This is a genomic window from Pseudomonas sp. Pse1, assembly GCF_024519635.1.
In the GTDB taxonomy this organism is placed as follows: domain Bacteria; phylum Pseudomonadota; class Gammaproteobacteria; order Pseudomonadales; family Pseudomonadaceae; genus Aquipseudomonas.
On record NZ_JALJRO010000031.1, the window covers coordinates 1 to 48,652 of the forward strand.

48 protein-coding genes and 2 pseudogenes are annotated in these 48,652 nt (G+C 60.8%); 9 read left to right on the plus strand and 41 right to left on the minus strand.

What is annotated here, in order from left to right; translation table 11 throughout:
• Both NR126_RS26875 and NR126_RS26880 read right to left on the minus strand, forming a co-directional pair.
• Positions 1-471 (minus strand): annotated as a pseudogene (locus NR126_RS26875) (electron transfer flavoprotein subunit alpha/FixB family protein); the annotation flags it as partial.
• A 2-nt stretch (positions 472-473) separates the two neighbouring features.
• The gene (locus NR126_RS26880; RefSeq protein WP_027618711.1) at positions 474-1,223 is read right to left on the minus strand and encodes an electron transfer flavoprotein subunit beta/FixA family protein; all 750 of its coding nucleotides are present in this window, start codon (positions 1,221-1,223) and stop codon (positions 474-476) included.
• A gap of 543 nt (positions 1,224-1,766) precedes the next feature.
• Here NR126_RS26880 and NR126_RS26885 point away from each other — a divergent pair.
• Positions 1,767-3,431, plus strand: coding sequence for an electron transfer flavoprotein-ubiquinone oxidoreductase (locus NR126_RS26885; protein ID WP_027618710.1), 1,665 nt, complete (start codon positions 1,767-1,769; stop codon positions 3,429-3,431).
• Positions 3,432-3,488: 57 nt separating this feature from the next.
• Here the strand turns inward: NR126_RS26885 and NR126_RS26890 are convergent, their stop codons facing one another.
• Positions 3,489-4,379 (minus strand): AraC family transcriptional regulator, encoded by an 891-nt coding sequence (locus tag NR126_RS26890; RefSeq protein ID WP_105755874.1) that lies wholly within the window; start codon positions 4,377-4,379, stop codon positions 3,489-3,491.
• 190 nt (positions 4,380-4,569) lie between these two features.
• Between NR126_RS26890 and NR126_RS26895 the strand changes: the two genes are divergently transcribed.
• Positions 4,570-5,622 (plus strand): NAD(P)-dependent alcohol dehydrogenase, encoded by a 1,053-nt coding sequence (locus tag NR126_RS26895; protein WP_105755855.1) that lies wholly within the window; start codon positions 4,570-4,572, stop codon positions 5,620-5,622.
• Positions 5,623-5,630: 8 nt separating this feature from the next.
• Here NR126_RS26895 and NR126_RS26900 read toward each other — a convergent pair whose 3' ends face one another.
• Positions 5,631-6,113, minus strand: a complete 483-nt coding sequence (locus tag NR126_RS26900; RefSeq protein ID WP_027618707.1) for a GNAT family N-acetyltransferase — start codon at positions 6,111-6,113, stop codon at positions 5,631-5,633.
• 197 nt (positions 6,114-6,310) lie between these two features.
• On the opposite strand from NR126_RS26900, the gene NR126_RS26905 reads away from it, so the two are divergent.
• Positions 6,311-7,531: an MFS transporter gene (locus tag NR126_RS26905; protein ID WP_256832372.1), complete on the plus strand. Its 1,221-nt coding sequence runs from the start codon at positions 6,311-6,313 to the stop codon at positions 7,529-7,531.
• 3 nt (positions 7,532-7,534) lie between these two features.
• On the opposite strand, the gene NR126_RS26910 is transcribed toward NR126_RS26905, so the two are convergent.
• From NR126_RS26910 to NR126_RS26985, 16 genes are all read right to left on the minus strand, one after another.
• Entirely contained in the window at positions 7,535-8,095 is a 561-nt protein-coding gene (locus NR126_RS26910) for a DUF1285 domain-containing protein (RefSeq protein ID WP_256832373.1), read from the minus strand.
• Between the two features lie 17 nt (positions 8,096-8,112).
• Complete coding sequence (locus tag NR126_RS26915; protein WP_256832374.1) at positions 8,113-8,718, minus strand: DUF4823 domain-containing protein; 606 nt, start codon at positions 8,716-8,718, stop codon at positions 8,113-8,115.
• 67 nt (positions 8,719-8,785) lie between these two features.
• On the minus strand, positions 8,786-9,754 hold the full coding sequence (locus NR126_RS26920; RefSeq protein WP_027618703.1) for a GTP 3',8-cyclase MoaA: 969 nt from the start codon (positions 9,752-9,754) through the stop codon (positions 8,786-8,788).
• Between the two features lie 139 nt (positions 9,755-9,893).
• Positions 9,894-10,532, minus strand: coding sequence for a TetR/AcrR family transcriptional regulator (locus NR126_RS26925; RefSeq protein WP_027618702.1), 639 nt, complete (start codon positions 10,530-10,532; stop codon positions 9,894-9,896).
• Between the two features lie 426 nt (positions 10,533-10,958).
• Positions 10,959-11,747 carry a TatD family hydrolase gene (locus tag NR126_RS26930; RefSeq protein WP_105755857.1) on the minus strand — a complete coding sequence of 263 codons (789 nt, stop codon included), beginning with the start codon at positions 11,745-11,747 and terminating at the stop codon, positions 10,959-10,961.
• A 60-nt stretch (positions 11,748-11,807) separates the two neighbouring features.
• Positions 11,808-12,794, minus strand: a complete 987-nt coding sequence (locus NR126_RS26935) for a DNA polymerase III subunit delta' (protein ID WP_027618700.1) — start codon at positions 12,792-12,794, stop codon at positions 11,808-11,810.
• Positions 12,787-13,419, minus strand: a complete 633-nt coding sequence (tmk, locus tag NR126_RS26940; RefSeq protein ID WP_105755859.1) for a dTMP kinase — start codon at positions 13,417-13,419, stop codon at positions 12,787-12,789. The genes NR126_RS26935 and tmk overlap by 8 nt, the downstream gene beginning before the upstream one ends.
• A gap of 19 nt (positions 13,420-13,438) precedes the next feature.
• Positions 13,439-14,587: an endolytic transglycosylase MltG gene (gene mltG / locus NR126_RS26945; RefSeq protein WP_256832375.1), complete on the minus strand. Its 1,149-nt coding sequence runs from the start codon at positions 14,585-14,587 to the stop codon at positions 13,439-13,441.
• A 3-nt stretch (positions 14,588-14,590) separates the two neighbouring features.
• Positions 14,591-15,406 carry an aminodeoxychorismate lyase gene (pabC, locus tag NR126_RS26950; protein WP_027618697.1) on the minus strand — a complete coding sequence of 272 codons (816 nt, stop codon included), beginning with the start codon at positions 15,404-15,406 and terminating at the stop codon, positions 14,591-14,593.
• On the minus strand, positions 15,406-16,650 hold the full coding sequence (gene fabF, locus NR126_RS26955) for a beta-ketoacyl-ACP synthase II (protein ID WP_027618696.1): 1,245 nt from the start codon (positions 16,648-16,650) through the stop codon (positions 15,406-15,408). Before fabF ends, pabC begins: the two co-directional genes overlap by 1 nt.
• 109 nt (positions 16,651-16,759) lie before the next feature.
• The gene (acpP, locus tag NR126_RS26960; protein ID WP_003175607.1) at positions 16,760-16,996 is read right to left on the minus strand and encodes an acyl carrier protein; all 237 of its coding nucleotides are present in this window, start codon (positions 16,994-16,996) and stop codon (positions 16,760-16,762) included.
• A 197-nt stretch (positions 16,997-17,193) separates the two neighbouring features.
• Positions 17,194-17,934: a 3-oxoacyl-ACP reductase FabG gene (gene fabG / locus NR126_RS26965; protein WP_027618695.1), complete on the minus strand. Its 741-nt coding sequence runs from the start codon at positions 17,932-17,934 to the stop codon at positions 17,194-17,196.
• A gap of 16 nt (positions 17,935-17,950) precedes the next feature.
• Complete coding sequence (gene fabD / locus NR126_RS26970) at positions 17,951-18,889, minus strand: ACP S-malonyltransferase (RefSeq protein WP_027618694.1); 939 nt, start codon at positions 18,887-18,889, stop codon at positions 17,951-17,953.
• A 126-nt stretch (positions 18,890-19,015) separates the two neighbouring features.
• Entirely contained in the window at positions 19,016-20,026 is a 1,011-nt protein-coding gene (gene plsX / locus NR126_RS26975) for a phosphate acyltransferase PlsX (protein ID WP_081786356.1), read from the minus strand.
• Positions 20,027-20,030: 4 nt separating this feature from the next.
• Positions 20,031-20,213, minus strand: a complete 183-nt coding sequence (gene rpmF / locus NR126_RS26980; RefSeq protein WP_003179396.1) for a 50S ribosomal protein L32 — start codon at positions 20,211-20,213, stop codon at positions 20,031-20,033.
• 13 nt (positions 20,214-20,226) lie between these two features.
• Complete coding sequence (locus tag NR126_RS26985) at positions 20,227-20,754, minus strand: YceD family protein (protein WP_004371317.1); 528 nt, start codon at positions 20,752-20,754, stop codon at positions 20,227-20,229.
• Positions 20,755-20,859: 105 nt separating this feature from the next.
• Between NR126_RS26985 and NR126_RS26990 the strand changes: the two genes are divergently transcribed.
• A complete protein-coding gene (locus tag NR126_RS26990; RefSeq protein WP_105755860.1) occupies positions 20,860-21,438 on the plus strand; it encodes a nucleoside triphosphate pyrophosphatase in 579 nt (192 codons plus the stop codon).
• A 150-nt stretch (positions 21,439-21,588) separates the two neighbouring features.
• Here NR126_RS26990 and sppA read toward each other — a convergent pair whose 3' ends face one another.
• The 3 genes from sppA to rluC are packed head-to-tail and all read right to left on the minus strand — an operon-like array spanning position 21,589 to position 24,208.
• Positions 21,589-22,578: a signal peptide peptidase SppA gene (gene sppA, locus NR126_RS26995; RefSeq protein ID WP_027618691.1), complete on the minus strand. Its 990-nt coding sequence runs from the start codon at positions 22,576-22,578 to the stop codon at positions 21,589-21,591.
• Positions 22,579-22,602: 24 nt separating this feature from the next.
• Positions 22,603-23,262 (minus strand): HAD-IA family hydrolase, encoded by a 660-nt coding sequence (locus NR126_RS27000; RefSeq protein WP_105755861.1) that lies wholly within the window; start codon positions 23,260-23,262, stop codon positions 22,603-22,605.
• The gene (rluC, locus tag NR126_RS27005; RefSeq protein WP_105755862.1) at positions 23,252-24,208 is read right to left on the minus strand and encodes a 23S rRNA pseudouridine(955/2504/2580) synthase RluC; all 957 of its coding nucleotides are present in this window, start codon (positions 24,206-24,208) and stop codon (positions 23,252-23,254) included. Before rluC ends, NR126_RS27000 begins: the two co-directional genes overlap by 11 nt.
• A gap of 741 nt (positions 24,209-24,949) precedes the next feature.
• On the opposite strand from rluC, the gene rne reads away from it, so the two are divergent.
• Positions 24,950-28,153, plus strand: a complete 3,204-nt coding sequence (rne, locus tag NR126_RS27010) for a ribonuclease E (protein ID WP_027618688.1) — start codon at positions 24,950-24,952, stop codon at positions 28,151-28,153.
• Positions 28,154-28,219: 66 nt separating this feature from the next.
• On the opposite strand, the gene NR126_RS27015 is transcribed toward rne, so the two are convergent.
• The 11 genes from NR126_RS27015 to NR126_RS27065 all read right to left on the minus strand — a co-directional run bounded on the left by NR126_RS27015 (position 28,220) and on the right by NR126_RS27065 (position 38,705).
• On the minus strand, positions 28,220-28,825 hold the full coding sequence (locus NR126_RS27015; protein WP_033866165.1) for an NTP transferase domain-containing protein: 606 nt from the start codon (positions 28,823-28,825) through the stop codon (positions 28,220-28,222).
• Positions 28,825-31,140, minus strand: coding sequence for a xanthine dehydrogenase family protein molybdopterin-binding subunit (locus NR126_RS27020; protein ID WP_256832376.1), 2,316 nt, complete (start codon positions 31,138-31,140; stop codon positions 28,825-28,827). The genes NR126_RS27015 and NR126_RS27020 overlap by 1 nt, the downstream gene beginning before the upstream one ends.
• On the minus strand, positions 31,137-31,607 hold the full coding sequence (locus NR126_RS27025; protein ID WP_256832377.1) for a (2Fe-2S)-binding protein: 471 nt from the start codon (positions 31,605-31,607) through the stop codon (positions 31,137-31,139). The genes NR126_RS27020 and NR126_RS27025 overlap by 4 nt, the downstream gene beginning before the upstream one ends.
• A gap of 231 nt (positions 31,608-31,838) precedes the next feature.
• Positions 31,839-32,858, minus strand: coding sequence for a UDP-N-acetylmuramate dehydrogenase (gene murB, locus NR126_RS27030; RefSeq protein ID WP_105755866.1), 1,020 nt, complete (start codon positions 32,856-32,858; stop codon positions 31,839-31,841).
• A complete protein-coding gene (locus tag NR126_RS27035) occupies positions 32,855-33,319 on the minus strand; it encodes a low molecular weight protein-tyrosine-phosphatase (RefSeq protein ID WP_256832378.1) in 465 nt (154 codons plus the stop codon). Before NR126_RS27035 ends, murB begins: the two co-directional genes overlap by 4 nt.
• Entirely contained in the window at positions 33,319-34,083 is a 765-nt protein-coding gene (kdsB, locus tag NR126_RS27040; RefSeq protein WP_256832379.1) for a 3-deoxy-manno-octulosonate cytidylyltransferase, read from the minus strand. The genes NR126_RS27035 and kdsB overlap by 1 nt, the downstream gene beginning before the upstream one ends.
• Positions 34,080-34,265 (minus strand): Trm112 family protein, encoded by a 186-nt coding sequence (locus NR126_RS27045; RefSeq protein WP_027618679.1) that lies wholly within the window; start codon positions 34,263-34,265, stop codon positions 34,080-34,082. Before NR126_RS27045 ends, kdsB begins: the two co-directional genes overlap by 4 nt.
• A 23-nt stretch (positions 34,266-34,288) precedes the next feature.
• Entirely contained in the window at positions 34,289-35,299 is a 1,011-nt protein-coding gene (gene lpxK / locus NR126_RS27050; protein ID WP_256832380.1) for a tetraacyldisaccharide 4'-kinase, read from the minus strand.
• Positions 35,299-35,727: a biopolymer transporter ExbD gene (locus NR126_RS27055; protein ID WP_027618677.1), complete on the minus strand. Its 429-nt coding sequence runs from the start codon at positions 35,725-35,727 to the stop codon at positions 35,299-35,301. Before NR126_RS27055 ends, lpxK begins: the two co-directional genes overlap by 1 nt.
• Positions 35,724-36,359 (minus strand): MotA/TolQ/ExbB proton channel family protein, encoded by a 636-nt coding sequence (locus tag NR126_RS27060; RefSeq protein WP_027618676.1) that lies wholly within the window; start codon positions 36,357-36,359, stop codon positions 35,724-35,726. The genes NR126_RS27055 and NR126_RS27060 overlap by 4 nt, the downstream gene beginning before the upstream one ends.
• A gap of 105 nt (positions 36,360-36,464) precedes the next feature.
• On the minus strand, positions 36,465-38,705 hold the full coding sequence (locus tag NR126_RS27065) for a DNA internalization-related competence protein ComEC/Rec2 (RefSeq protein ID WP_256832381.1): 2,241 nt from the start codon (positions 38,703-38,705) through the stop codon (positions 36,465-36,467).
• Positions 38,706-38,840: 135 nt separating this feature from the next.
• On the opposite strand from NR126_RS27065, the gene NR126_RS27070 reads away from it, so the two are divergent.
• Entirely contained in the window at positions 38,841-39,356 is a 516-nt protein-coding gene (locus tag NR126_RS27070; RefSeq protein ID WP_105755870.1) for a DUF2062 domain-containing protein, read from the plus strand.
• A 46-nt stretch (positions 39,357-39,402) separates the two neighbouring features.
• Here the strand turns inward: NR126_RS27070 and NR126_RS27075 are convergent, their stop codons facing one another.
• From NR126_RS27075 to NR126_RS27090, 4 genes are all read right to left on the minus strand, one after another.
• Complete coding sequence (locus NR126_RS27075; RefSeq protein WP_256832382.1) at positions 39,403-40,182, minus strand: ABC transporter permease; 780 nt, start codon at positions 40,180-40,182, stop codon at positions 39,403-39,405.
• On the minus strand, positions 40,179-41,111 hold the full coding sequence (locus tag NR126_RS27080) for an ABC transporter ATP-binding protein (protein WP_027618672.1): 933 nt from the start codon (positions 41,109-41,111) through the stop codon (positions 40,179-40,181). Before NR126_RS27080 ends, NR126_RS27075 begins: the two co-directional genes overlap by 4 nt.
• Before the next feature lie 133 nt (positions 41,112-41,244).
• Positions 41,245-41,868, minus strand: coding sequence for a glutathione S-transferase family protein (locus tag NR126_RS27085; protein ID WP_027618671.1), 624 nt, complete (start codon positions 41,866-41,868; stop codon positions 41,245-41,247).
• A 47-nt stretch (positions 41,869-41,915) separates the two neighbouring features.
• Positions 41,916-42,575, minus strand: a complete 660-nt coding sequence (locus NR126_RS27090; protein WP_027618670.1) for a transglutaminase family protein — start codon at positions 42,573-42,575, stop codon at positions 41,916-41,918.
• A gap of 224 nt (positions 42,576-42,799) precedes the next feature.
• On the opposite strand from NR126_RS27090, the gene NR126_RS27095 reads away from it, so the two are divergent.
• Positions 42,800-45,247 carry an acyl-CoA dehydrogenase gene (locus NR126_RS27095; protein WP_256832383.1) on the plus strand — a complete coding sequence of 816 codons (2,448 nt, stop codon included), beginning with the start codon at positions 42,800-42,802 and terminating at the stop codon, positions 45,245-45,247.
• 94 nt (positions 45,248-45,341) lie between these two features.
• Complete coding sequence (locus tag NR126_RS27100) at positions 45,342-45,740, plus strand: PA2817 family protein (RefSeq protein ID WP_027618668.1); 399 nt, start codon at positions 45,342-45,344, stop codon at positions 45,738-45,740.
• Positions 45,741-45,811: 71 nt separating this feature from the next.
• Here NR126_RS27100 and NR126_RS27105 read toward each other — a convergent pair whose 3' ends face one another.
• A complete protein-coding gene (locus tag NR126_RS27105; RefSeq protein WP_256832384.1) occupies positions 45,812-46,810 on the minus strand; it encodes a LysR family transcriptional regulator in 999 nt (332 codons plus the stop codon).
• Positions 46,811-46,901: 91 nt separating this feature from the next.
• Here NR126_RS27105 and NR126_RS27110 point away from each other — a divergent pair, with 91 nt between their 5' ends.
• Positions 46,902-47,528: a serine-tRNA(Ala) deacylase AlaX gene (locus NR126_RS27110; protein ID WP_027618666.1), complete on the plus strand. Its 627-nt coding sequence runs from the start codon at positions 46,902-46,904 to the stop codon at positions 47,526-47,528.
• Positions 47,529-47,579: 51 nt separating this feature from the next.
• On the opposite strand, the gene NR126_RS27115 is transcribed toward NR126_RS27110, so the two are convergent.
• Both NR126_RS27115 and NR126_RS27120 read right to left on the minus strand, forming a co-directional pair.
• Positions 47,580-48,344, minus strand: a complete 765-nt coding sequence (locus NR126_RS27115; RefSeq protein WP_027618665.1) for an ABC transporter ATP-binding protein — start codon at positions 48,342-48,344, stop codon at positions 47,580-47,582.
• Between the two features lie 102 nt (positions 48,345-48,446).
• A pseudogene (locus NR126_RS27120) lies at positions 48,447-48,652 on the minus strand (amino acid ABC transporter permease); the annotation flags it as partial.

Genomic DNA, 48,652 nt, shown 5'->3' on the forward strand with positions numbered 1-48,652 from the left:
AGCGGCAACCGGGTCGAAACCGGTGGCACGCACGGTGATCACTTTCACTGCAGCGTTGGACTGTACGGTCGCGATGGCGTTACCGGCGTAGATCGGACGCTGGAAGGTGTCAGCGCTGACCACGGCGATGATCTCGGAGATCTGGTCAACGTCCAGCTGCGCGGCAACGCGTGGCAGGATGTTTTTGCCGTTGGAAGTAGCGGCAGCCAGGATGTGGCTGTAGCCCTTGCCCAGCTCGGCTACCAGCGGCGCAACGTTTTCCGGCAGTTGGTGAGCGTAGGCAGCGTTGTCGGCCACCAGTACTTTGCTCACGCCAGCGATTTTTGCAGCGGCCTCAGCCACGGCACCAACGCCCTGACCCGAAACCAGTACATGCACGTCACCACCGATTTTGGCGGCAGCGGCCACGGTGTTCAGCGTAGCCGGGGCCACTGCTTTGTTGTCGTGTTCAGCGATTACCAAGATAGTCATGATTAGATTACCTTCGCTTCGTTTTTCAGTTTCTCGACCAGTTCAGCCACCGACTTGACCTTGATACCCGCGCTGCGTGCAGCAGGCGCTTCGACTTTCAGGGTTTTGTTGGTGGAGGCGGTGGAAACGCCCAAAGCATCAGGAGTCAGCGTTTCAAGCGGCTTCTTCTTGGCTTTCATGATGTTTGGCAGGGACGCATAACGCGGCTCGTTCAAACGCAGGTCGGTGGTGACGATCGCTGGCAGTTTCAGGGAAACCGTCTGCGCGCCGCCGTCGATTTCGCGAGTCACGGCAACGCTGTCGCCATTGACTTCGACTTTCGAAGCGAAAGTGCCCTGACCGTAGCCGCTCAGTGCAGCCAGCATCTGGCCAGTCTGGTTGTTGTCACTGTCGATGGCTTGCTTGCCCAGGATCACCAGCTGTGGCTGTTCCTTGTCGACAACAGCTTTCAACAGCTTGGCAACGGCCAGGGAAGTCAGATCTTCGGCGGATTCGACGAGGATGGCGCGGTCGGCACCCAGAGCCAGCGCGGTACGCAGTTGCTCTTGAGCGGTGGACGGGCCGATGGAGACGACGACGATTTCAGTCGCAACACCCTTCTCTTTCAGGCGTACGGCTTCTTCCACTGCGATTTCGCAGAAAGGGTTCATCGACATCTTGACGTTAGCGAGATCGACGCCGGAGTTGTCCGCTTTGACGCGAACCTTGACGTTATAGTCGACCACTCGTTTGACAGCTACAAGAACCTTCATGGATTCCTCGTTACTCTCCGGTGAAAAGAAAGTCGCCTAGGCGAACCTGGTGGTTGAGCTCAACGGCGCAAGGGCACCTCTAAAAACGCCGGCAGTGAATGGGTGACTCCGCTCACGGGCTCAATGACCGTTCGTCAGGGGTGACTGACGAGTCGTTGCCTTGCATGGCGTGTAAACTGCGCAGCGAACTCTTTCTGCACGTCACCTTGTATTGCCTTCGCCCTGTCTTTAGAGGTGCTCTTGAAACCAACAGCCAGCCTACGGCGAGCGCAAAACCGCCCGTATCTTGACCGGAACACCCATTCCGGTCAATACGGCAAAACGGTCAGTTATCAGCCGCGCGTCTTTGATTTATCAGGCTTCCAGCAAATTCAAACAAACGTTTGTATTGGACGCTGAGAGTGGTGTAGATATAATGCGCCACCCAGAGAGAAGGGTGAGCCATCGATTGTCCACTGGCCGGCGTCACGGAGCAATCCGTTGATGCGACACCAAACCTCCAATTAGAAAAAAAACTGTTGAGCCTTGAGTAGGAGATAACCTGTGGAACGCGAATACATGGAATTCGACGTGGTCATCGTCGGTGCCGGCCCCGCTGGTCTTTCCGCCGCCTGCCGATTGAAGCAGAAGGCCACCGAAGCCGGTAAGGAAATTAGCGTCTGCGTGGTCGAAAAAGGCTCCGAAGTCGGCGCACATATTCTGTCCGGTGCGGTGTTCGAACCTCGGGCGCTGAACGAATTGTTCCCCGACTGGAAAGAGCTCGGCGCCCCACTGAACACGCCGGTCACCCGCGACGACATTTTCGTGCTGAAAAATGCCGAAAGCGCGCAAAAAATCCCTGACTTCTTTGTGCCCAAGACCATGCATAACGAAGGCAACTACATCATTTCCCTGGGCAACCTGTGCCGCTGGCTGGCCCAGCAGGCCGAAAATCTTGGCGTGGAAATCTACCCAGGCTTCGCCGCCCAGGAAGCGCTGATTGACGAAAATGGCGTGGTGCGCGGGATCATCACCGGCGACCTCGGTGTCGATCGCGAAGGCCATCCGAAAGACGGCCTGTACACCCCAGGCATGGAATTGCGTGGCAAGTACACCCTGTTCGCCGAAGGCTGCCGTGGCCATATCGGCAAGCAACTGATCAAGCGCTACAACCTGGACAGCGACGCCGACGCCCAGCACTACGGCATCGGCCTCAAGGAAATCTGGGAAATCGACCCGGCCAAGCATCAGCCAGGCCTGGTGGTCCACACCGCCGGCTGGCCGCTGGACATTATGGGCACTGAAAACACTGGCGGTTCGTTCCTTTATCACCTGGAAAACAACCAGGTGGTGGTCGGCCTGATCGTTGACCTGTCCTACAGCAACACTTACCTGTCGCCGTTCGACGAGTTTCAGCGCCTCAAACATCACCCGGTCCTCAAGCAGTACCTCGAAGGCGGCAAGCGCATCAGCTACGGCGCGCGGGCGATCTGCAAAGGTGGCCTGAACTCGCTGCCGAAGATGGTGTTCAAGGGCGGCGCGCTGATCGGTTGCGACCTCGGCACCCTGAACTTCGCCAAGATCAAGGGCAGCCACACCGCCATGAAGTCCGGCATGCTCGCTGCCGACTCGGTGGCCGATGCGCTGTTCGCCGGCTCCGAAGGCGCGGACGAACTGACCAGCTACGTCGATTCGTTCAAGTCCAGCTGGCTCTACGAAGAACTGTTCGCCAGCCGCAACTTCGGCCCAGCGATCCACAAGTTCGGCGCGATTGTTGGCGGTGGTTTCAACTGGCTCGACCAGAACATCTTCGGCGGCAAACTGCCGTTCACCCTGCATGACACCAAGCCGGACTATGCATGCCTGAAGCTGGCGGCAGACTGCAAGAAGATCGACTACCCGAAACCGGACGGCAAACTCAGCTTCGACAAGCTCAGCTCGGTGTTCATCTCCGGTACCAACCACGAAGAAGAGCAGCCTTGCCACTTGAAGCTGGCCGACGCGAGCATTCCGATCAGCAAGAACCTGCCGCTGTACGATGAGCCCGCCCAGCGTTACTGCCCGGCTGGCGTGTACGAAGTGGTGACTCAGGAAGACGGCGAGAAGCGCTTCCAGATCAACTCGCAGAACTGCGTGCACTGCAAGACCTGCGACATCAAGGACCCGGCGCAGAACATCACCTGGGTTACCCCGGAAGGGGCTGGCGGCCCGACCTACCCGAACATGTAGGTCACCCACCGGTACAACAGGAGGCTCCCGAATGGGGGCCTTTTTGTTGCCCGCGATTCACGCCACCCGCTCTTCCCCGGGGCTGCGTTCAAAGTAACGCTTGTACTCACGACTGAACTGCGAGGTGCTTTGATAGCCGACCCGATGCGCCACCTGGGCCACACCCAGCCCTTCCGCCACCAACAACGTCTGCGCCTTGAGCAGGCGCAAGCGCTTCAAGTATTGCACCGGCGACAACAGGGTGCTGCGCTTGAAGTGCTCGTGAAAGGTCGAAACACTCATATTCGCGCAACCGGCCAGGGTTTCGACATTCAGCGGCTCGGTGTAATGCGCATGCAGATGGCTGATCGACGCCGCGACCCGGGCGAACTGTCCCTGCTGCTCCACCAGTGCGCGCAAGACATCGGCCTGCGGTCCGCGTAACGCGGTGAACAACAACTCGCGCACGCGAGCTGGTCCGAGAATCTGGCCTTCCAGCGGATCGTGCAGACTGCGCAGCAAGCGTTCGACGCAGCCGCGCATGTCATCGTCGAGCACCACCGAAGTCATCGACTCCGGCGTTTGCGCTGGAATGTGCCGCCCCGGGGCCAGCCCCATCGCCAGCACCAGCTCACCGAGCAGCACGCGGTCGATTGCCACCGACACCCCCAGCAACGGGGCATCCGGCAAGGCAAAGGTTTCGCACTCGAACGGCACCGGCAGCGCCTGAATCAGGTAGTGCCCGGCGCCATACTCCATGGTGCGTGGGCCCAGGAACGCCAGTTTGCTGCCCTGGGCGATGATCATCAGGCTCGGCTCATAAATGTGCGGGCCACGCGCCACGTCGCAACTGGCGCGCAAGACTTGCACGCCGGACAACCCGGTCTGGCTGTAACCGTCGCGGAGCGCCAGCGGCTCGATCAACGAAACCAGCGTGGCATTGGCATCAAGGTGGCGGGTCAACTGCATTGGATGGGTCTTCAAAAAAGTCACGGAAAAAGGCATGCAAGCATCATCGCAGATCCTTTTGCCAATGCGATTGCCAAGACTTGCATGCCGGAGGATTAGGCATGAGACCCGGAGGAATCGTCATGGCCGCAGCGGCAGTCGGCGCCCAGAATGCGCCACCTCACCTGTCACTGCTTCTGCGAGGTTCTTCATGTACACCGCTATCGGATATGCCGCACAATCGGCCACCACTCCCCTCGCCCCGATGAAATTCGAACGCCGCAGCCCACGCGCTGACGACGTGGCGATCGAGATCCTGTACTGCGGCGTCTGCCACTCCGACATCCACCAGGCACGTAACGAATGGGGCATCGCGGTTTATCCGCTGATGCCCGGCCACGAGATCGTCGGAAAAGTCACCGCCATCGGCGCGAACGTCACTCAACATAAAGTAGGCGATCTGGTCGGCGTTGGTTGCATGGTCGACTCCTGCCGCACCTGCGCCGCTTGCCAGCAGAACCTCGAGCAATACTGCCTCGAAGGCCCGACCATGACCTACGCCACCCCGGACCGGGTTGACGGCAGCAACACCATGGGCGGCTACTCCGACAGCATCGTGGTCAGCGAGCACTTCGTCGTGCGCATTCCCGAGCGCCTCGACCCGGCCAGCGCCGCGCCGATTCTCTGCGCCGGCATCACCACCTACTCGCCACTCAAGCACTACGGCGTCAAGGCCGGCGACAAGGTCGGGATTCTCGGCATGGGTGGTCTCGGCCATATGGGCATCAAGTTCGCCAAGGCCATGGGCGCTGAAGTGACCGTGTTCACTCGCTCTGCGAGCAAGGCTGAAGAAGGCCGACGCCAGGGCGCGGACCATGTGATCGTATCCACCGATGCCGCCCAGATGACAGCCGCCGCCGGCCAGTTCGATTACCTGCTCGACACCATTCCGGTGCAGCACGACCTCAACCCCTACCTCGATACCCTGCGGTTTGACGGCGTGCACATCCTCGTTGGCCTGATCGAACCGGTGGACCCGCCAATGCATGCCGGCAAACTGGTGATGAGCCGCCGGGTGCTGGCCGGTTCGCTGATTGGCGGCATCGCCGAAACCCAGGAAGTGCTGGATTTCTGTGCCGAGCACGGGATCACCTGCGACATCGAAATGCTCGATATCCGTCAGATCAATGAGGCCTACGCCCGCATGATCGCCGGTGACGTGAAATACCGCTTTGTCATCGACATGGCGACCCTGAAAGTCTGACCGCTCCTTCAACGACCCTCGGCAAAATCGCGCAAGACATTGCCATCCATGCGATAGCGCACCCACTCTTCCTGGGGTTGGGCGCCGAGGGATTTGTAGAAGTCGATGGCCGGGGTGTTCCACTCCAGCACGCTCCACTCGAAACGCCCGCAATCATTGGCGCAGGCAATTTTTGCCAGATGGCGCAGCAGTTGTTTACCGGCACCGCCGCCACGTTGTTCCGGTGTGATGTACAGGTCCTCGAGGTACAGGCAGTTGCTGCCCAGCCACGTCGAATAGCTGAAGAAAAACACCGCGAAACCGATCGGCAGACCGTCGCGCAGGCAAATCAAGCCATGGGCCGTCGCGCCCTCACTGAACAGACTGCGCTCGATGTCGGCGACACTGGCGATGACTTCATGGCGAGCACGCTCGTAATCCGCAAGCTCAGTGATGAACGCAAGAATTTGTGGTGCATCGCTCGGCGTAGCCGGGCGGATCTCGATCGACATAGACGTCCCTTGAGAACGAATGAAAACGCCATACTATGTCGGCAATCGGCGTTCGTCACACCCCCGCGATAAAACTTTGTCAGCCCTGCCTTACTCCACCGTCCACTAACCCTGAAACCACTAACCACACAACATATGCCTGCGCGGGCCATGGTAGATAAGAGCTCGATAACAACAACAGGCCACGAGATCCATCCATGTCCACTCGCACTACCTCGGACGGCGCCATGCCGACCAGACTGTTTGGCCTGTTTTGCCTGGCCAGTTATCTGCTGTCGCTGTCCTACGGCTCGACCTTCCTATTGTCGCTGCTGATCAGCTCACGCGGCGGCAACGAACACGATGCCGGCAGCGTGATTTCGGCGGCGATGCTCAGCACCTTCGCCGCCGTTATCCTGTCAGGACACCTGTCGGACGCGCTGGGAGCCGCACGCTCAGTTGCGATCTTCGCCGGTTTGCTGTTGCTGGCCAGCCTGGGCTTTGCCCTGACACCCGGATTCGGCAATACCCTGGTGTTTTTCGGCCTGACCCTGGGCCTTGGCTGGGGCGTGTTCTACACCTTGGGACCGATCATCGTGGCGATGCTGGTGGAGCCAGCACAACGGGCGCGATACTTCGCCCTGCTGTCGGGCAGCATGATGACCGGGATCGGCTCCGGCCCTTTGCTCGGCCGCGCCGCCAGTGCGCTGGGATTGCCCTTGACCAGCGCGTTTTACCTGGCGGCACTGGCCAGCCTGTTCGGCGGCCTGATCTTCTGGCGCCTGGGGCTGATCCTCAAGCAACGCCCCAATCAATTGGGCAGCGCTGCCGTCTCGCGCATCTCGTGGGCCGCGGCATCGCGAGTGATGTCTTCCAAAGCGCTGTTCGCCATTCTCATGGTTGGCCTGGGCGGCTGCGTATTCGGCGGTTTGTCGAGTTTCCAGACCAGCTACGCAGCGTCCCGCGCACTGGACTACTCGCTGTTCTTCCTCGGCTTCATGAGCGCCGCCATCACCAGCCGCCTGCTGCTGGCCGGCTGGGTGGTCAAGCGCGATCCGTACCTGGCCTCATGCCTGCTGTCGGGGCTGATGGTGGTGTCTATCCTGATGTTTGCCTATCGGGTCGACGACGCCCTCACCTATTTGATGGCAGCCGCTGCGCTGGGGGTCGGCTATGGCCTCACCTATTCGGTGATCAACGGCCTGGCCGCCAACGAGGCACCGCCCGGCCATACCCCGCAAGCCCTGTTGTTGTTCAGCCTGGGGTATTTTGTCGGGGTCTTCGGCTTTCCATGGTTGGCGGGCAGGATCATCGTCGAGCAAGGGCTGTCGACGATGCTGCAAGTGGTGCTGGCTGTGGCGTTGTTGAACTGGTCGATCACCGTTGGCCGGCTGCTCTGGCGCCGGCTTATCACCAGCAAGACATTGCGAGCGGCCTAGGGATCAGGGTTCAAGACCGATCCGGAAGAACTCGCCGCCGCTCCACACACCCAGCCAACGCTGACCGTCGAGTTCGCGGCTGACGGCGAGTTCGACCAGTTGATAGAACACGTTGCGATGAATCAGCGCTTCGAGGTTGGAGCGCACATGCACATAGGGCGCTGGCTCCTGGGTCTGCGGGTCAATGACCACGCGCAACGGATGCTCCTTACCGGCCTCGGTCAGCTCTTCGACGTTGGTGGTAAAGCGCAGCACCTGGGCCTCACCCTCTCCCTCCACTTCCAGGGTCACCGCGACAAAAGGCGCGTCATCCACCTTGATCCCGACCTTCTCCACCGGAGTCACCAGGAAATAATCATCACCGTCGCGGCGGATGATGGTGGAGAACAGCTTGACCATCGGCTTGCGCCCGATGGGCGTGCCCAGGTAATACCAGGTGCCGTCGCGGGCGATGCGCATGTCGATGTCGCCGCAGAAGTCGGGGTTCCACAAATGAACCGGCGGCAAGCCTTTGGACTTGGGAATTTGCCCCAACAGATCGTTGGCCTTGTGCGGATCACTCATCTCACTCTCCCAATCAACTACTGATCGCCGAGGCCGAGCAGGCTGCGCGCATATTGCGCCAGCGGCGGCCCGATCAGATCTTCTGGCTTGTTATCGTGGAACGTCAGTAAACCGCCACGACTCTTGATCCGTGCAGTATCAATCAAATACTGGGTGCTGGTCTCGATCAACATCAGCTGAATCACCCCACTGTCGATCCCGAGGCGGTCCACGGCTTCCTGGTCCAGCCATTCATCCGAGTTACCGATGCGGTCATCGGCGCTGGCGAAACGGGTGTACAGCAAATAGTGCGCACCGGCCGCCCGAGCCTCGCCCATGGCTGCGTCCAGGCCTTCGGGAGCACGTGCGCGGCGGACCATCGGGAAATATTCGATAAAGCCGTTGAAGGCCTGTTCGGCGACCACGTTCTGCCGAGGATCGGCGCTACCTGGCGGGGTGAACGGGCCCTGGGCAATATAGATGAAGGAGTCGGGTTGAATGCGCAGGTTGTTCACCCGACGGCTGTCGCTGTGATCGAGAAAGCCGGCATCGCTCATCTGATAGCGAACCCCTTCCCCCATGTCACTGACAGTCATGCAGCCACCCAGCGCCAACGCGCTGAGCAGCAAAACCAGGCTACGCATCCTTCCCCTCCAGAAGCCGGTGACGGAAAACCGGCGAATGTCGACAGGATGCAGCTTCCGCGCCAGCTCAGCCGCCGATGATTTTCATCACCGTTGCGCCACCGGAAAACGCCACGTCCTGCTTGTCGCCCAAGGCTTTGACCAGCAAGCGCTGGAGGGCTGGCAAGGCTTGGTGGCGCGGTTTGTCCAATAGATCGCCGACAAAGTGGCGATTGCTCGACGACAGGCAACCGTGCAGCCAGCCCGTGGAGGACAGACGCAGCCGTGAGCAGGTCCGGCAGAACGGCACACTTTCGTTGGCGATCACGCCGAAATGGCCATGGCCGGGAATGGCATAACGCACCGCCGTCGCATCCAGCGGTGCATCGGCTTGCAGGTACTCATAGCGCTCGCCAATCAGCTCGAGCAACTGCTGCAGGCTGACGAACTGTTGCAGGAAGCCGTTGGAGTCGCTGGCCAGATGGCCCATGCGCATCAGTTCGATGAAGCGCAGCTCGTAATTGCGCTCCAGGCAGTAATCGAGCAATGGCATGACCTGATCGAGGTTCTGCCCGCGCAGCGGCACCATGTTGACCTTGATCCTGATCCCGGCGGCACTGGCCTGCTGCATGCCATCGAGCACCGTTGGCAGGTCGCCGCCCCGGGCGATACTGCGAAAGGCCGCGGCGTCCAGGGTGTCGAGGGAAACGTTGATGCGGCGAATGCCGGCGTCCACCAACAGGGGCAGTTTCTTGGCGAGCAATTGGCCATTGGTGGTCAGGCTGATATCCGCCAGGCCCATCTGCCCCACCGCGCGCATGAAGGTCTCGAGCTTGGGACTGACCAGCGGCTCGCCACCGGTGATGCGCAGGCGTTCGATGCCCGCCGCTTCGATCAGATAGGCGACTCCGCGCGCCATGGCTTCGGCCGACAGCTCATCCTGCGCCGCCACCAGGCGCTTGCCATTGGGCACACAATAGGTGCAGGCATAGTTGCAGGCGGAGGTCAGGCTGACGCGCAAATTGCGAAAACGTCTGCCTTGTCGGTCAACGATCATGGATTACTCCGGCGGAGGTCGATTCGGAAAGTCTAAAACTTGACTCACAAATCAAGTTTTAGCAATACCTAAGCCTGAGTATATTCCTGGGGCACTGCGCCATACAGGGAAACATGGCGCAATAAAGCAGCTGAATGAATCAGCTGCTCGAGGTGTCGGTATCGCGCTTGCGCTTGTTACCCATGCGCACGCCGATGTCCATCAGGAACTGGAAGAAGCCTTCCTGATCTTCCAGCACATTGCTCCAGAACGGCGAGTGATACAGCGCCACCGCGCCGTGGACCAGGGCCCAGGTCGCGCAGTAGTGGAAATACGGCGGCACGTCTTCGAGCTTGCCTTCGCTGATACGGCCCTTGATCAGCAAGGTCAGGCGTTCGAAATTGGAGGCACGGATCTTGTGCAACTCCTCGACCATCTCCGGCACCTGGTTGCCCTTGACCACCTTTTCTTCCAGGCGATCGAACAAGCGGTAGCGCTGCGGATCACGCATGCGGAATTCGAAGTAAGCCCGGGACAGGGCTTCCTTGTCCTTGTCGACATCGGCCGAATGCAGCAGCTCGTTCAGGTCGCGCTCGTAGTCGAGCATCAGGCGCAGGTAGATCTCCGCCTTGGACTTGAAGTGCTTGTAGATGGTGCCTTTGCCGATTCCCACGGCATCAGCGATCATCTCGACGGTGACACTGTCTTCACCTTGTTCGAGGAACAGCTTGAGCGCGGTGTCGAGAATTTCTTGCTCGCGGCGACGAAACTCACGGACCTTACGAGGTTCTTTGTGCATAAGAAAAAGGTCTGTAGGGGTCAAAATTCGAAGCCGGGTATTATGCCTAACTTGCGCCAAATTGCACGGATCATCCGAGCATGACCCAGTTTCTTGTTGAATTTGTGTCAGCTTGCGTCAGACAGTGCTGACGGCGAGCACCGCCAAACCGGTCAATCAGAGCCCCTCCCCAGCGGTTCCGTCCAGCAATGAGAACTCAAGCGAAGCGCCGGTATTCCAAATTTGTTTAAGAAAGCCGGGGGATCAAACTGGACTGCGCGCAATACTGATCAATACTTCAAATGTCGGCGCGTCATCTCCCCCAAGTGACGCGTGGATATAGGCGCCAACGGACCGAGTGCCTTTGTTTTACTCCTAATGGTCTTAACCCGGATTCACCCCCCAGAACCCGGGTTTTTTTTGCCCGCGATTTGACCTCGCAGGCGATCAGGCGGGCCTGACGTGCGCCAGCGGGAACAATCGCTTGAAGTTCTGGGTGGTCTGCTCGGCAAAGCGCTCGTAGGATTCGCCGCGCAACATCGCAAGGAACTCTGCCACTTCTCGCACGTATTGCGGCAAGTTCGGCTTACCCCGATACGGGATCGGCGCCAGGTACGGTGAATCGGTCTCGACCAGCAGTCGGTCGGCAGGCACCTTGCCGGCAACGTCACGCAGGGCATCGGCGTTGCGGAAGGTGACGATACCCGACAACGAAATGTAGAAGCCCAGATCCAGCGCGGCCTTGGCCATCTCCCAGTCTTCGGTGAAGCAGTGCAGCACCCCGGCCTGGGGCAAGGCGGCTTCGCGCAGCAGGCTTAGGGTATCGGCGCGCGCGCCACGGGTATGCACAATCACCGGCTTTCCGGTCTGCTGGGCGGCCTGCAGGTGCAAACGGAAGGATTCCTGCTGCAACTCGGCCGCTTCCGGCTCGTAATGGTAATCCAGACCGGTTTCGCCGATAGCTACCACCCGTGGATGATTCAACTCCTGCAGCAGCCAGTCCAGCGCCGGCGCAGCGCCCGGCTGCACATCCAGCGGGTGAACGCCCACGGAGCAGTCGACGTCGGCATAGCGTTCCGCCAGCGCTTTGACCTCGGCCGCGTTGTCGACGCTGACGCCGATGCACAGGAAGTGTCCGACGCCGCGCTGGCGGGCCGCCTCAAGGGCTGCATCAAGTGAGCCATCGTGGACGGCCAGGTCGAGGCGGTCGAGGTGGCAATGGGAATCTACAAGCATAGTGAGGCTACAACTCAATCGTATCAGTGGGACGGTCGGAGCTTGTCCGCATACCGCATTTTAACGTTGGCCAGGCAACCCAGCCCATTGCACCAGCAAGGCTTCAAGCAACAGCACGCGATTGAGGTTGGCCTTGCTCAGGACTTTCTGGCGCTGGCCGAGGATCCAGTCCTGGATGTTCAACACCTTGTCCTGGGCCGACTTCTGCGCCAGGTACTGGACCACCTTACGCATGTCAGGCAGACCCAGGCCCGCCTCGTCTTCGGTCAATTGATAGCGCAGGATCAGGCTCGACCAATCGCAGAACCAGTCGAACAGCAACAGCAGCGGTATCGCATTCCAACCCTCCGCCAACTGGGTCGGCGATTGCTGCTGCTTGAGCAGTTTCTTCACCCCGTCGACCACCTGGGCACGTTGTTCACGTACACCCTGGGCCTGCAGTGCGACCGCCGCCAGCGGCGAACCAGCAGCCAGGGTCAGCAATTCGCCACGCTCCTCCTCGCTGCACTCCGGCAAGGCCGTCGCCAGCCATTGCAGGCTCGCGGCCTCGCTGGGCAGCGGACAGGCCTGCTGCACACAGCGGCTCTTGATCGTTGGCAGCAGGCGACTGGACTGGTGGCTGACCAGCAGCAATACGGTATCGCCCGAAGGCTCTTCAAGACTCTTGAGCAAGGCGTTGGCGGCGTTGATGTTCATCGCCTCCACCGGCTCGATCAACACCACCTTGCGTCCGCCCAACTGCGCAGTCTGCACCACGAAACCGACCAGTTCACGAACCTGGTCGACCTTGATCGCCTTGTCCGCCTCTTCCGGCTCGAGGATGTAATTGTCCGGGTGGCTGCCAGCCTTGAGCAGCAGGCACGATTTGCACTGGCCGCAGGCCACCAGCCCTTGCGGCTGCTGGCACAGCAGTCGCGCCATCAGACGCTCGGCCAGCGCCCGCTTGCCTATACCTTTCGGGCCATGGAGCAGATAGGCATGAGCGTGCTGTGTGCGACCGGCCAACTGCTGCCACAGGCCGTCCTGCCAGGGATAGGCCTCAGCCACGGTGGCGCTCCAATAGTTGAGGCATCAGCCTGTCCAGCGAACGCTGAACATCGGCAAGCGGCTGCGCGGCATCGACCAGCAGGTAACGCGCCGGATCAGCTTTGGCACGCTCAAGGAAAGCACTGCGCACGGCGTCGAAGAACACCCTGCCCTCCAGCTCAAAGCGATCCAGGCGGCCACGGGCACTGGCGCGGGCCATGCCGATTTCCACCGGCAGATCGAAGATCAGGGTCAGGTCCGGGCGCAGATTGCCCTGGACGAAGGTTTCCAGCGCCGCAATACGCTCCAGCGACAAGCCACGGCCACCACCCTGGTAGGCGTAGGTCGAGTCGGTAAACCGGTCACAGAGCACCACCGCACCGCGCGCCAAGGCCGGACGAATGACCTCGGCCAGGTGCTGGGCACGGGCAGCGAAAACCAGCAGCAGCTCGGTATCCGGGTTCATGACTTCATCGACCGGCGCCAGCAGCACCTCGCGGATTCGCTCGGCCAGCGGGGTACCGCCCGGCTCGCGAGTCAGCAGCACCTCGACCCCGGCGTTGCGCAAGCGCTCGGCCAGGTATTCGCGATTGGTGCTCTTGCCGGCGCCTTCCGGCCCTTCCAGGGTAATAAACAAGCCAGTCACAGGCAGTCCTTAGTCAGAGTCATTGCGGGCTTTGCGGGGATGCAGTGTCGGGTTGAGGCTCAGGCACGGCTGCCGGCGGCTGCTCTTCTGGCACCTCGCTCGGCCCCTGCTCATCCGGCACGGGGGCATCATTGACCGGCGCCGGGCTCGAACGGTAGTCCGCACGACGCTTGAGCTGATACTCGCGCACCGCGCTGTTATGGGCATCCAGGTCATCGGAGAAAACATGACTGCCATCACCGCGTGCGACGAAATACAGGCTGCTGCCGGATACCGGATTCAGCGCTGCATGAATGGCTTCGCGACCGACCATGGCAATGGGTGTCGGCGGCAGGCCGAAAATCACATAGGTATTGTAGGGCGTAGGCTCTTTCAGCGAGGCCCGGGTCAACTTGCCGTTGTAGCGCTCACCCATGCCATAGATCACCGTCGGATCGGTCTGCAGCATCATGCCCATCTGCAGGCGTCGCACAAACACCCCGGCAATCTGCCCACGCTCCTGCGGCACGCCGGTTTCCTTTTCCACCAGGGACGCCATGATCAGCGCCTTGTAAGGGTCGGTGTAAGGCAGGTCCGGCGCACGCTTGGCCCATTCCTTGGCCAGCACGTCCTCGAGCCGATCGTAAGCTTTCTCCAGCACATCGGCATCGCTCATGCCCCGCACGAAGCGGTAAGTATCAGGAAAAAACCGGCCCTCGGGGAATACGCCCGGATGGCCAAGTTTCTCCATCAGCTCGCTGTCGCTCAAGCCAACCAGGGTTTGTTCGAGTTTGTCGTTTTTCGCCAATGCCGCGCGAACCTGGCGGAAGTTCCAGCCTTCGACCAGGGTCAGGCTGTACTGGACCACTTCGCCACGCTGCCAGACACCGATCAGACCTTGCGCAGTCATGCCTGGCAACATCCGGTATTCACCACTGTGCAGAGGCTGGGTTGCCAGGTTGAAGCGCCAGTACAGGCGCAGCCAGAAAGCATCCTCAAGCACGCCGTCGGCTTCCAGGCGATTGAAGGTCCCGGACGGCGTCGAGCCCGTAGGTACATCCAGTAACTCTTCCTGAGTAATATTGAGCGGCTGCTCCAGCGCCGAATCGATTTTCCAGGCAGAAAAGCCCAGCGTCAGCCCCGCCAGAACCAATCCGGTTTCCAGCAGCAGCAAGAGTTTACGTCTCACGAATCAAGCATCCAGTAGTGCGCGGGCAATGCCTTGCAGTTTACGGGTGAGCGGCCCAACCGGCCAGCTCAGCGCAGCATACGCGCATACCGGCCAGATGCCGTACACGCTGTTGCAGACGAATACTTCATCGGCCTGCTGCAGTTGTTGCAGGCTGATATCGGTGATTTCAGTGGGGATACCCAGGGCACCGGCCCGGGACAACAACTCGCCACGCATCACGCCAGCAACGCCACAGCGACGCAAATCGGCGGTGATCAACACGCCTCCACAGACCATGAACAAATTACTGAAAACACCTTCGATGACTCGCCCATCCAGATCGAGCATCAAACCTTCGGCACAATCGCTGCCCTGCCATTCAGAACGGGCAAGCACTTGTTCAAGACGGTTCAGGTGTTTGAGACCTGCCAACAGCGGCTGGGTTGCAAGCCGTGTGGTGCAGGGAAACAGGTGCACACCTTGCTCCGCATGGACCGGCGGATAGGCGGCGGGAGGATTGCCTTGCAGGATGCGCCGAGGCGCAGCTGCGGGGTCGACGGCGTAACCGCGCTGGCTGTCGCCACGTGTGAGGATCAGCTTGAGTACGCCGTCGCCGAGGGCACCGGCATAGGCCAGCAGCTCGCGACGAACCAGGTCGTGATCCACCGCAATCGCCAGGCGCTGGCAGCCTTCGGCCAGCCGTTGCAGATGGCGCTCCAGCAGCAACGGCTGGCCCGCCTTGACGGCGATGGTCTCGAACAGGCCATCGCCGTATGCCAGGCCGCGGTCCTTGAGCGACAGGCTGTCAGCCGGTTGACCGTCGACCCAGCTGTCCATCAGTCGGCAAACCGACGGAACACCAGCGAGCCGTTGGTGCCGCCAAACCCGAAGGAGTTGGACAGGACCACGTCGATATCCATGTTGCGTGCAGTGTGCGGCACGAAATCGAGATCGCAGCCTTCGTCCGGCTCATCGAGGTTGATGGTCGGAGGCGCCACCTGGCCATTGATCGCCAGCACGCTGAAGATCGCTTCGACAGCGCCCGCAGCACCCAACAGGTGACCGGTCATGGACTTGGTCGAGCTGACGGCCAGCTTGTAGGCATGATCGCCGAACACGGTCTTGATCGCCTGGGCTTCGGCGAGGTCGCCGGCCGAAGTCGAGGTGCCGTGGGCGTTGATGTACTGCACCTGGTCGCCGTTGATCCGCGCATCGCGCAGGGCATTGGTGATGCAGCGCGCGGCGCCGGCACCATCTGCCGGTGGCGAGGTCATGTGATAGGCGTCGCCACTGGTGCCAAAACCGATCAGTTCGGCGTAAATAGTCGCGCCGCGGGCCTTGGCGTGCTCCAGCTCTTCGAGCACCAAGGCACCGGCGCCATCGGAGAGAACGAAGCCATCACGGCCTTTGTCCCACGGACGACTGGCGCGGGTCGGCTCGTCGTTGCGGGTCGACAATGCACGCGCAGCGCCAAAGCCGCCCATACCCAGGCCGCAAGCGGCCATTTCGGCACCGCCGGCAATCATCACGTCGGCTTCGCCGTAGGCAATGTTGCGTGCCGCCATGCCAATACAGTGAGTACCAGTGGTACAGGCCGTGGCGATGGCGTAGTTGGGACCCTGCACACCGAGGTGGATGGACAGGAATCCGGAAATCATATTGATGATCGAACCTGGCACGAAAAACGGAGAGATCCGTCGTGGCCCGGTGTCATGCAGGGTGCGGCTGGTTTCTTCGATATTGGTCAGTCCGCCAATACCCGAACCCATGGCCACGCCGATACGTTCACGGTTGGCATCGGTGACTTCCAGGCCGGCATTGCGCACCGCCTGAAACCCGGCCGCCAGACCGTACTGAATGAACAGGTCGAGTTTGCGAGCTTCCTTGACCGACAGGTACTCCTCGACATTGAAGCCCTTTACCGAGCCGCCAAAACGAGTGGAATAGGCAGAAAGGTCGGTGTGTTCGATCAGACCAATGCCACTGCGGCCAGCCAGAATGCCCTGCCAGCTGCTCGGCACATCCGTGCCCAGTGGCGACAACATACCCATACCGGTGACTACGACGCGTCTACGCGACACAGCACTCTCCTTTTTTTAAATGACGACTTTGCATCAGACCTAAAGAAAAAACCGCACGCCATGATGGCAGTGCGGTTTTTCCATGACAGCAGACAACGATTACAAACTATTACGCCTGGTGGCTAGTAACGTAGTCGATTGCAGCTTGTACAGTAGTGATCTTTTCAGCTTCTTCGTCAGGGATTTCGGTCTCGAATTCCTCTTCCAGAGCCATCACCAGCTCAACGGTGTCAAGGGAGTCGGCACCCAGGTCTTCTACGAAGGAAGCAGTATTGACCACTTCTTCTTCTTTAACGCCCAGTTGCTCAGCAACGATTTTCTTGACGCGCTCTTCGATGGTGCTCATACCTTGTTTTCACTCCTAATGGACAAATTCAGGCAGCTGGCCAGTGGGTAAGTGTATAGAAAGGCTTTTCAGCTTTTCAACTGAAAGCTTCACTCCTCGAACCCTGCAGCCATCTGCCTATAAATAGATTGCAGCTTTATAACGGATTTTAGACAGCTCGTATGACATTTTTTTGAAGCAATCCGTCACATTTAAACCTACATGTACATCCCGCCGTTCACCGGGATTGTAGCCCCAGTCACGTAAGCCGCACCGTCGGATGCAAGAAAAGCGACCACAGACGCGATCTCTTGAGCTTGTCCCAAACGGCCCAGCGGAATTTGCGTCTGCAAGGCTTCACGCTGCGCCTCGGGCAGCTCGCGGGTCATATCGGTATCAATGAACCCAGGGGTCACCGAGTTTACCGTAATCGAACGCGAACCAACTTCACGCGCCAGGGCGCGGCTGAAACCTTCCAGACCCGCCTTGGCGGCGGCATAGTTTACTTGGCCTGCGTTGCCCATGGCACCCACAACCGAGCCAATACTGATAATTCGTCCCCAACGGGCCTTGGTCATGCCACGCAGAACCCCCTTGGACAGGCGATACAGACTGTTCAGGTTGGTGTCGATGACGTCATGCCACTCGTCGTCTTTCATGCGCATCATCAGGTTATCGCGGGTAATACCGGCGTTATTCACCAGAATCGCCGGCGCACCGAACTGCTCCTGAATGCTTGCCAGCACCGCACTGACCGATTCGTCGCTGGTAACGTTCAGCTCCAGGCCCGCGCCTTGAATACCGTGTTCTTTCAGCGTGGCAGCAATCGCCTCGGCGCCTTTGGCGGAGGTCGCAGTGCCAACAACGATGGCGCCCTGACGACCCAATTCCAGGGCGATAGCCTGGCCAATACCACGGCTGGCACCGGTAACCAGTGCAACTTTACCTTGCAGACTCATGCAAGCTTCTCCTAATTCAGGCCAGCGCTGCGCGAGCGGCAGCGAAGGCATCTGGGGTATTGAGGTTAGAGGTCGACACGCCTTCGGCGCAGCGTTTGTTCAATCCAGCCAGGACCTTGCCTGGGCCACACTCGACCAGTTGGGTCGCGCCATTGGCCGCCAGTGCCTGCACCGACTCGACCCAGCGCACTGGCTTGTAGAGCTGCTCAAGCAGATCGCGCTTGAGGGTTTCCAGATCAGCCGGCACCGCCGCGCTGACGTTCTGCACCAGCGGAATCTGCGGCGCTTGCCAGTTGATTGCGGCGATCGACTCGGCAAAGCGCTCGGCCGCCGGGCGCATCAGCTCGCAGTGCGACGGCACGCTGACCGGCAACGGCATGGCGCGCTTGGCACCACGCGCCTTGCAACCTTCGATGGCGCGCTCGACAGCCGCCTTGGCACCGGCGATCACCACCTGGCCCGGCGAGTTGTAATTGACTGCACTGACCACTTCACCCTGCGCCGCTTCGGCACAGGCTGCCACGACGTCGGCATCGTCCAGGCCGAGGATCGCCGCCATACCGCCCTGCCCGGCGGGCACGGCTTCCTGCATCAGCTTGCCGCGTGTTTCGACCAGCTTTACCGCGTCGCCCAGGCTCAGGCTGCCAGCGGCGACCAGCGCGCTGTACTCGCCCAGGCTGTGACCGGCGACGTAAGCCGGACGCGCGCCGCCTTCAGCCAGCCACAGGCGCCACAAGGCGATCGAGGCCGTGAGGATGGCCGGCTGGGTCTTGTCGGTCTGATTGAGTTGCTCTTCTGGCCCCTGCTGGGTCAGCGCCCACAGGTCGTAGCCCAGGGCATCGGAAGCTTCTTTGAAAGTATCGAGGACCACTGGATGTTGCGCGCCCAACTCGGCCAGCATGCCGAGGGACTGCGAACCCTGTCCTGGAAAGACGAATGCGAGGGAAGCAGACATGTAACAAGCCCCTAATGATCTTGTCGTCGGAGAATTGACGTCCCGTCATGGGGGACGCAAGAAACTGACAGTTGGATGGCCAATTGAACTGAGCGGTCACATTTAAGCATTGTCCGACGAAAATGCCTAAAGCAGCAAATCCTCCAGACGACCATGCAGGCGCTGCGGCAGGTTCTCCTGAATCTCGATCAGGGCGCGCTGGATTGCACTCTGAAAGCCCTGGACACCGGCCGAGCCATGACTCTTCACGACAATCCCCTGCAAGCCGAGAAAGCTCGCGCCATTGTGCCTGGCGGGCGCCAGGTCGGCCTGCAGGCGCTTCATCAGCGGCAGGGCCAGGGCACCGACCAGTTTTGTCGCCAGATTTTTCCTGAACAGCGCCTCGACGCGCCCGGCGATCATGGTTGCCAGGCCTTCGCTGGATTTGAGCAGGATGTTGCCGACAAAACCGTCACACACCACGACATCCGCCTCACCACGGTACAGGCCGTCCCCTTCGACAAAACCGATGTAGTTCAGCCCGCGGGCGTTTTGCAGCAGGGTCGCCGCAAGCTTGACCTGCTGATTGCCCTTGATGTCTTCGGTACCGATGTTCAACAACGCCACCCGGGGACGCACCACCCCGAGCGTCTGCGCCGCCACCGAACCCATGACCGCGAACTGGAGCAGGTGCTCGGCACTGCAATCGACATTCGCTCCCAGATCCAACAACTGGCAATAGCCGCGCTGGGTCGGGATAGCGGCAACCATGGCGGGCCGGTCGATTCCCGGCAGCGTCTTGAGTACATGACGCGACAAGGCCATCAGCGCCCCGGTATTGCCGGCACTGACACAGGCCTGAACCTTGCCATCTCGCAGCAACTCGAGCGCGACGCGCATGGATGAGTCGGGCTTGCCGCGCAGAGCCTGGGAAGGTTTTTCGTCCATGCCAATGACGTCGAGCGCAGGCGCAATCGTCAGGCGCGCGCGATCCACAGCCGACTGGCTGGCAATCAAATCTTCTAGAATGGAGGGTTGACCGACGAGGGTCAGGTGCAGCGAGGGCGTAACAGACAGGCAAGCGAGACTGGCCTGGACAATGCTGCGGGGACCGAAGTCCCCGCCCATTGCGTCAATCGCGATGACTTGAGCGGACAAGTGATTACTCGTCAGCGCCCTTGTCGATCACTTTACGGCCACGGTACACGCCTTCTGGCGATACGTGGTGACGCAGGTGAACTTCACCAGTGGTCTTTTCTACGGACAGGGTGCTTGCCTCGAGAGCATCGTGCGAACGACGCATGTCACGGGCGGAGCGGGATTTTTTGTTCTGCTGAACAGCCATAATTGATTAACTCCTAAACGTTTGGGTCACGCTTTAACTGCGCCAATACACTGAACGGGTTGGACCGCGTTACCTCGTCCTCGCTCGGTTCGGGCTCATCGAGACCCGCCGGCTGCTGGCATTCTTCCGGATGATGAGCAGGCACAATGGGCAAGGCGAGCAAAAGCTCCTCCTCGATCAGTGACTGCAGATCCAAAGGATCTTCGCCCAGTTCCAGCACGTCATAACCTTTCGGCAACGACTGGGTATTCGCACCCTCCTTTACCACAGCATAACTGCATTCGCTGTGAATCGGCAGGGTGACCAGCTCAAGACAACGCTGGCAAACCATTTTGACCTCGGTGTCGATAAAGCTGTGGATTACCACAGATTTACGTTCATCTCGTTCAAAAACGAATTTAGCCTGCACCGTACCGACGGTGTCGGAAAGCGGGTCGCAGAGTCTCTCCAAATCGGCCAGCAGTAGTTCACCTTGAAGGGTGGTGCCACGGTCAGCCAATTTGCGCGGGTCAACGTGAGGTGGAATCGGGTCATTCAACATAGGCGCAGCATTATAGGGATGCCCCCGCCCATGTCAAAGGAAATTCAGCCCTGTCCGTCACTTGGAAGCCCCGCTAGAATCGGCCACTGACTTTTGGAGAGCCTCATGCTGCCTTTATTACTCGCTTCCAGCTCGATTTATCGCCGAGAACTACTGGCTCGCCTGCAGCTACCTTTCATCTGCAGTTCCCCGGATATCGATGAAAGCCACCAGTCGGGCGAGTCCGCCATCGAGCTAGTAAAACGCCTGGCCGAGGCCAAGGCCCGGGCACTGGCAGACAGCCATCCCGCCCACCTGATCATTGGCTCGGACCAGGTGGCCGTTCTCGACGGACGCATCATCGGTAAACCCCACACCTTCGACAAGGCCCGCGAACAACTGCAGGCCGCCAGCGGCAGCCGCGTGACCTTCCTCACCGGCCTGGCGCTACTGAACAGCCACACCGGCACCTGCCAGATCGACTACGTCCCCTTCACCGTGCACATGCGCCCTCTCGACCCGGCGCGCATCGAGCGCTACCTGCATGCCGAACAGCCCTACGATTGCGCAGGCAGCTTCAAGGCCGAGGGCCTGGGCGTGAGCCTGTTCCAGAGCACCGAAGGGCCGGACGCCACCAGCCTGGTCGGCCTGCCACTGATCCGCCTGGTGGACATGCTACTGGCCGAAGGGGTGCAGATCCCGTAGCAGCAGCCGAGCACGCGAGGCTGCGCCAGCAGCCGGAGGTCGCCCGCCTGATCCGACAGAGGGTCGCTACGCAACCTAACGCAGCCTCCGGCAGCTGCTACACCCATAAAAAACCGGCCACGCAGGCCGGTTGTTTATGTCGCGCAACAGTCAGCGCAGGGCGGGGCCGTGAAAGCCCATCCACATAGCCAACTGCTCGGCCACACTGGCGCCGAGTTTTTTCGAGAAGCGATCGAACGGCGACTCCTGGATTGTGAAGTCGACCAACTCCTTCTCGCCAATCACGTCCCGCGCCACCGAACTGGCGCTGCCCAGGCCATCGATCAAGCCAAGCGGCAGCGCCTGCTCGCCCGACCAGACCAGCCCGGAAAACAACTCCGGATGCTCCTTGTCCTTCAGGCGATCACCACGCCCCTTTTTCACGCTGGCGATGAACTGCTGATGGGTGGTATCCAGCACACCCTGCCAGAACGCGGTCTCTTCCGGCTTTTGCGGCTGGAACGGATCAAGGAATGACTTGTGCTCACCGGAGGTGTAGGTACGACGCTCAACCCCCAGCTTCTCCATGGTGCCAACGAAACCGTAGCCGGCCGCCGTCACGCCAATGGAGCCTACCAGGCTGGCTTTGTCTGCGTAGATCTGGTCAGCGGCACTGGCGATGTAATAGGCCCCTGAGGCACCGAGATCGGAAATCACCGCATAGACCTTGGTATCTGGATGCAGATCGCGCAGGCGACGGATCTCGTCGTAGACGTAGCCCGACTGCACCGGACTGCCGCCCGGGCTATTGATGCGCAATACGATGCCCTTGACCTTGGTGTCCTCGAACGCCGCACGCAGGCTGCCGACGATGTTGTCGGCACTGGCCGGTTCCTTGTCGGCGATCACCCCAGTAATTTCAATCAGCGCGGTGTAACCCGGACCTCGGGTCGCGCTCTTTTCGATGTCCATCAGCGGCGTGAACAGAATCAACGCGATAAACAGATAAGTGAAGGTCAACAGCTTGAAGAAAATCCCCCAGCGCCGCGCTCGACGCTGTTCCTGTACACCGGCAAGCAGCGTCTTCTCGAGCAGCTTCCAGCTTTTTTCTTCGCCGTCATCAGCACTGGCTTTGACAGGCGCTTTCCATTCGTCAGCCATGGCTTGCACTCCAACCCGAATTCATTAGACCTGCCGACCCAGCCAGGTACGCAATTGTGAAAAATGATCGATCGCCAGTTGCGGTTCGAAGGCGCGCAAGGCGTCGATTGACTGGGCACCGTAGCTGACCGCCACCGACGGCACCCCGGCGTTGCGGGCCATCTGCAGGTCGAACGAGGAATCCCCGACCATCAGCGCCTGCTCGGGGCGCACCGCGCAATGGGCAAGAATCTGCTCCAGCATCAAGGGGTGCGGTTTGCTCGCCGTTTCGTCGGCAGCGCGGGTGATATCGAAATAATCTTCCCAACCATGGGATTTGAGCACCCGATCCAGACCACGACGGGCCTTGCCGGTGGCGACCGCCAGGTGATAACCCTGGTCGCGGAACGCTGCCAGCGACTCGACCACGCCGTCGAACAGCGGCGAGGGCTCAGCCTCGAGGGCAATGTAGTGATCGGCGTAGTGCTGACGGAAGGCCACCAGCTCGGCATCGCTGATTTGTGGATACAAAGTGCGAATCGCCTCCGGCAATCCCAGACCGATGATGCCCTTCACCGCCAGATCCTCGCACAGGTCGAAACCCGAGCGCTGCGAGGCGACATGCATCGCCTCGACAATCCGCCCGATGGAATCGGCCAAGGTGCCATCCCAGTCGAAAATCAGCAGCTTGTAGTCATTCCGCACTCAGGCGCTCCACGGTCTTGGCCCACATTTCGTCCACTGGCGCCTGCAGCTTGAGTTCACCGCCGTCGGGCAGCGGCACCGTCAGCATGTAGGCGTGCAGAAACAGGCGCTTACCGCCCAGCTCGCGAATTTCCTTGCTGAAATCTTCATCGCCGTACTTGGTATCACCGGCAATACTATGGCCGGCATGCAGAGTGTGCACGCGAATCTGGTGGGTGCGACCGGTCACCGGCTTGGCTTCGACCATGGTGGCAAAATCGCCGAAACGGCGCAGCACCTTGAATACCGTGAGGGCCTCTTTGCCCTCTTCATTGACTTCAACCATGCGCTCGCCGGAACGCAGATTGCTCTTGAGCAGCGGCGCACGCACCTGCTTGACCGCGGTCTCCCAGCGCCCACGGACCAATGCCATGTAGCGCTTGTCGACGCCATCGCCGCGCAGGGCAGTGTGCAGATGGCGCAACATGCTGCGCTTCTTGGCGATCATCAATAGACCGGAGGTATCCCGATCAAGGCGGTGGACCAACTCCAACTCCTTGGTGTCCGGGCGCAGCTGGCGGAAGGCTTCGATCACCCCGAAATTCAAGCCACTGCCACCGTGAACAGCAATCCCGGCGGGCTTGTTGATCACGATCAGGGCCTTGTCTTCGAAGACAATCGAGGCTTCCAGGCGCTGCAACAAACCCTGGGCCAGAGGCACCGGCTCGTCACGCTCGGGCACACGCACCGGCGGCACGCGCACGATGTCGCCCGCCTGCAGCTTGTACTCGGGCTTGATCCGCCCCTTGTTCACACGCACTTCGCCTTTACGCAAAATGCGGTAAATCAAGGTCTTGGGCACGCCTTTGAGCCGAGCGAGAAGGAAGTTGTCAATACGTTGGCCGGCATATTCCGGCGAGACCTCGAGCAGTTGTACGCCAGGGGTCGGGGGGGCAGTAGTCGTCATGCCGCGAATGATAACAATTTTTTATGGAATTGAAGCACTTAATCATTGCTGCTATAGTCGCGAACGCCGCCAAAAGCGGCCTGGACAGAGGACCAACGGCAAGTTGCCGGCCCTGACCAACGCAATTCATCAGGACGCGAGGCCGTCCTACGGGGCTTTCGCACCAACTGGAAGGTTCAGGATTGTAACAAGCGCAGGTGACATGAGGCCTGAAGCGAGTGCAGCAAGCAGAGTACCACTCGTCTGTTGCACCGATATTTACGGCCAGTTCACAAAGTGCAGTCAGTCCTGTTCCAGACCTGGGGCAAGAGTTTCGGAAACAACGCCTGAAACAAGCTGGGAGCCAGCCAAACAGCTTTCACCCAGTCTTGTGTAGCCATGAGCGTGGACTCCCCATTGGAGAACACGGTAAATGCCAACCCGTTGCGGATTCAGCGCGCGGCAGCACCCGAATTATCAGGGATACGTGTAGGGTGGAGATGCACAACCGTCGGACCGTGTAGCACTAGGCTTATATTTAGACGCTTCATCTCGTCCACAGTCGCCGGTTGATTCCTCCTCCTGACTGAGTGCTTAAGTAGCCACAGCAAGCAGGACGCGTACGTCGCGATGCCGGCCCACATTGGCCGCACATCGCTGGACACGGGAATGGCCAACCACTCCCGACGCACCTGACACCGACCGTGAGAAGTCGTGTGTGCCGAACGCCGTTTCCGGCAGCCCGGAAACCGACGGTACTACATGAAAAGAATGCTGATTAACGCAACTCAACCCGAAGAGTTGCGTGTTGCACTGGTAGATGGCCAGCGCCTCTACGACCTGGACATCGAATCCGGTGCACGCGAGCAGAAGAAGGCCAACATTTATAAAGGCCGAATTACTCGTATCGAACCAAGCCTTGAGGCTGCCTTTGTCGATTTCGGCTCTGAGCGCCACGGCTTCCTGCCACTCAAAGAAATCTCCCGCGAATACTTCAAGAAAGCCCCTGAAGGCCGCGTCAACATCAAGGACGTCCTGAGCGAAGGCCAGGAAGTTATCGTTCAGGTCGAAAAAGAAGAACGTGGCAACAAGGGCGCCGCCCTGACCACCTTCATCAGCCTGGCCGGTCGCTATCTGGTACTGATGCCGAACAACCCGCGTGCCGGTGGTATCTCCCGTCGCATCGAAGGTGAAGAGCGCAACGAACTGCGCGAAGCCCTGAACGGTCTGGTTGCCCCGGCCGACATGGGTCTGATCGTGCGCACTGCCGGCCTTGGCCGCAGCAGCGAAGAAATGCAGTGGGACCTCGATTACCTGCTGCAACTGTGGACCGCCATCAAGGAAGCGTCCCTGGATCGTTCCGCGCCGTTCCTGATCTACCAGGAAAGCAACGTAATCATCCGTGCAATCCGCGACTACCTGCGCCAGGACATCGGCGAAGTACTGATCGACAGCGTTGAAGCCCAGGACGAAGCCCTGACCTTCATCCGCCAGGTGATGCCGCAGTACGCCAGCAAGATCAAGCTGTACGAAGACAGCGTTCCGCTGTTCAATCGCTTCCAGATCGAAAGCCAGATCGAAACCGCCTTCCAGCGCGTCGTTGAACTGCCTTCCGGTGGCTCCATCGTTATCGACCCGACCGAAGCCCTGGTGTCCATCGACATCAACTCGGCACGCGCCACCAAAGGCAGCGATATCGAAGAAACCGCCCTGCAGACCAACCTTGAAGCCGCCGAAGAAATCGCCCGTCAGTTGCGCCTGCGCGACATCGGCGGCCTGATCGTCATCGACTTCATCGACATGACCCCCGCCAAGAACCAGCGCGCCGTGGAAGAAAAAGTCCGCGAATGCCTGGAAGCCGACCGCGCCCGCGTGCAAGTGGGTCGCATTTCGCGCTTCGGCCTACTGGAAATGTCCCGTCAGCGCCTGCGTCCATCCCTGGGCGAAAGCAGCGGCATTGTCTGCCCGCGCTGCAACGGCACCGGCATCATCCGTGACGTTGAATCGCTGTCTCTGGCAATCCTGCGCCTGATCGAAGAAGAAGCCCTGAAAGACCGTACTGCCGAAGTACGCGCCCAGGTCCCAATCCCGGTCGCCGCGTTCCTGCTCAACGAAAAACGCAACTCGATCACCAAGATCGAACTGCGTACCCGTGCGCGCATCGTCATTCTGCCGAACGATCACCTCGAAACCCCGCATTTCGAAGTTCAGCGCCTGCGTGATGACAGCCCGGAAGCGGCCAACAACCAGTCCAGCTACGAAATCGCTGCGGCCGCTGCCGAAGTCGAAGAAGTCCAGCCAGCTGCGGCCACCCGCACCCTGGTTCGCCAGGAAGCCGCGGTGAAGACCGCTCCAGCCCGCGCCAACGCTCCGGTCCCGAGCGAAGTGGTTGCCGCACCGGCTGCCGCCCCTGCCGTCGTGCCGGAGCCAAGCCTGTTCAAGGGCCTGGTGAAGTCGCTGGTCAGCCTGTTCGCCTCCAAGGAAGAGCCAGCGGCTCCGGTTGTGGTCGAGAAGCCTGTCGTCGAGCGCCCGGCGCGCAACGAAGAACGCCGCAACGGTCGCCAGCAAAGCCGCAACCGCAACGGTCGTCGCGATGAAGAGCGCAAGCCACGTGAAGAGCGCGCTCCTCGTGAAGAACGGGCTCCACGCGAGCCGCGCGAAGAGCGCCAACCCCGCGAACTGCGCGAAGAAACTCCAGCCGTAGCCCGTGAAGAACGCGCGCCGCGTGCGCCGCGCGAAGAGCGTGCGCCACGTCCACCGCGTGAGGATCGCAAGCCGCGTGGCGAGCGTGAAGAGCGTCCGGTACGTGAACTGCGTGAGCCGCTGGACGCTGCGCCAGCCGTTGCTGCTGCCGCTGCCACCAGCGCTGTCGCCGCTACTGAAGAGCGTCCAGCTCGCCAGCCGCGTGAAGAGCGCGCGCCACGCCCACCGCGTGAAGAGCGTCAGCCACGCACTGAACAGGCGGCTGCCGCTGTTGCCGAAGAAGAATTGCCAGGCAACGAAGAGCAGCTGTCCGAAGAGGGTCAAGACGGCGCCGAAGGCGATCGTCCACGCCGTCGCTCCCGTGGCCAGCGTCGTCGCAGCAACCGTCGCGAGCGTCAACGCGATGCCAACGGTAACGTGATCGAAGGCTCGGAAGACTCCGAGGGTAACGAAGAGCCGACTGGCGCTGAACTGGCTGCCGGTCTTGCGGTAACTGCCGCCGTGGCCAGCAGCGTGATCAGCGCTCCAGCCGAAGCCGAGGCCCATCAGCAGGCTGAACGCGCAACCGCTACCGTTGCTGAAGAAGCTGTGCAGGAAACTGCTCAGGTTGAAGCACCTGTCGTTGAAGCCACCACGCCAGTCGAAGCTCCTGTAGCGCCGGTGGTCGAGGTTGCTCCAGTGGTCGAAGCGCAACCACAAGTCGCAGCCGTGACTGAAGCGCCGGTTGTCGCTGCAGAGCCTACTGTTGAAGCGCCAGTTGTTGAATCGCCAGCGTTTGAAAAAGCGCCTGAAGTTCGCGAAGAGCAAACTGCGTTCAACTGGGTTGCCGAGCCGGTAGTTGCCGAGCCAGCGGTCACTGAACCTGTTGCTGTCGAGCCAGTAGCTGCCGAGGTGCCTGCACCCGTGGCTGAAGCGGTCGTCGAGCCGGTAGTGGTTGCTGCCGAACCTGAGCCTGTTGCAGTCCAAGCGCCTGTCGTTGAGGAAGTGGCTGCCCCGGCTGTCGAAGTCGCACCTGCCATCGTCCTGACCGAGAATGGCCGCGCCCCGAACGACCCACGTGAAGTGCGTCGCCGCAAGCGCGAAGCCGAACGCCTGCAGAAGGAAGCCGAACTGGCTGCCGCTGCCGCTCCGGCTGCCGTTGTCGAGGCCGTTGAAGCTGCACCCGCCCCAGCCATCGACGAAACCCTGCGCTCCGTCGAAGAAGTGGTAGAGCAACACCCTGAGGCCCTGGAAAAAGAGCACGAGCCTAAACCGCTCGCCTGATTCCATCAGCCACTAAAAAGCCCCGCCTGAGCAATCAGGCGGGGCTTTTTTTATCTCGCGATGCCGCTACACGCCAGGGAAAACCAACGCCTGCGGCACATCCACATCCCACAGCACCCCGGGATCCTCCACCGGCACCTGCACCACGCTGGCCGTGGCAAACAACGCCTTGGCGCCGCGATCTCCCGACAACCCCATCAGGGCCTTGGCGAACGAAGCGCCAAACCCCACCGGATGCCCCAATTCTCCGGCCCGCACCGGCACGCTGATGGTAGCGTCCATGACCTGCGCTGCCACGCGACTGATGCTTTCTGGCAAGACAAACGGCATATCCCCCAGCAGCACCAGCCAGCCATCGAGGTCGGGGCACGCCGCCACCGCCGCCGCAATGCTGTCGCCCATGCCGGTCGATGCCAGCACGCACACCTCACAGCCATGAGCGCGCGCCAACCGCGCCACCTCAGGGCGGTCTGCCGTGGTCACCAGCAGACGCCGCTCGAGACTTGGCGGCAGGTTGCGCAAGGTCTGTTCGATCACCGGACGCACCACCCCGTCGCGCCCCTTGCACAAGGCCAGCAGCTTGTCCTGGTCCGCTCCGGCCACCTGCCGATAGCGACTGCCCTGCCCCGCCGCAAGAATGATCGCGCCCAGCCCTGGCTTGACGGCGCCCATCACGCCTTGGCCTGCTGCCAGCCCTGCAACTGCCAACGCACCGGCAAACTGCGAATACGCTTGCCGGTCGCGGCAAAAATCGCATTGCACAGCGCTGGGGCAATCGGCGGTACGCCCGGCTCGCCAACGCCACCCAAAGGCACAGTGCCTGGCGGCGTCACCAGGTGCACCGCCACTTCCTTGGGCGCCAACGACATGCGCGCCACTTCGTACATATGGAAGTTGTCCTGCTGGACCTTGCCGTCCTTGAAGCTGATTTCCCCCAGCACCGCATTGCCCAGGCCCATCACACAGGCGCCTTCGAATTGCGAACGGATACGTTCGGGATTGATCTGCGGGCCGCAGTCCACGGCGATGTCAGCCTTGTGCACGAGCACGGTGCCATCATCCTTGACCTCGACCTCGATGACTGCCGCCACATAGGTCACGAAGCTATAATGTACCGCCAATCCCAACCCGCGCCCCTTGGGCAGATCGCGCCCCCAGCCCGCGGCATTGGCAGCGGTTTCCAGCACGCCACGCAGGCGCGCGGTATCGATCGGGTAACGCTCGGGGGATTCGCCGTAGTTCCACTCCTCGCTCAGCGTGCGCGGATCGATCTGACGATCAGGCCCCAACAGCTTGATCTGATATTTCAAAGGGTCCTGGCCGGCCTTGTGCGCCAGCTCATCGACAAAGCTCTGGATCGCAAAGCCATGGGGAATGTTCGACACCGAGCGATACCAGCCGACCCGGGTATGCGCTGCGGCTTCCGGATTCTCCAGGCGCACGTTGGGAATCGCGTAGGCCATGTTGGTAAAACCCATGCCCAGCTCGAAAGCTGCCTCATGATTCATCCCGGGTGCAAACAACGCGGTGATACTCGGCGCTACAGTACGGTGCAACCAGCCCGAGGGCATGCCGTCCTTGTTCAGGCTGGCCTTGAGGTATTCGACCGATACCGTATGAAAGTAGGAGTTATGAATGTCGTCTTCACGGGTCCATTGCACCCGCAGCGCCTTGCCGGGAAAGGCCTTGGCCAGGATCGCCGCCTCAAGGACGAAGTCTGGCTTGGACTTGCGGCCGAAACCACCGCCCAGCAGAGTGACATTGACCGTGACCTTGTCGAAGGCGATCCCCAGCCGTTCAGCGATGCGCTCACGGGTGACCTGAGGGGCCTGGCTCGGCGCCCAGGCTTCGCAATGACCGTCCTTGAAACGGGCCACCGCAACCATCGGCTCCATGGGCGACTGCGCCAGGTGCGGCAGGTAGTAACTCGCCTCCAGGGCGCTGTCAGCCGCATTCAGCGCCTCATCGATATTGCCGGTGCTGCGCACCACTTTGCCCGGCTTCAGTGAGGCGGCTTCCAGCTCCTTGCGGTAGGCAATCGAATCGTATCCAGCGTTGGGGCCATCATTCCAGACAATCTTCAACGCCTCTCGGCCCTTGATTGCTGCCCAGGTATTGCTGGCAACTACGGCAATCCCGCCCAGTGGCTGGAACTCGGAAGGAATGGGCCGGCTTTCGATCTGCATGACCTTGATCACCCCCGGGACTTTCATCGCCGCGCTGGCATCGAAGGATTTCACTGTGCCGCCGTACACCGCAGGGCGGGCCACGGTGGCGAAAAGCATGCCTTCAAAGTGCACGTCCGCGCCGTAGACCGCGCGCCCGTTGACGATATCCTCGCCATCGATCGCCCGCACCGACTCCTTGCCGATGTAGCGAAACTCCCCGGGTTGCTTGAGTCGCAGGCTGTCGCGCGCCGGAACCGGCAAAGCCGCAGCCGCTTCGGCGAGCGCGCCATAGCCGAGCTCACGCCCGGAAGGTTGGTGAACCACTTTGTGCAATTGCGCGCGGCACTCGCCGACCGGCACTTGCCACTGATCGGCTGCCGCCTGTTCCAGCATGCTGCGCGCCGCGGCACCGCAACGTCGCATCGGCTCGTACCAATGACGCATGCTGCGTGAGCCGTCGGTGTCCTGGTTACCGAAGCGCACCTCATCACCCGGCGCCTGACGCACACTGACCTGCGCCCAATCGGCCTCCAACTCGTCCGCCAACACCATGCTCAGACTGGTGCGCACGCCCTGGCCCATTTCCGAACGATTGCACGCCACGGTCACTCGGCCATCGCTGGCGATGCTCACATAGACCTTGGGATCATCGACCCAGCCGTTGGGCATGCCGTCGGCACCGAACTGCTTGCCTTCGGCGAGTGCATCCTGCCAGCCCCAACTGGCCGCCAGCACCAACGCGCCGGTAGCACCCAGCCCTTTGAGGAAACCCCGTCGACTGAGGTTGCTCAGGGCGAAATCGCTAGGCAACTGGTTCATGCCTCGGCCTCCTGCAGATGAGTTGCCACCTGGCGGATCGCGGTCTTGATGCGGTTATAGGTGCCGCAGCGACAGATATTGCCGACCATCGCCGTTTCGATTTCCTCGTCACTGGGATTGGGATTGCTTTTGAGCAGCGCCGTGGCCGACATGATTTGCCCGCCCTGACAGAACCCGCACTGCGCGACCGCAGTGTCCAGCCAGGCTTGCTGCACCCGCTGTCCGAGCGGGTCGTTGTGCAGATAATCGATGGTGTTGACGTTCTGCCCGCTTACCGCGCCCACCGGCGTGATGCAACTGCGCGCTGGCGCACCGTCGATATGGATGGTGCAGGCACCGCACAGACCCATGCCACAGCCGAATTTGGTGCCGCTGTAACCGGCAACGTCGCGGATCGCCCAGAGCAGCGGCATGTCCTCGCTGACGTCGAGTGGATGGTCCTGACCATTGAGTTTCAAGGTAATCATGGGCACGCCCGCATAGTGATTGGGTTATGGGGTCGAGCAATCTGCCGGGATGTGGCAAGGGTCGGCACACGCAGATCGACTCAGGCTATCGGGCTCTCTTGTGAAGAATGATCCTCACCGGGCCTTTGTTGGGACTACATCGTTAGGAGGCTACGTTAACCGAACATTAACAAAAAAGCCCTGCCACCGTATTCGGTCTGCAGGGCTCTGGCTCCAGCGTTCAAGCGTAGCTCAATAACGGTTGGGCTCCATTTCCAGCTCGACATTGAAGCGCTCGGCGATGTCTTTCTGGATCCGCTGTGCCAGGCTCAACAGCTCAAGCCCGCTGGCCTTTCCATAATTGACCAGCACCAGCGATTGCAGGCGATGGACACCTGCGTCGCCCTCACGAAAGCCCTTCCAACCCGCCTGCTCGATTAACCAGCCGGCCGCCAGTTTGACCTGGCCGTCCGCCTGTGGATAACCAATCAGGCCGGGATGGGCCAGACGGATCTGCGCGGCCAAGGCTGCCGACACCAGCGGATTCTTGAAGAAACTGCCGGCGTTACCCAGTACCGCTGGATCCGGGAGTTTTTCGCTGCGGATACTGCAAATCGCCTGGCTGACATCGCTGGCCGTGGGCTGGTCGATACCCTGTTCAGTCAGGCGCTGGCGCACCGGACCGTAGTCCAGGTGCAGCCGGGCGACGCGATCAAGGACAAAGCGCACCCGCAGGATCACCCAGCGCCCGGCCTGCTGCTTGAACAGGCTGTCGCGATAGGCGAAGTTGCAGTCTTCCAGGCTGAAATCCCGCAGCTCGCCGGTCTGGCGATCGAGAGCGGTCAGGCCGGCGAACACGTCCTTGATCTCGACCCCATAGGCGCCGATGTTCTGCATCGGCGCTGCTCCCACCGTGCCCGGGATCAAGCTGAGGTTCTCCAGCCCCGACAAGCCCTGAGCCAGCGTCCATTGGACGAACGGATGCCAGGTTTCCCCTGCTTCTGCTTCAATCACCACGTGCTGGCCGTCATCACTCAATTGACGGATACCACGGGTTGCCATGCGCAGCACCAGCGCCCCGATATCGGCGGTCAGCAGCAAATTGCTGCCGCCGCCGACCACCAACAACGGCATCTCATGCTCGCGCGCATAGGTCAGCGCCTCACGCACATCGGCATCGCTTTCGGCCTGGGCGAAAAGCTGTGCGCGAACGTCCACGCCAAAGCTGTTGAACGGCTTGAGCGAAACCTGCGATTGCACGAGCAATGTCATAAACGTCCTTTCAATTCGATCACCAGCGCGTCGCAAGCTTGCTCGATCAGGTCCAGTACCTGTTCGAAACCATGCTCGCCGTCGTAATAAGGATCCGGCACTTCGTCCACGCTCGCGGCGTAACGGCGCAGGAACAGGTCCAGTTCGGCCTTGCCCTGGGCCGGTTGCAGGGCCTTGAGGTTGCGCAAATTGCTCTGGTCCATGGCCAGGATCAGGTCACTGCTGGAAAAGTCGGCGCGCGTCACCTGTTGAGCACGTTGCGCCGACAGATCGTAACCGCGGCGCAACGCAGCGGCCTGGCTGCGCTTGTCCGGCGGATTGCCAACATGCCAATCGCCGGTCCCGGCGGATGCCACCTCGATGCGCTCGGCCAGCCCGGCCGCGCGCATCTTGTGGCGCAGCACGCCTTCGGCCGTTGGTGAACGACAGATGTTGCCCAGGCAGACAAACAGAACCCGCATCAGGCCTCCAGCAGCCGGCGAACGCGCTCGAGGTCTTCCGGCGTATCGACACCCGGCGGCGGCGCAATCAACGCGTCGGCGACATGGATCCGCACGCCATGCCAAAGCGCCCGCAGTTGCTCCAGGCATTCAGTGTCTTCCAGCCAGCACGGGCCCCAGTTGACGAAGTCGTGCAGGAAGCCGGCGCGGTAGGCGTAGATACCGATGTGACGACGGTATGGCACGCCTTCGGGCAATTGCTCGCGGCTTTTCGCGAACTGGTCGCGCGCCCATGGCAGGGTGGCGCGACTGAAGGTCAGCGCCAGGCCATTGAGGTCGCTGACGACCTTGACCACGTTAGGGTTGAACAGGGTTTCCAGGTCCTCGATCGGCTCAGCCAGGGTAGCCATGCCCGCCTCGGCATGCGCCGCCAGATTGGCCGCTACCTGGTCGATCACGCTCGGCGGGATCAACGGTTCGTCGCCCTGCACGTTGACCACGATCGCGTCCGGCGCCAGCCCCAGTTGCGTGGCGACTTCGGCCAGGCGGTCAGTCCCGGAGTTGTGCTCGACCCGGGTCATCACCACCTCGGCGCCAAACGCCTCGCAGGCAGCGACAATGCGTGCATCGTCAGTGGCGATCACCACGCGCTCGGCGCTGCTTTTGCGCGCCTGTTCCCAGACGTGCTGGACCATCGGCTTGCCCGCGATCATCTGCAAGGGCTTGCCTGGCAGGCGGGTCGAGGCAAAGCGCGATGGAATGACCACGGTGAACGGCGTAGTCATTTATCCAGACGCTCTTCGGCAGTCAAGGTACGGGCTTCAGTTTCCAGCATGACCGGAATGCCATCACGGATCGGAAATGCCAGGCCGGCGCCCTTGCTGATCAGTTCGGTTTTATCGGCGCTGAGTTTGAGCGGGCCCTTGCAGATCGGGCAGGCGAGGATATCGAGCAATTTGGTGTCCATGAAAACTCCCTGGATAAAAGCGATTAAGGCAAGAGACGTGCAGGCAGCAGCCGCATCAGCTGCGTATCGAACCAGGCCACGAAAGCCGGTGACGGCACGGCATCGACCGCCAGATACCACCAGTCCTGAGCCGCAAAGGCTCGGCATTTCACCGCATCCTTTTCGGTCATGACCAACGGCAGCAACGGCGAAAAATTCAAGGCCGCCGCGCTGTATTCGGCGTGGTCGGCAAATGCGTGGGCAATGGGCTGCCAGTGTAGCGTTTCGAGGGTATTGAAGAAACGTTGCGGATTGCCGATCCCGGCCACCGCATGCAGCGCCTGGCCGGCGGGGAAATGCCCGAGGGCCTGGCGCTCGCCGGTCAGCAGGTTGACCAGGGCGGTGGGTTGCAGGCGAAATCCGAAGCCATCGTCGCGATCGGCTTGGGCGCCGTTATATAACACCGCATCGACGCTGAGCAGGCGTTCGACCGGCTCGCGCAGGGGACCAGCCGGGAGGCAGCGGCGGTTCCCGAGACCGCGCGCGGCGTCGATCAGCACCAGTTCCAGGTCACGGGCCAGACGGTAATGCTGCATACCGTCATCCGAAAGGATCAGGTCCAGCGGCTCCGCCGCCAGTAACGCCTTGACCGCGCGACTGCGGTCCGGGTCGATCATCAAGGGTACGCCGCTGCGCTGGACGATCAACAGCGGCTCATCCCCCGCCACCGCCGCACTCTGCGCGGCATCGACGCGCCAGGGCAACTGCGGGGGCTTGGCGCCGTAACCGCGACTGACCACGCCGACCCGCAGGCCGGCGCGCTGGCAGTGCTCAATCATCCACAGGATCAACGGCGTCTTGCCCGTACCGCCAACCGTGATGTTGCCCACCACGACCAACGGCACGGGGGGCTGATAGATATCACCCAAGCCTGCGAGAAATCGTGCGCGCTTGGCCGTCACCACACGCCGGTACAACCATTCCAGCGGTTGCAACAGCTTCAGCGCCGGATGACCGGCGTACCACGCGGCGAGTAAACGATCAGACATGGCCATCAGGGTGCCGGAGCCGCCTCGACGGTGGTCATGCGCAAATGGGTAAAGCCCAGTTTGCCAGCCGCATCCATGGCAGTAATGACCGCCTGGTGGGGAGTCTTGCCATCTGCGCTGATGGACAGCGGCAGGTTGGTGTCGCCGCTGGACTCTTTCTGCAAGGCTTCAATCACGCTGGCCAGGTCATTTTTAGGCAACAACTGATTGTTCACCGAAAACGCCCCGTCAGCACTGATGGCAATGTCCAGTTGCTTGACCTGCTGGTCTTCGGCGGGTGAGCCGCTGACCGCTTCCGGCAACTCGACGCGCAGTTGGGTTTCGCGGGTGAAGGTGGTGGTCACGACGAAAAACAGCAGCAGGATAAATACCACGTCGATCAGCGACGCGAGGTTGATGTCCACATTTTCCCGTTGCTTGCGGCGAAATTTCACGCTTTGCCCCCGGCGAGGTCAACATCGCGGTCGCCCTGCACCACTTCAACCAGCTTGATGGCTTCCTGCTCCATCCCCACCACCAATTCATCGATACGGCGCTGCAGGAACCGATGGAAGAACACCGACGGGATACCCACCATCAAACCCGCCGCCGTAGTGATCAGGGCCTTGGAAATACCGCCGGCGAGGACCGCAGCATTGGTGGTCATGCCCGAGCCCATGAACGAGCTGAAAATATCGATCATGCCCAGTACCGTACCAAGCAATCCGAGCAACGGTGCCATGGCAGCAATGGTGCCCAGCGCGTTGATGTATCGCTCCAGCTCATGGATGACCCGGGCGGCTGCTTCTTCAATGCATTCCTTCATGATCTCGCGACCATGCTTGGAGTTGGCCAGGCCCGCAGCGAGGATTTCTCCCAATGGCGAATTGGCGCGCAGCTCCTTGAGTTTTTCCTTGTTGAGCTGCTTGTCCTTGATCCAGACCCAGACCTGCCCGAGCAGATGCTCCGGGGTCACACGACTGGCGCGCAAGGTCCACAAGCGCTCGGCGACGATGCCCAGTGCAGCGATGGAACTCAGAATGATCGGCAGCATCATCCAGCCGCCGGATTTAACCAATTCCCACACAGTGACAGTCCCCTCGAAAAAGTGCGCCACTTTAACATACCGACTCGCTCAAGAGGCCTGACCCACCGACGACCGTGCCATCTGCGATGCAAAGCATCCTGCCTCTCAGGGTGCAGGACGGATGGATGGCGTGCTGCGCCAGAATCGCGTGGCACCGCGCATTGCCTGCGCCGGCTGGAAATCGCCAAGCTGCAGGCGTACCGCCCCCTGTTCGGCACTGTCCAGAATCTCTACGCCATGGCGCTGGTAACGGGCAACGACTTGCGGATGGGGGTGGCCGAAGGTATTGCCGTGCCCGCGGGAAATCAGCACACCCTTGGGTGCCAGCGCCCGCACAAAAGCCTCGGAGGAAGAACTGCGGCTGCCATGGTGCGGCGCCTGCAGCCAGTCGGTGGGCACCGCCAGCGGACTCTTGAGCAGGACCCGCTCGGCGAGGGCATCGATATCACCAGTCAGCAACAAGCGCTCGCCATTGGCCTCGATCTGCAACACACAGGAGTTCTGATTACTGTTGCGACCGTCGGCCCAATGCCACAGCGTAAAGCGCACTCCGTCCCACTCCCAGTGCTTGCCACTTTCGCAGGGTTGGGTCGACAGACTCGCGGAGACCTTCCAGGGTTCGCCACCGATGACCTGTGCCACGGGTAGTCCCTTGGCAATTGATCGCGCCCCTCCCGAGTGATCGAGATGGGCATGGCTGATCAACATCAAGTCCACCTTGCGCACGCCGAACTTGCGCAAAACCGGCAGCACCACCTGCGCTCCCATGTCGCTGTCCTTGAATCCCGGCCCGGTGTCGTATAGCAGGGTGTGATGCCGGGTGCGGACCACAATCCCCAGACCTTGCCCCACATCCAGTTGCCAGACCTCTGCTCGACCCTCCGGCACCCTGGGCAATGGTGCAAACACCAGCAGCAACAGCATCGGCCAGCCCAGCACGCGCAATGGCACACCTTTGGGCATCAACAGCAGGATCGCTCCCGACACCGCAATAGCCCAGGCCCACAGCGGGACGGCCGGGGCAATCCATGCGGGCATCTCCCCGGCCATCAGAGTCAGGCCCTTGAACAGCAGATCCAGCAGCCCGCCGGCCAGCCATAACAAGCTCTCGCCCACATAAGGCAGCGGCATCAGCAGGGTCCCGAGCAAGGCCGGGGGCAGGACCAGCAGACTGATCCAAGGTACCGCCAGTAAATTGGTCAAAGGACCGGTCAGGCTGATGGGCAAATTCAATATCAACAGCACCGGACACAAACCGATCGCAATCAGCCACTGCGCCCGCGTCCAGGTTTGCCACCAGCGCCAGGCACCCAGCCGGCCGCTAAAGGTGAAAATCAGCACTGCCACTGCGGCGAACGACAACCACAACCCAGGGCGCAAGCTCGCCAGCGGATCAAATAGCAGCACAGCGTTCAAGGCGAGCAACCAGGGCCACCAGGCACCCAGATGGCGAAAGCGCAAGCGCCACAGGAGCACCAGGCCAATCATCACGCAGGCCCTGCGCACCGGCACCTGGAAGCCCGCCATCAGGCCGTAGCCGAGTGCCGCCGCAAAGGCCAGGCCGCAAGCCCAGGGCAGCCACGCAAGACGATGCGGCCACAGGCCGTAACGCGCCAGTCCGGCAATCAGCATATACACCATGCCCGCCAGCAGCCCGACATGCTGCCCGGAAATCACCAACAAGTGCACGGTGCCAGTGTCCTGCAACACCCGCCAGTCTTCGCGGCTCAGGCCGGAACCGTCGCCCAGCACCAGGGCCGCCAGTGCGCCTTCACGGCCCTGAGCGTCAACCGCCATCAAACGCTGGCGAACCGCATCGCGCCACGCCCCACGTGCTGGCTCGAGCCGTTGTCCATCCTTGACCGTGCCGGTGGCGCCAATCCGTTGCGCCAGCAACCAGGCCTCGTAGTCGAAGGCATGGGGATTGAGCAGCCCGCTGGGGCGCTTCAGTTTGACCGCCAGACGCCAACGCTCACCGCTGTTGACCGGCGGGCCACCGTACCAGGCCAGCCTGATCCGCTTCGGCAGGGCCGCGCGCCGCGACTCGGCATCCGCCAGTTCAAAACGCACCACGCCCTGCGCGCCCTGCGGCAAACCGACCACCCGCCCTTCGATCCAGCGCGTCTGACCGTCCAGCGCCGGCGCCAGGCGATCATTGAGCGCCCAGTGCGCACAGGCACAGGCCCAACTCAAGCCAAGCAGGAAAAACGCCACTGGATAAGTACGAAACGGCAACAACATCAGCGCTACGACCGGCAACGCCAGCAATAGCCCGACCGGCGGCAATGCCGGTAAAAAAACCAGAGTCAACAGCCCCCCGGCCAGCGCCAACATCCCTGTGCGCATAAGCCCGTCCTTGAGAGTTCCCCCTCTTGGCTTAGCCCAGCGTGCGGTATTGGCGTTTAATAATTGTCACAAAATCTGAATAGGCGCCCCTCGGAATACGGGCATACTTGCGCACTGAACTGACCGAGAAGCCTTATGCCCCGGCGCTTATTCAAACGCTACATGCCAGATCCGACCAGCATCAGGGAACACAAATCCTTACGCTTTCTGGGCAACCTGCTGCATGACCCCAACCTCTGGCATCTCAACCGGCACTCGGTGGCGCGGGCCATGGCCATGGGCCTGTTCGCTGCTTTCCTGCCGATCCCCATGCAGATGCTGGTGGCCGCTGCGCTCGCCGTCTGGGTGCGTGGCAACATTCCGATTGCCGTGAGCCTGGTCTGGCTGACCAATCCGATTACCATGCCCGTGGTGTTCTTCTGCACCTATCAGACCGGCGCCTGGCTGATGAGTGTCCCGGCACGCAGCCTGCCGGAAGAACTTACCTGGGAATGGATCAGTGGCGAACTGTCGACCCTCTGGCAGCCGTTCCTGCTGGGATCGGTGGTGGCGGGTTTGGTGCTGGGCGCCCTGGCCTATTGCTTGACCATGACCTACTGGCGTTGGTGGGTCGCCCGGCAGTGGCGGCGTCGTAAACAGAGCCGGCGCTAAAACGAAAAACGGCACCCAGGGTGCCGTTTTCCTTGCATGTTTGCGCTTAGGTGCGCATTCCCCGCCCACTGACCAGCAACCGGGCGCAACCGAAGTACAGCACAGCCGTAGCCACCAGCATGAAAGTGATGGCGATGCTGATCTTGATGTCCGATACACCCAGGATGCCATAGCGAAAAGCGTTGACCATGTGCAGTACCGGGTTGGCCAGCGACACGGTTTGCCAGAACGGTGGCAGCAGGCTGATGGAGTAGAACACCCCGCCGAGGTAAGTCAGTGGCGTCAGAACGAAAGTCGGAATAATCGAAATATCGTCGAAGTTACGGGCAAAGACCGCGTTGATGAACCCCAGCAGCGAGAAGATAGTGGCCGTCAGCACCACCACCAGAACCGTCACACCCAGGTGATGGACCTGCAAGTGGGTGAAAAATAACGACAGCAGGGTCACGATGATGCCCACCATCAACCCGCGCAGCACGCCGCCCAGGGTATAGCCGATCAGAATGGTGTGGGGCGATACCGGCGACACCATCAACTCTTCAATCGAGCGCTGGAATTTGCTGCCGAAGAAGCTCGACACCACGTTGCCGTAGGAGTTGGTGATCACCGACATCATGATCAGACCCGGCACGATGTATTCCATATAGGTGAAGCCACCCATATCACCGATTTGCCGGCCAATCAGATTACCGAAGATCACGAAGTACAGGACCATGGTGATCGCAGGCGGCAGCAGGGTTTGCGGCCAGATCCGGGTGAATCGACGAATTTCCCGGTAAACAATGGTATTGAGGGCCACCAGGTTGGGTTTCAGTTCCGAACTCATACCGCCACCTTTGCCAGGTTTTTCTCCACCAGGGACACGAACAACTCCTCAAGCCGATTGGTTTTGTTGCGCAGGCTCAGCACTTCGATTTGCTGCATGGCCAACTGACTAAACAACGCAGTGATTCCCATCTCCTTTTCCACCTGGACTTCCAGGGTATGGGAGTCGAGCAGCCGGCACGGATAACCGATCAATTGCGGTGCGGCGCTCAAATCGCCCTTGAGATCCAGCAGGAAGGTCTCGACATGCAGTTGGCTGAGCAGATTACGCATGCTGGTGTTTTCGACAATGGTGCCGTGGTCGATGATGCCGATATTGCGGCACAACTGCTCAGCCTCCTCCAGGTAATGGGTGGTGAGGATGATGGTGATGCCTTTCTGGTTAAGCTCGGTGAGGAAGGTCCACATCGAACGGCGCAGTTCGATGTCGACACCCGCGGTTGGTTCGTCAAGGATCAGCAGGCGCGGCTCATGCACCAGCGCCCGGGCAATCATCAGGCGGCGTTTCATGCCACCTGACAGTGAACGGGACGGCACGTCACGCTTGTCCCACAGCCCGAGCTGGGTCAAATACTGCTCGGCGCGCTCCTTGGCCACCTTCGACGGGATGCCGTAGTAACCGGCCTGGGTCACGACGATGTCGAAGGTCTTTTCAAACTGGTTAAAGTTGAACTCCTGGGGCACCACGCCAATGCTGCGCTTGAGCGCGGCCGGGTTACGGTCCAGATCATTGCCGAAGATATTCACCGTGCCACTGGTCTTGTTCACCAGGGTCGAGAGAATGCCGATGGTCGTGGATTTGCCGGCGCCATTGGGGCCGAGCAAGGCGAAAAAGTCACCTTCGGCGACATCCAGATCGATACCACTCAGGGCCTGGAAACCGTTGCCGTAGGTTTTGGTTAGCTGCCGGATGGACAGAGCAGAACTCATAGCGGATTTACGCACCAAGAAGGGAAATTGGAAATTCGTCAGGGCCGGCGGCGAGCTAGACCACCGCGGCACATTGACGCAATGGTGCTTGCCGACGCCGCACAAGTACAGTCATCAGTGTTGATAGTGAATATTAAGTCAACGCGCTCATCACGGCTTTGCGGTAGGCCGGCCGCTGTTTCAGACGCTCATACCAGGCGTACAGGTGTGGTTGTGGCGCACGTTCGATGGGCATTTCGAACCAGCCGTAGATAAAGCAGCCCAGTGGAATATCGCCCATGCCGATCTCGTCACCCGACAGATAAGGCGTGACGGCCAGCGCCTGATCAGCCATCGCCAGCAACCCCTCGCACTCCTTGATCGCGGCCTTGATGGTCGGCCAGTCCTGCTGCTCCTCGGGTGTGCGCAACACGCCCCAGAACACGGTGCGAAAAGGCCCGGCGAAGCTGGAGGTGGTCCAGTCCATCCATTTTTCGGCGCGGGCGCGGGCTTGAACATCGTCAGGATACCAGGCGGTCGCAGGCGTGTGACGGGCCAACAAATAGCGCACGATGACATTGGACTCCCACAGCACGAAACCGTCATCTTCGATCACCGGCACTCGACCGTTGGGGTTCATGGCACGGTACTGCGGGGTATCGACCACGCCAAACGCACCGCCGGCATCAATAGCCTCGTACGCCAGACCAAGCTCTTCGGCGGCCCACAACGCTTTCCTGACGTTCGACGAGTTTTTCCGACCCCAGATCTTCAGCATGACCTTCCCTCAATGGATGAATGAATGCCGGGGCAGTCTACGCCGGATCAGGCGCGGGACAAATCGCTCTGCATATCACCCAGCAACGCCGGCATCTGCTCGCTGAACAAATGCGGGTAGCACTGCTGCAGGTGCTGGAAAAAGAACGCTTCAGGCACATCGACAAACTGCCCATGGTCGACCATGTACTCCATGGACTGCTGACCTTTGCGGTTATAGGCGTGGAACACGCTGTCGTTGATCCCGTCGAACTCCAGCGGCGGTACATCGAATAATTCGCACAGCCGAGCGTTGAAAGCCGGTGTGGACTTGACCCAGCGGCCCTGCAGATACAACTCGGTATAACCGTGCATGGCGAACACATCGCTCTTGAGCAACTCGATCAGGCGCGGCGTCGACAGGTGATTGCGCACGTCCGCCAGGCCGATCCGCGCAGCAATCCCGCAATGCCGGGCACAACCGGCCAGCAACGTCGCCTTGGGCACGCAATAACTCTCCCCGGTCGCCAGGGCATAACTGCCACGCAAGGTTTCGGGATCACGACTGAAGGTATAGGGGTTGTAACGCACTGCCTCGCGGACCGCGTAATAGAGGCTGACCGCCTGCTCGACCGGGTCACGGCTGACGCCCCGATGTTTTTCGGCGAACTCCACCACCGCTGGGTGGTCACTATCGATGAAGCGGCCGGGACTCAGATACTCGTGCATGAGAACAATCTCCTGATTGAGCCCCGAGTCTAGCGAGAGCTTCAGCACAGAGATAACGACGTTTCGGCCAAACATGAGAGCGTTCGGACTTCGCACGGAACTCATGAAACAACCTTCACGCTGTGCTTCCACACATTCAAACACACTGTTGCGAACACCCCGTTTTGCAGATGACGTCTAAGCTCTGGGGGTTGTTTTGCCCCTGGTTTCACGGAGGATTGAATATGCTGCTGTTGTGGATACTGGTTCTGGTGGTGGGCATCGCCTACCTGGCACACCGCCGCACTGCTCCCCTGCCCGCCCTGGGTATAGTCGCCATCTACCTGCTGGCGATGGGCATCGTGGGCCACGCGCCAGGCTGGTTGCTGCTAATCACCTGGATCCTGCTGGCGGCCGTCGCGGCGCCCCTGCTGTTGCCGGACCTGCGACGCAAATTCTTCACCGCCCCGCTGTTCAGCTGGTTCCAGAAAACTCTGCCACCGATGTCGCAAACCGAACGCGACGCCATCGATGCCGGCACCGTCTGGTGGGATGGCGAACTGTTCAGCGGCCGCCCGGACTGGAACAAACTCCTGGCCTATCCCAAGGCGCAACTGAGCGAAGAAGAACAGGCATTTCTCGACGGTCCGACCGAAGAATTGTGCGCCATGGTCAGTGACTGGCATATCGGCCAGACCATGGACCTGCCGGCCGAAGCCTGGAGCCATATAAAGGACAATGGCTTTTTTGCCCTGATTATTCCCAAGGAGTACGGCGGCAAAGGCTTCTCTTCCTACGCCAACTCGCAAGTGGCGATGAAGCTGGCGACCCGCAGCGGCGACCTGGCTTCCACCGTGATGGTGCCCAACTCACTCGGTCCTGCCGAACTCTTGCTGCACTACGGCACCGACGCCCAGCGCGACCACTACCTGCCACGCCTGGCGCGCGGCGATGATATCCCGTGCTTCGCACTGACCGGCCCGCTGGCCGGTTCCGACGCCGGCGCCATGCCGGACACCGGGATCATCTGCAAGGGCGAATGGGAGGGCAAGGAAACCCTTGGCCTGCGCCTGAACTGGGAAAAACGCTACATCACCCTCGGCCCGGTCGCGACCCTACTTGGCCTGGCCTTCAAGGCCTACGACCCGGACCACCTGCTAGGCGACAAGGTCGACCTGGGCATCAGCCTGGCGCTGATCCCCACTGACACCCCCGGGGTGAACATTGGCCGGCGCCACCTGCCTCTCGGGGCCTCGTTCATGAATGGGCCAAACTCCGGCAAGGACGTTTTCGTGCCGCTGGACTGCCTGATCGGCGGCCAGGAGATGCTCGGCAAAGGCTGGATGATGTTGATGAACTGCCTGTCGGTAGGCCGCTCCATCTCGCTGCCTGCCGTGGGTACCGGGGCTGCCAAGTTCACCAGCCTGGTGACTGGCCAATACGCCCAGGTGCGCGAGCAATTCAATGTGCCGCTGTCCGCCTTCGAAGGTATCCAGGAAGCCATGGCACGCATTGGCGGCAACGCCTGGATGATGGATGCCGCACGCATGCTCACCGCCAGCGCCCTGGACCTGGGGGAAAAACCTTCGGTGCTGTCGGCGGTGCTCAAATATCACCTCACCGAACGCGGTCGCGAATGCATCAGCCACGCGATGGACGTGCATGGCGGCAAGGCCATCATCATGGGGCCGAACAACTACCTGGGACGCAGTTGGCAAGGCGCGCCGATTTTCATCACGGTCGAAGGCGCCAACATCCTATCGCGCAACCTGATGATCTTCGGCCAGGGCGCCATCCGCTGCCATCCCTTTGTCCTCAAGGAAATGGCCCTGGCCAGCCGCGAAGACAAGGATCAGGCGCTCAAGGAGTTCGACGGGCTGCTGCTCAAACACATTGGCTTCGCCGTCAGCAACGCCGCCAGCACCCTGGTGCTCAACCTGGGCTTCGGCCATCTCGAGCAAAGCCCCGGCGACAAGCTCAGCCAAGGTTATTTCCGCGCCCTCAATCGGCAGGCGGCCGCCTTCGCCCTGCTCGCTGACTTGAGCATGATGCTGCTGGGCGGCGAACTGAAACGCCGTGAACGCCTTTCCGCCCGCCTCGGCGATGTACTCAGCAACATGTACCTGGCCTCGGCAGCACTGAAGCGCTATCACGATCTCGATTCACCGGAATACCTGACGCCGCTGTTTACCTGGGCCATGGAAGAAAGCCTGGGCCAGGCCGAACGCGCACTGGACGAACTGCTCAGCAATTTCCCGAGCAAAGTGCTGGGCTGTCTGCTGCGGGTCATCGTGTTTCCGTTCGGACGCCGGCACAAGGGACCCAGCGACAAGCTCGGCGCAGAAGTGGCGGCAGTCATTGGCCGGGCCAAAGGCGATCCGGCGCTCGAAGAGCTGCTGGCGGGCTGCTACCGTCCGCAGTCGATCGAGGACCCGGTGGGCGCCCTGCAGCATGCCTGCAATCTGCTGAATGAGGCGCAGCCCTTGCAGAAGAAAATCCACGTGGCGCTCAAGAGTGGTCAATTCAAACCCGCTGCAGGCGAACACCTGATCGATGCCGCGCTGGAGGCCGGCGTGCTGCAAGCGGGTGAGGCACAGCGCTTGCGTGAAGCCGAAGCGGCGCGGCGCAAGGTCATCGATGTCGATGACTTCTCCAAGCAACAGTTGGAGTTGGCTGAAGGCAAGATCCGCTAGCGTCAGGGCACATTGAGCGGTCCAGTGATGAAAAACGGGCGTCGGGGCTATATACTCCGGCGCCCGTTTTGCTTTGTTGTAGAGGACTGCCCTTATGCTCGATCAAACCCTCGTCCAGCTTGACCTCCTGCGCAGTATTCTGGTCGCTGTCGGTGAAGCCGAGCAGGTTCCGGAAGAAAGTCACGCGCTGTTCCTGGAGCGTTTCGATGAACTGCGTGAAGCGCTGCCAGTCGACCCGGTCGACAGCCAGTACCTGGGCCAGGACCTGATGTGTCAGGTCATCCAGCGTTACCCGCAAATCGCCCACCTGGTGCCGCGTGATCTGCTGTGGTTCTTTGGTGGCGACTGCCTGCACTACATGCCCGATGACGAACTAGACATGTATCAGACGCTGGAAGAACGTCGCTTCGAAGCCGAACAGAATGACGAACCGTTCGATTGGAACCAGGAAAAACAGCTGATGACCCTGTCGAACCAGGACAGCAAGCACTGATCCTCGATCAGTCCCGACAGAAGGCCCGCCTGCCAGAAAGACGGGCCTTTTTTGTTGGCGCCTGACTGGACTCAGAACAGAGCGCCGTTTTCGGGTGATTCGTACTCGCCGACGCTTGAGCCTGAAGCCACGCCCCTGCCCGGCTTGCCCAGGGTCGGCTCCTGCTCCAGGCACTCCACCAGATAATCGATCAGCACCCGCAGCTTGGCTGGCAGGTAGCGCGTGGGTGAGTACAGCAGCCAGGCGCCACCGTGATAAGAGGCAAGGAACGTCCAGTCGGGCAGGACCTGCACCATCAACCCCTGCTCCAGGGCATGGCGCGCGGTAAAGTACGGCAAGCTGCCGATGCCGATGTGTTGCAATACCGCCCCCAGCCGTACCCCGGTGTGATTGGCCGCATAGCGACCACGCACACCGACGGTCACGCTTCGGGCCCCTTGCCTGAATTTCCAGCGGGCATCGCTGGGGGTTTCACCCAGATAGATGCAGCTGTGATTGAGCAAGTCATGGGGGTGAGTTGGCGTGCCGTGCTCGGCCAAGTACTGCGGGGTCGCACAGAGTATGTGGTCGATGCTCAGCAGTTGCCGTCCGATCAGCCCCGGCGGTGGCCGGTCGGTGATGCGAATCGCCAGATCAACATGATCGTCGATCAGGTCGACCTGACGATCCTCCAGCAACAGCTCGACATCGACCTTGGGAAACCGCCGCAGAAATTCCGGCATGTGCGGATGGATCACAAATCGCCCGACGGCCTTGGGCACGCTGATGCGCACCAGGCCTTCGGGCTCCTGGGTGAACTGGCCACTGATCTCCATGACCGAGCGCGCCGCGCTGACCATCTCCTGGCAGTGCTTGAATACCTCTTCACCACCTTCGCTCAAGCGCAATTTACGCGTGGTGCGCTGCAACAAACGCGTAGCAAGGGCCTTTTCCAGGCGCGAAATGCTCCGGCTGACCGAAGAAGGCGAAGCGCCGAGCTGGCGTGCGGCTTCCGAAAAGCTGCCGGTTTCCACCACTTTGACAAAAATGGCCATTTCTCCCAGCAACGGCAGGGGAAGATTTATGCTCACGACGCAACAGTCCTTTGATGTTTGAACGGATTATCACGCTTTTGCGCCATCCATATAATTAAAAATCGAAATTTCAATCAGAGTATGGAATATGACGCTTCGCCTGTTCTTCCACAGTGATGAGCTGCAAGCCAACGTGGAAGTCATGGAGTGCACGCCCTGCGAGAGTGAATTTGCGGTCGTGTTGCGCGCCACGCTGTTCCATCCTCAAGGGGGCGGTCAACCTTGTGATACTGGCTGGATCGGCGAAAGCCAGGTATTGCGGGTGGTTCAGGAGCCCGAGCGCATCGTGCACTTCGTCGATCGAGCGGTCAGCATCGGCATGACCCGTATCGACATCGATGAGCCACGCCGTCAGCTCAACAGCCGATTGCACAGTGCCGGGCATCTAATCGGTCACTTCGCCGAAACCCTGGGCTGGGTTCCAGTCAAGGGTCATCACTGGCCAGGGGAAAGCCGGGTCACGTTCAAGCCTGGCCAGGCACCCACTGAGTTCGACAGTGCAACCATCCAGAACGCGCTTGATCGCTGGACCAGCGCCGACCTGCCGCGCCTGACGTCACTGCGCGAAGGAGCGCGGGAAATCAGCTTCGGCGAACTGCCCGCCTACGGTTGCGGCGGCACCCATGTGCGACGCCTGCAGGACCTGGGTGACGTGGTCATCGAGTCGGTCGCGCAGAAAAAAGGCACACTTTCGGTTCGCTACGCGGTGAACTGAGCCAGCCGGGTTTGAGCAACCTTCATCGAAGCTCAAACCCTCGCCGCTCAACTACTTCAAATTGCCACTGAGGAACTGCTGCAGGCGCTCACTTTTGGGATTACCCAACACCTCTTCCGGCGCCCCCTGCTCCTCCACCCGCCCCTGATGCAGGAACAACACCTGGTTGGAGACCTTGCGGGCAAAGCTCATTTCATGGGTCACCATGATCATGGTCCGGCCTTCTTCCGCCAACCCCTGGATGACCTTGAGCACTTCACCGACCAATTCAGGATCCAGCGCCGACGTCGGCTCATCGAACAGCATGACCTCCGGCTCCATCGCTAACGCTCGGGCAATGGCCACGCGCTGCTGCTGACCGCCGGATAGAAAGGCCGGGTACTGCTCGGCCACGCGGGCCGGCAGGCCGACCTTTTCCAGATAACGGCGAGCACGGTCTTCGGCGTCTTTCTTGCTGACGCCCAGCACCCGGCGCGGGGCCATGGTGATGTTCTCCAGCACAGTCATGTGCCCCCACAGATTGAAATGCTGAAACACCATGGCCAGGCGCGTGCGCAGACGCTGCAATTCGGCGTCATCGGCGACCTGCATGCCATGGTGATTCTTGACCATGCGAATCGGCTTGCCATCCAGGCTCATGGCGCCATCGTTGGGCGTTTCGAGAAAGTTGATGCAACGCAAAAAGGTACTCTTGCCCGAGCCGCTGGCGCCGATCAGGCTGATCACATCACCGGTATTGGCCTTGAGGGAAACCCCCTTGAGCACTTCGTGGCTACCGTAACTCTTGTGCAGGTCTTCAATGGTCAGTTTGTACATGTGCGCAAACATCCAATCAGGGAAATGAATCGCCGCGGCGGGAATCGCGCCAGCGCCGAAATAGCCCACTGGCCGCTGCACGGCCGTGGGGATGACCCGCTATCAGTGAGCCGGACCGAGAAACGCCAGCCAGCGGCGCTCGGCCACCCGGAACAGACCAACCAAGGCAAAGGTGACCACCAGATAAATCAACGCAGCGATTCCGAACGACTGGAAAGTCAGGAAGGTCGCCGAGTTGGCATCACGCGCCACCTTGAGAATGTCCGGGATGGTCGCGGTGAACGCCACGGTGGTCGAGTGCAGCATCA

Bases quoted from the DNA above. Each gene is read 5' to 3' on its own strand.
- NR126_RS26880 (WP_027618711.1), bottom strand. From the start codon at position 1,223: ATGAAGGTTCTTGTAGCTGTCAAACGAGTGGTCGACTATAACGTCAAG.
- NR126_RS26890 (WP_105755874.1), bottom strand. From the start codon at position 4,379: ATGCAGTTGACCCGCCACCTTGATGCCAATGCCACGCTGGTTTCGTTG.
- NR126_RS26895 (WP_105755855.1), top strand. From the start codon at position 4,570: ATGTACACCGCTATCGGATATGCCGCACAATCGGCCACCACTCCCCTC.
- NR126_RS26900 (WP_027618707.1), bottom strand. From the start codon at position 6,113: ATGTCGATCGAGATCCGCCCGGCTACGCCGAGCGATGCACCACAAATT.
- NR126_RS26905 (WP_256832372.1), top strand. From the start codon at position 6,311: ATGTCCACTCGCACTACCTCGGACGGCGCCATGCCGACCAGACTGTTT.
- NR126_RS26910 (WP_256832373.1), bottom strand. From the start codon at position 8,095: ATGAGTGATCCGCACAAGGCCAACGATCTGTTGGGGCAAATTCCCAAG.
- NR126_RS26915 (WP_256832374.1), bottom strand. From the start codon at position 8,718: ATGCGTAGCCTGGTTTTGCTGCTCAGCGCGTTGGCGCTGGGTGGCTGC.
- NR126_RS26920 (WP_027618703.1), bottom strand. From the start codon at position 9,754: ATGATCGTTGACCGACAAGGCAGACGTTTTCGCAATTTGCGCGTCAGC.
- NR126_RS26925 (WP_027618702.1), bottom strand. From the start codon at position 10,532: ATGCACAAAGAACCTCGTAAGGTCCGTGAGTTTCGTCGCCGCGAGCAA.
- NR126_RS26930 (WP_105755857.1), bottom strand. From the start codon at position 11,747: ATGCTTGTAGATTCCCATTGCCACCTCGACCGCCTCGACCTGGCCGTC.
- pabC (WP_027618697.1), bottom strand. From the start codon at position 15,406: ATGGACAGCTGGGTCGACGGTCAACCGGCTGACAGCCTGTCGCTCAAG.
- acpP (WP_003175607.1), bottom strand. From the start codon at position 16,996: ATGAGCACCATCGAAGAGCGCGTCAAGAAAATCGTTGCTGAGCAACTG.
- fabG (WP_027618695.1), bottom strand. From the start codon at position 17,934: ATGAGTCTGCAAGGTAAAGTTGCACTGGTTACCGGTGCCAGCCGTGGT.
- fabD (WP_027618694.1), bottom strand. From the start codon at position 18,889: ATGTCTGCTTCCCTCGCATTCGTCTTTCCAGGACAGGGTTCGCAGTCC.
- rpmF (WP_003179396.1), bottom strand. From the start codon at position 20,213: ATGGCTGTTCAGCAGAACAAAAAATCCCGCTCCGCCCGTGACATGCGT.
- NR126_RS26985 (WP_004371317.1), bottom strand. From the start codon at position 20,754: ATGTTGAATGACCCGATTCCACCTCACGTTGACCCGCGCAAATTGGCT.
- NR126_RS26990 (WP_105755860.1), top strand. From the start codon at position 20,860: ATGCTGCCTTTATTACTCGCTTCCAGCTCGATTTATCGCCGAGAACTA.
- sppA (WP_027618691.1), bottom strand. From the start codon at position 22,578: ATGGCTGACGAATGGAAAGCGCCTGTCAAAGCCAGTGCTGATGACGGC.
- rluC (WP_105755862.1), bottom strand. From the start codon at position 24,208: ATGACGACTACTGCCCCCCCGACCCCTGGCGTACAACTGCTCGAGGTC.
- rne (WP_027618688.1), top strand. From the start codon at position 24,950: ATGAAAAGAATGCTGATTAACGCAACTCAACCCGAAGAGTTGCGTGTT.
- NR126_RS27015 (WP_033866165.1), bottom strand. From the start codon at position 28,825: ATGGGCGCCGTCAAGCCAGGGCTGGGCGCGATCATTCTTGCGGCGGGG.
- NR126_RS27020 (WP_256832376.1), bottom strand. From the start codon at position 31,140: ATGAACCAGTTGCCTAGCGATTTCGCCCTGAGCAACCTCAGTCGACGG.
- NR126_RS27025 (WP_256832377.1), bottom strand. From the start codon at position 31,607: ATGATTACCTTGAAACTCAATGGTCAGGACCATCCACTCGACGTCAGC.
- murB (WP_105755866.1), bottom strand. From the start codon at position 32,858: ATGACATTGCTCGTGCAATCGCAGGTTTCGCTCAAGCCGTTCAACAGC.
- NR126_RS27035 (WP_256832378.1), bottom strand. From the start codon at position 33,319: ATGCGGGTTCTGTTTGTCTGCCTGGGCAACATCTGTCGTTCACCAACG.
- kdsB (WP_256832379.1), bottom strand. From the start codon at position 34,083: ATGACTACGCCGTTCACCGTGGTCATTCCATCGCGCTTTGCCTCGACC.
- NR126_RS27045 (WP_027618679.1), bottom strand. From the start codon at position 34,265: ATGGACACCAAATTGCTCGATATCCTCGCCTGCCCGATCTGCAAGGGC.
- lpxK (WP_256832380.1), bottom strand. From the start codon at position 35,299: ATGGCCATGTCTGATCGTTTACTCGCCGCGTGGTACGCCGGTCATCCG.
- NR126_RS27065 (WP_256832381.1), bottom strand. From the start codon at position 38,705: ATGCGCACAGGGATGTTGGCGCTGGCCGGGGGGCTGTTGACTCTGGTT.
- NR126_RS27070 (WP_105755870.1), top strand. From the start codon at position 38,841: ATGCCCCGGCGCTTATTCAAACGCTACATGCCAGATCCGACCAGCATC.
- NR126_RS27075 (WP_256832382.1), bottom strand. From the start codon at position 40,182: ATGAGTTCGGAACTGAAACCCAACCTGGTGGCCCTCAATACCATTGTT.
- NR126_RS27080 (WP_027618672.1), bottom strand. From the start codon at position 41,111: ATGAGTTCTGCTCTGTCCATCCGGCAGCTAACCAAAACCTACGGCAAC.
- NR126_RS27085 (WP_027618671.1), bottom strand. From the start codon at position 41,868: ATGCTGAAGATCTGGGGTCGGAAAAACTCGTCGAACGTCAGGAAAGCG.
- NR126_RS27090 (WP_027618670.1), bottom strand. From the start codon at position 42,575: ATGCACGAGTATCTGAGTCCCGGCCGCTTCATCGATAGTGACCACCCA.
- NR126_RS27095 (WP_256832383.1), top strand. From the start codon at position 42,800: ATGCTGCTGTTGTGGATACTGGTTCTGGTGGTGGGCATCGCCTACCTG.
- NR126_RS27100 (WP_027618668.1), top strand. From the start codon at position 45,342: ATGCTCGATCAAACCCTCGTCCAGCTTGACCTCCTGCGCAGTATTCTG.
- NR126_RS27110 (WP_027618666.1), top strand. From the start codon at position 46,902: ATGACGCTTCGCCTGTTCTTCCACAGTGATGAGCTGCAAGCCAACGTG.
- NR126_RS27115 (WP_027618665.1), bottom strand. From the start codon at position 48,344: ATGTACAAACTGACCATTGAAGACCTGCACAAGAGTTACGGTAGCCAC.